At 72.7% G+C, this 57,671-nt stretch carries 44 protein-coding genes, 2 pseudogenes and 1 riboswitch (1 of these 47 running past the window's edge); of the genes and pseudogenes, 12 read left to right on the top strand and 34 right to left on the bottom strand.

Annotated elements, in window-relative coordinates; translation table 11 throughout:
• Positions 1-54 carry the 5' portion of a zinc finger domain-containing protein gene (locus tag ACWEN6_RS36255; RefSeq protein ID WP_452576523.1) on the bottom strand. The gene continues 108 nt to the left of window position 1, outside the view, so the window shows 54 of its 162 coding nt (coding positions 1-54); its start codon is at positions 52-54; its stop codon lies beyond the left edge, outside the window.
• Positions 55-181: 127 nt separating this feature from the next.
• Between ACWEN6_RS36255 and ACWEN6_RS36250 the strand changes: the two are divergent.
• A pseudogene (locus ACWEN6_RS36250) lies at positions 182-541 on the top strand (cation transporter); the annotation flags it as partial.
• Between the two features lie 68 nt (positions 542-609).
• On the opposite strand, the gene tenA reads toward ACWEN6_RS36250, so the two are convergent.
• The gene (tenA, locus tag ACWEN6_RS36245) at positions 610-1,308 is read right to left on the bottom strand and encodes a thiaminase II (RefSeq protein WP_452576522.1); all 699 of its coding nucleotides are present in this window, start codon (positions 1,306-1,308) and stop codon (positions 610-612) included.
• A riboswitch (TPP riboswitch) is annotated at positions 1,300-1,410 on the bottom strand. (Overlaps the previous gene by 9 nt.)
• A 762-nt stretch (positions 1,411-2,172) precedes the next feature.
• Complete coding sequence (locus ACWEN6_RS36240) at positions 2,173-2,595, bottom strand: hypothetical protein (protein ID WP_452576521.1); 423 nt, start codon at positions 2,593-2,595, stop codon at positions 2,173-2,175.
• Positions 2,596-2,897: 302 nt separating this feature from the next.
• Here ACWEN6_RS36240 and ACWEN6_RS36235 point away from each other — a divergent pair, with 302 nt between their 5' ends.
• Positions 2,898-4,265 (top strand): ISNCY family transposase, encoded by a 1,368-nt coding sequence (locus tag ACWEN6_RS36235; protein WP_452576520.1) that lies wholly within the window; start codon positions 2,898-2,900, stop codon positions 4,263-4,265.
• A 260-nt stretch (positions 4,266-4,525) separates the two neighbouring features.
• Positions 4,526-4,759 (top strand): hypothetical protein, encoded by a 234-nt coding sequence (locus ACWEN6_RS36230; RefSeq protein ID WP_452576519.1) that lies wholly within the window; start codon positions 4,526-4,528, stop codon positions 4,757-4,759.
• Here the strand turns inward: ACWEN6_RS36230 and ACWEN6_RS36225 are convergent.
• On the bottom strand, positions 4,745-5,224 hold the full coding sequence (locus tag ACWEN6_RS36225; protein ID WP_452576518.1) for an ATP-binding protein: 480 nt from the start codon (positions 5,222-5,224) through the stop codon (positions 4,745-4,747). The two genes, ACWEN6_RS36230 and ACWEN6_RS36225, sit on opposite strands and share 15 nt — an antisense overlap.
• 269 nt (positions 5,225-5,493) lie before the next feature.
• Between ACWEN6_RS36225 and ACWEN6_RS36220 the strand changes: the two genes are divergently transcribed.
• Positions 5,494-6,858 carry a helix-turn-helix domain-containing protein gene (locus tag ACWEN6_RS36220; protein WP_452576517.1) on the top strand — a complete coding sequence of 455 codons (1,365 nt, stop codon included), beginning with the start codon at positions 5,494-5,496 and terminating at the stop codon, positions 6,856-6,858.
• Positions 6,859-7,002: 144 nt separating this feature from the next.
• Here the strand turns inward: ACWEN6_RS36220 and ACWEN6_RS36215 are convergent, their stop codons facing one another.
• The 10 genes from ACWEN6_RS36215 to fbaA form a co-directional block, all read right to left on the bottom strand.
• Entirely contained in the window at positions 7,003-8,205 is a 1,203-nt protein-coding gene (locus ACWEN6_RS36215) for a helix-turn-helix domain-containing protein (protein ID WP_452576516.1), read from the bottom strand.
• A gap of 207 nt (positions 8,206-8,412) precedes the next feature.
• On the bottom strand, positions 8,413-9,237 hold the full coding sequence (locus ACWEN6_RS36210) for a hypothetical protein (RefSeq protein ID WP_452576515.1): 825 nt from the start codon (positions 9,235-9,237) through the stop codon (positions 8,413-8,415).
• 174 nt (positions 9,238-9,411) lie between these two features.
• Positions 9,412-10,332 (bottom strand): glycerophosphodiester phosphodiesterase family protein, encoded by a 921-nt coding sequence (locus tag ACWEN6_RS36205; protein WP_452576514.1) that lies wholly within the window; start codon positions 10,330-10,332, stop codon positions 9,412-9,414.
• Between the two features lie 69 nt (positions 10,333-10,401).
• Positions 10,402-11,685, bottom strand: a complete 1,284-nt coding sequence (locus ACWEN6_RS36200) for an adenylosuccinate synthase (RefSeq protein WP_354842511.1) — start codon at positions 11,683-11,685, stop codon at positions 10,402-10,404.
• A gap of 101 nt (positions 11,686-11,786) precedes the next feature.
• A complete protein-coding gene (locus ACWEN6_RS36195; RefSeq protein WP_354842508.1) occupies positions 11,787-12,206 on the bottom strand; it encodes a DUF3151 domain-containing protein in 420 nt (139 codons plus the stop codon).
• A 116-nt stretch (positions 12,207-12,322) separates the two neighbouring features.
• Positions 12,323-13,966 (bottom strand): glycosyltransferase, encoded by a 1,644-nt coding sequence (locus ACWEN6_RS36190; RefSeq protein ID WP_452576513.1) that lies wholly within the window; start codon positions 13,964-13,966, stop codon positions 12,323-12,325.
• Complete coding sequence (locus ACWEN6_RS36185; RefSeq protein WP_452576512.1) at positions 13,963-15,891, bottom strand: glycosyltransferase family 2 protein; 1,929 nt, start codon at positions 15,889-15,891, stop codon at positions 13,963-13,965. Before ACWEN6_RS36185 ends, ACWEN6_RS36190 begins: the two co-directional genes overlap by 4 nt.
• A 139-nt stretch (positions 15,892-16,030) precedes the next feature.
• The gene (locus tag ACWEN6_RS36180) at positions 16,031-17,281 is read right to left on the bottom strand and encodes a class I SAM-dependent methyltransferase (RefSeq protein ID WP_452576511.1); all 1,251 of its coding nucleotides are present in this window, start codon (positions 17,279-17,281) and stop codon (positions 16,031-16,033) included.
• Between the two features lie 49 nt (positions 17,282-17,330).
• Positions 17,331-18,932 (bottom strand): asparagine synthase-related protein, encoded by a 1,602-nt coding sequence (locus tag ACWEN6_RS36175; RefSeq protein WP_452576510.1) that lies wholly within the window; start codon positions 18,930-18,932, stop codon positions 17,331-17,333.
• Positions 18,933-19,148: 216 nt separating this feature from the next.
• Entirely contained in the window at positions 19,149-20,171 is a 1,023-nt protein-coding gene (fbaA, locus tag ACWEN6_RS36170) for a class II fructose-bisphosphate aldolase (protein ID WP_452576509.1), read from the bottom strand.
• A 250-nt stretch (positions 20,172-20,421) separates the two neighbouring features.
• On the opposite strand from fbaA, the gene ACWEN6_RS36165 reads away from it, so the two are divergent.
• Both ACWEN6_RS36165 and ACWEN6_RS36160 read left to right on the top strand, forming a co-directional pair.
• Positions 20,422-21,135 carry a DedA family protein gene (locus tag ACWEN6_RS36165; protein WP_452576508.1) on the top strand — a complete coding sequence of 238 codons (714 nt, stop codon included), beginning with the start codon at positions 20,422-20,424 and terminating at the stop codon, positions 21,133-21,135.
• Positions 21,136-21,283: 148 nt separating this feature from the next.
• The gene (locus ACWEN6_RS36160; RefSeq protein WP_452576507.1) at positions 21,284-21,820 is read left to right on the top strand and encodes a hypothetical protein; all 537 of its coding nucleotides are present in this window, start codon (positions 21,284-21,286) and stop codon (positions 21,818-21,820) included.
• A gap of 4 nt (positions 21,821-21,824) precedes the next feature.
• On the opposite strand, the gene pyrE is transcribed toward ACWEN6_RS36160, so the two are convergent.
• Entirely contained in the window at positions 21,825-22,361 is a 537-nt protein-coding gene (gene pyrE / locus ACWEN6_RS36155) for an orotate phosphoribosyltransferase (protein ID WP_452576506.1), read from the bottom strand.
• Between the two features lie 234 nt (positions 22,362-22,595).
• On the opposite strand from pyrE, the gene ACWEN6_RS36150 reads away from it, so the two are divergent.
• Complete coding sequence (locus tag ACWEN6_RS36150) at positions 22,596-25,148, top strand: NYN domain-containing protein (RefSeq protein WP_452576505.1); 2,553 nt, start codon at positions 22,596-22,598, stop codon at positions 25,146-25,148.
• 135 nt (positions 25,149-25,283) lie between these two features.
• Here the strand turns inward: ACWEN6_RS36150 and ACWEN6_RS36145 are convergent, their stop codons facing one another.
• Positions 25,284-25,910, bottom strand: a complete 627-nt coding sequence (locus tag ACWEN6_RS36145) for a response regulator (RefSeq protein WP_452576504.1) — start codon at positions 25,908-25,910, stop codon at positions 25,284-25,286.
• Positions 25,910-30,094 carry a HAMP domain-containing protein gene (locus ACWEN6_RS36140; protein WP_452576503.1) on the bottom strand — a complete coding sequence of 1,395 codons (4,185 nt, stop codon included), beginning with the start codon at positions 30,092-30,094 and terminating at the stop codon, positions 25,910-25,912. Before ACWEN6_RS36140 ends, ACWEN6_RS36145 begins: the two co-directional genes overlap by 1 nt.
• A gap of 370 nt (positions 30,095-30,464) precedes the next feature.
• On the opposite strand from ACWEN6_RS36140, the gene ACWEN6_RS36135 reads away from it, so the two are divergent.
• A complete protein-coding gene (locus tag ACWEN6_RS36135) occupies positions 30,465-31,772 on the top strand; it encodes a PP2C family protein-serine/threonine phosphatase (RefSeq protein WP_452576502.1) in 1,308 nt (435 codons plus the stop codon).
• Positions 31,773-31,841: 69 nt separating this feature from the next.
• On the opposite strand, the gene ACWEN6_RS36130 is transcribed toward ACWEN6_RS36135, so the two are convergent.
• From ACWEN6_RS36130 to ACWEN6_RS36120, 3 genes are all read right to left on the bottom strand, one after another.
• Positions 31,842-33,638, bottom strand: a complete 1,797-nt coding sequence (locus ACWEN6_RS36130; protein WP_452576501.1) for a prolyl oligopeptidase family serine peptidase — start codon at positions 33,636-33,638, stop codon at positions 31,842-31,844.
• Positions 33,639-33,754: 116 nt separating this feature from the next.
• Positions 33,755-34,726, bottom strand: a complete 972-nt coding sequence (locus tag ACWEN6_RS36125) for a putative RNA methyltransferase (RefSeq protein WP_452576500.1) — start codon at positions 34,724-34,726, stop codon at positions 33,755-33,757.
• 145 nt (positions 34,727-34,871) lie between these two features.
• Positions 34,872-35,831 carry a TetR/AcrR family transcriptional regulator C-terminal domain-containing protein gene (locus ACWEN6_RS36120; protein ID WP_452576499.1) on the bottom strand — a complete coding sequence of 320 codons (960 nt, stop codon included), beginning with the start codon at positions 35,829-35,831 and terminating at the stop codon, positions 34,872-34,874.
• Between the two features lie 267 nt (positions 35,832-36,098).
• Here ACWEN6_RS36120 and ACWEN6_RS36115 point away from each other — a divergent pair, with 267 nt between their 5' ends.
• Entirely contained in the window at positions 36,099-37,295 is a 1,197-nt protein-coding gene (locus ACWEN6_RS36115) for an FAD-dependent monooxygenase (protein ID WP_452576498.1), read from the top strand.
• A 22-nt stretch (positions 37,296-37,317) separates the two neighbouring features.
• On the opposite strand, the gene ACWEN6_RS36110 is transcribed toward ACWEN6_RS36115, so the two are convergent.
• The 3 genes from ACWEN6_RS36110 to ACWEN6_RS36100 all read right to left on the bottom strand — a co-directional run bounded on the left by ACWEN6_RS36110 (position 37,318) and on the right by ACWEN6_RS36100 (position 41,319).
• Positions 37,318-39,420 (bottom strand): 3-hydroxyacyl-CoA dehydrogenase NAD-binding domain-containing protein, encoded by a 2,103-nt coding sequence (locus ACWEN6_RS36110; protein WP_452576497.1) that lies wholly within the window; start codon positions 39,418-39,420, stop codon positions 37,318-37,320.
• Positions 39,417-40,616 (bottom strand): thiolase family protein, encoded by a 1,200-nt coding sequence (locus ACWEN6_RS36105; RefSeq protein WP_354918543.1) that lies wholly within the window; start codon positions 40,614-40,616, stop codon positions 39,417-39,419. The genes ACWEN6_RS36110 and ACWEN6_RS36105 overlap by 4 nt, the downstream gene beginning before the upstream one ends.
• A gap of 88 nt (positions 40,617-40,704) precedes the next feature.
• Positions 40,705-41,319, bottom strand: a complete 615-nt coding sequence (locus ACWEN6_RS36100; RefSeq protein ID WP_354918546.1) for a TetR/AcrR family transcriptional regulator — start codon at positions 41,317-41,319, stop codon at positions 40,705-40,707.
• A 103-nt stretch (positions 41,320-41,422) separates the two neighbouring features.
• On the opposite strand from ACWEN6_RS36100, the gene ACWEN6_RS36095 reads away from it, so the two are divergent.
• Complete coding sequence (locus ACWEN6_RS36095) at positions 41,423-42,058, top strand: NAD(P)-dependent oxidoreductase (protein ID WP_452576496.1); 636 nt, start codon at positions 41,423-41,425, stop codon at positions 42,056-42,058.
• 30 nt (positions 42,059-42,088) lie between these two features.
• Here ACWEN6_RS36095 and rho read toward each other — a convergent pair whose 3' ends face one another.
• Positions 42,089-43,276, bottom strand: a complete 1,188-nt coding sequence (rho, locus tag ACWEN6_RS36090) for a transcription termination factor Rho (protein ID WP_452576495.1) — start codon at positions 43,274-43,276, stop codon at positions 42,089-42,091.
• A gap of 499 nt (positions 43,277-43,775) precedes the next feature.
• Between rho and ACWEN6_RS36085 the strand changes: the two genes are divergently transcribed.
• A complete protein-coding gene (locus ACWEN6_RS36085) occupies positions 43,776-44,621 on the top strand; it encodes an MBL fold metallo-hydrolase (protein WP_452576494.1) in 846 nt (281 codons plus the stop codon).
• 148 nt (positions 44,622-44,769) lie between these two features.
• On the top strand, positions 44,770-45,258 hold the full coding sequence (locus ACWEN6_RS36080; RefSeq protein ID WP_452576493.1) for an NUDIX domain-containing protein: 489 nt from the start codon (positions 44,770-44,772) through the stop codon (positions 45,256-45,258).
• Positions 45,259-45,312: 54 nt separating this feature from the next.
• On the opposite strand, the gene ACWEN6_RS36075 is transcribed toward ACWEN6_RS36080, so the two are convergent.
• From ACWEN6_RS36075 to ACWEN6_RS36030, 10 genes and pseudogenes are all read right to left on the bottom strand, one after another.
• Positions 45,313-47,619: a rhamnogalacturonan lyase family protein gene (locus tag ACWEN6_RS36075; protein WP_452576492.1), complete on the bottom strand. Its 2,307-nt coding sequence runs from the start codon at positions 47,617-47,619 to the stop codon at positions 45,313-45,315.
• 314 nt (positions 47,620-47,933) lie between these two features.
• On the bottom strand, positions 47,934-48,899 hold the full coding sequence (locus tag ACWEN6_RS36070; RefSeq protein ID WP_452576491.1) for a UDP-glucuronic acid decarboxylase family protein: 966 nt from the start codon (positions 48,897-48,899) through the stop codon (positions 47,934-47,936).
• Positions 48,896-49,993: a glycosyltransferase family 9 protein gene (locus ACWEN6_RS36065; protein WP_452576490.1), complete on the bottom strand. Its 1,098-nt coding sequence runs from the start codon at positions 49,991-49,993 to the stop codon at positions 48,896-48,898. The genes ACWEN6_RS36070 and ACWEN6_RS36065 overlap by 4 nt, the downstream gene beginning before the upstream one ends.
• Before the next feature lie 215 nt (positions 49,994-50,208).
• Positions 50,209-50,889 (bottom strand): SDR family oxidoreductase, encoded by a 681-nt coding sequence (locus tag ACWEN6_RS36060; protein ID WP_452576489.1) that lies wholly within the window; start codon positions 50,887-50,889, stop codon positions 50,209-50,211.
• 177 nt (positions 50,890-51,066) lie between these two features.
• Positions 51,067-52,440 carry a D-glycero-beta-D-manno-heptose 1-phosphate adenylyltransferase gene (gene rfaE2, locus ACWEN6_RS36055; RefSeq protein WP_354918573.1) on the bottom strand — a complete coding sequence of 458 codons (1,374 nt, stop codon included), beginning with the start codon at positions 52,438-52,440 and terminating at the stop codon, positions 51,067-51,069.
• Positions 52,437-53,240 (bottom strand): D-sedoheptulose-7-phosphate isomerase, encoded by an 804-nt coding sequence (locus tag ACWEN6_RS36050; RefSeq protein WP_452576488.1) that lies wholly within the window; start codon positions 53,238-53,240, stop codon positions 52,437-52,439. The genes rfaE2 and ACWEN6_RS36050 overlap by 4 nt, the downstream gene beginning before the upstream one ends.
• A 5-nt stretch (positions 53,241-53,245) precedes the next feature.
• Entirely contained in the window at positions 53,246-54,469 is a 1,224-nt protein-coding gene (locus ACWEN6_RS36045) for a glycosyltransferase (protein ID WP_452576487.1), read from the bottom strand.
• Positions 54,470-54,702: 233 nt separating this feature from the next.
• Positions 54,703-55,719 (bottom strand): annotated as a pseudogene (locus ACWEN6_RS36040) (glycosyltransferase family 9 protein); the annotation flags it as partial.
• Positions 55,716-56,831 carry a glycosyltransferase family 2 protein gene (locus ACWEN6_RS36035; RefSeq protein WP_452576486.1) on the bottom strand — a complete coding sequence of 372 codons (1,116 nt, stop codon included), beginning with the start codon at positions 56,829-56,831 and terminating at the stop codon, positions 55,716-55,718. The gene ACWEN6_RS36035 and the pseudogene ACWEN6_RS36040, both read right to left, overlap by 4 nt.
• The coding region (locus tag ACWEN6_RS36030) for a carbamoyltransferase C-terminal domain-containing protein (protein ID WP_452576485.1) at positions 56,828-57,671 on the bottom strand (844 nt) is incomplete at its 5' end. The genes ACWEN6_RS36035 and ACWEN6_RS36030, both read right to left, overlap by 4 nt.

Genomic DNA, 57,671 nt, shown 5'->3' with positions numbered 1-57,671 from the left:
GTACTTGGGGGCGACCTTGCCGCCGCGGGTGCGGCAGGCGCTTCCGGCGGCCACCGCCCATCACCCGGTCACTGATCGCCTACGCCCACTGACCGGACTTAGGACTTATCTCGTCTAGGGCGCCGGAGGAGGAGGCGGCGGAACAGACTCCCGGCGTGCCGGCGCCGAGGCGGCCGATCACTCCACGGCCGGCCTGGTCCTCGCCGCCGCCTCCCTGCTGGTCATGCCGGTCCTGTCGGCCGTGCAGCGCCGAGCCGGCCGCGAGCTCGGCTCGGCCTCGGCGGTGGCCGACTCCAAGCAGACGTTGCTGTGCACCTATCTGCTGGCCGGCCTGGCCCTCAACAGCGCCTTCGGCTGGTGGTGGGCCGATCCGGTCGCCGCCCTCGTCATCGCCGCGGTGGCGGTGAAGGAAGGCCGCGAGGCCTGGCGCGGCGAGGGATGCTGCGTCCCGACCGCGGCCACGCGTCCGGCGGGACAGGTCGCCCAGGAGTGTGGCGATGGCTGCTGCGCAACCCCGCAGGACGGCGCCCCTTCGCGGTGACACGAGATCATCTGACCGCGTGGCGGGATTACCCGCATCCGGGTGCCCTTCGCCAAGGAGCGCCTCGGTCAGACGGGCCAGGTTTCCTGGCGCCAGGCGGCGTCCCAGAACATCCACTCGTAGCGCGAGGTGGTGACGAAGTGCTCCAGCGCTCGGGCGCGCTGGCCGCCGGTCGCCTCGGCGCCCGCGTGGTCGGCGAGGGAGACCACCCGGCGCACCACGCTCTGGAAGGTCTCGTCCCCGTAGGCGGCGATCCACCGGCGGTACAGCGGGTCGGGTGACGACTCTTCCAGCAGCGCCTCGCCCACCCGGGCGTAGATCCAATAGCAGGGCAGCACCGCCGCGAGCCCGTCCAGGAACGACCCGCCGTAGACGGTCGCAAGCAGGTAGCTGGTGTAGGCGCGCGTGGTCGGCCCGACCGGCTGCCCCGCGGCCTGCTCGGCCGACCCGCCGAGGTCGGCCATGAACGCCGTGTGCATCTCCTGCTCGGCGGCGATGGCCCCCACCGCGTCGCTCGCGAAGGCCCGCACGTCCTCCTCACGGGGCGCCCTGGCCGCGCACAGGGCCAGCGCGCGGGCGTAGTCCCGCAGGTAGTGCGAATCCTGCACGACGAAGTGCCGGAACGCCGCGCGGGGCAGCGTCCCGTCCACCAGCCCCCTGATGAACGGGTGGTCGAGGATGGCCTTGTACGTCGGCGCGATGGCCTCCCACAGCTCCTCGCTGTACGGCCGCGCCTGCGACGGAACGACGGATTCGGACGTCGTCATGAAGCAACTCCCTACGCCGGCATGACCCGGACAGGTTCCAGCGGTCTGCGGCCACCCAGCCGCACTCTCAGCCCGGTCCACCGGACTCCCGCGTTTCAGTCTCCGCCCAAGCCTAATCGTCCCGATCCTGGTCCGAATCGGCTCAGGCAGATACTAGGCAAGTCCCATCAATGGTGCTCTCTGTTATCGGCGCCGCACGCACAGTGAAGCGATGGAAGTCCGGGCACGTACCTACAGCGACACATCAGGTCGTCATCCGAAAGGCGAGGGCGCCATGCCGGAGCGCGATCTCGACGAACGCTATCGGGACACCGACCACGAACAAATTCCCAGGCCGACAGGTCACTGAGTCACCGGCCCCCTACGGGCCGAACCACGGCGAACCATCAACCTGCCAGCGCAGCCCATACGGCCGGGATCTACTGCCTCGCGGCCTCCGCGTGTACAGAAGGATGTCCTCACCGCCATGCTCGTGGTGTTCGGCCAGGTACTGCTTAGCGGCATCGTCGCCACGCTGCTTCTCGCCCGGCAACAGCCAAACTTTTCTAGCTATGGCGGCGGCATCTGCACCGTCTTCTGAGCCGGCACCTTCTCCCGATATGGTGCGACCTGCGGAAACCGCGTTTGTTCTCCTCGCGCAGGTCGACTCGTCAGAGTGATTCCTGTCCTTCAGCTACGCGAAGCAGGATGAAAAGCTAAGTGACCCTGCACGAACCGGTCCCGCTTTCTATAGATGGGTGACCGAGATTCATAAAGGTGAATGCGTCGCACACAGGTCGCAGGTGTCTCTTTCGGACCACGAGATCTGATGTAAGTCATCGGGCGCCAACCCTCCAGAGCCAAGGTCGACGCGCGCAGCCATCCTCAGCCCCCATATGGCTTCGGCGAAATCGTGTAAAGGTCGTGGAACTCCTCGCTACCAGGCTTGGTACCCGAGCGCACCGCATCGCGGATCGCCATCAACCGCTTGAACGTGATCTCACCAGCGCCTGCCACGGACGGCTCGGCCGTGACGAGAAAAATCTCCCTGGCTCTGTAGATCTGCGAATCATTGATTGCCTTGTTGGTCGCCCTGTGAATGTTCGATTGCGGATCATCGGAGGCGGCGCCTCGAAGGAGACCATGCGCCGCGTTCACCGCCGTCACAAACTCCAGGTAACACTGCCGACGGTCGGAGCGCCAGCTGCGCCCGCGCTCATCCCGGCGGCGGAGCGTGTCTGCGAGCACGGTGCCAGCGAGGGCGATAGCGGCTCCGGCTACGGTTGAAACGAGGGGTACCCAGTCCATAGCGGCATTGTCAGTGAAGAACGTCCTGCGGAGAAGGCGGTGAAAGCCCGGAGCGAGCGAAAATCGCGAGCAACCCGGGGCGTCCCGGCCGGCGCCAAGGCTGAGCGCCATTGAAGGCCAAGCGGTGAGCTGACCGGCTACCGCCTACCGGAACCGAGAAAGGTGCCTCATCTGCTGGGCCTAGCTACTTGCCCCTGAAGAAGGGTTCGAGGTAGGCACTTCTGACCTCGGCAATCACAGCGCTGGGAGGCTCGGCCGGTTGAGAATGACGTCGATGTCGTTCCCGCCGGAGGTGGTAACCGGTGCTGCGTGTCTCGGGGCAACAGATCGCGTTGTGGGAGACGCTGCTGCCGGAGGAGGTGACGCGGCTACCGCAGGAGCTGGCCCGGATCGACGCCTACCTTGATGATGAGCGGTTCATTGCACCCTGGAGAGGGTTGTTCCACGCCCGGCTGGGCCGCCCGTCGGTGCCGATCTCCTGCCTGGTGCGAGTGTTGTACCTGAAACACCGCTACCAGCTGGGCTATGAATCGCTGTGCCGGGAAGTCGCCGATTCCATCAGCTGGCGTCGCTTCTGCCGCATTCCACTGGATGGGCGGGTGCCGCACTCAACGACGTTGATCAAACTGGTCCGGCGGGCGGGACCAGAGGTGTTCGACCAGCTCAACACTGCACTGGTGGGCAAGCTGACGGAGGACAAGCTACTGCGAGGACACAAGCTGCGCATCGACACCACCGTGGTCGAAGCCGACATCGACCACCCCACAGATGCCGACCTTCTGGAGCATGGGGTCCGAAAACTGGGTGGGCTGGTACGGCGCATCAAAGCGGCGGGCGCGGCGATCCGGACCCCGTTTCGCAACCGCAGCCGCTCAGCGGGGCGCCGGTTGAAGCAGATCAGCCGCACCCTGCGGCGGCGCACCGGCCAGGCGCTGGGGGAGATCGATCGGCTCACCGGCGAGATCGCCGGCATCGCGGCCACGACGTCGGCGCAGGTGGCGCAGGTGATCCGCAATGCCCGCCGTGCCCTATCGCGTCGGCCCTCCAGGCGGCTCGCACGCCTGATCAACGATCTGGAGCAGACGGTGTCGGGCACCGGTCGGCTGCTGGCTCAGACCACGCAACGCCTGGCCGGCAACCGCACCATCCCCGACCGGATGGTGTCGCTGGCCGACCCCGATGCCCGTCCGATCCGCAAGGGCAAGCCCCAGCACCCGACCCAGTTCGGTTACACCCTGCTGGTGGCCGAAGACGAACGTGGCTTCATCTGCTTCCATCGGCTGAACAAGGGCAATCCCAGTGATGCTCCCCAACTTGTCCCGGCTGTCGAGCAGGTCATCGAGCGGACCGGCCGTGTCCCGGCCACCGTCGTCGGCGATCGCGGATTCGGTACCGCGGCAGCGGACAAGGCCCTGGCCGAGTTGGGGGTGCGGCACATCGGCCTGCAGCGTGGTGGCACCCTCAGCAAGTCCCGGCGTGAGTACGAGCACACCCGCAGCTTCCGGCGGATGCGCAACTGGCGGGTGGGAGTCGAAGCCCGTATCAGTCACCTCAAGCGGACATTCGGACTCCGCCGGACCCGGCTACGCCGTCTCGGAGGCGCTCAGACCTGGGCCGGGCTGGGGATCTTCGCCTACAACCTGCAGCGGATGGCCGTGATCGGCGGCTGACTACCGGCTGCCGCTCCGGCAGAGCCGACACCCAGCCAACTCGATCAAGCCTCAACCGACCGGCAAGATCCGCCCGAGCCTCAAAGCCTCTTTTTCAGGGGGCAAGTAGCTAGACACCGGAGCCGGACGAGGCTACATCCGAAAAAGTCGGTCCTGGAACGTAGGCTCCGGAGTCGCCAGGGATGTTCCGGGTCGGTCGTGGCCTCGCGAGGCGTCCTCCGTCGTGGATTCGGCACCCCTTCAGTCCAAGAGAGAAGTCGATGCTGTCCTTCGCCACCGTCACCCGCGCCGCTCGCATGGGCGCCAAGCCCCCGCGCCACGCCGCCCCCCACCCCCGCGAGGCCCGCCTGGACGCCGAGCTTCTCGGCCTGCTGATCACCACCTGGGCCGTCCGCACCGGCCGCACCCCTCCCGCCGGCCCACCCCACCAGCTGACCCCCGAAGAACTCATCGCCTTCTGGTCCGATCCCCAGACCGCCTCAGAACAGCCCTGACACGGGCGTTGCAAGGGCGAAACCTACCGCCTTCCCGAGTGCGTGAGTGGACGACGATCTCGCCGGGTACACCGCGCAGTCGCCTCCGGACAGCCGGACTGCCAAGAGAAGACCGCGCCCGTTTTCCGCCAGCGACGGCAGATCGGCGCCCCTCGCCCCTCGCAGCCGCTCAATGCGCGTGGTGAGTTCTCCGAAGTCGGGGCTCCCGTCCACGACCTCGCACCAGACCGGCACCCCGGCCTTGTCCAGGACGCGCAGTTCGTACGGCCCGGCGGCGTGCCGGTCGGCGTTCGCGGCCAGTTCTGAGACGATGATCTCCGCATCGGCGACCGCCTCCGGTCCCGCGCCCGCCTCTTTGAGCAGATGACGCAGCACGGTTCTGGCGCGGCGCCCCGCTGTGCCGGGCGGGAGGACTTCGACGAGCCGGATGCGCGCCGCGTCGTGGTCGCCGCTGGTCGCGTGCACCGCATATCTCGCAGCGAAATGAAGCTCTGGAACGACGTCGTCACCTGGTCGCATAGCGCGCTCCGTTCGTATGTGGTCCGGGAGCAGTAGAGAACCTCGTCGCGAGGGGTGGGTGAAGGACGGCCGGTGCGGCGTTCCGCCGGGACGCGCCCGCCTCACGCCGATCGGTCGTTCGCAGGTCGTTCCACCTCCCCCTCATCGCGTTCTGTGCTTGTTGCGTCACACTTGGTCATTGGCGTGCGGTGACGGGAAGGGCAAGGGGGTAGAGCATGGGCGAGGCAGGACTCCAGGCTGGTCGTCCGGAGCTGATCACGGCTCGCAAGCGACGTGGTCTCACCCAGGAGGAGGCGGCGGACGCGATAGGCGTGTCGCCTACCACCTGGGGGAGGTGGGAGCGGGGCGTCCAACAGGTGCGTGCCGTCCACCGGGGGCGCATGGCGGTGGTCTTCAGGGTTGATCCTGCGGAGGTCGCGCGCTGGGTCGACGGGGAGACGGCGTTGTGTCCCCTGGCGGACTTCTGGGGTGGGGGTCTGCGGCTTACCGTCGAAGCGGCCCTGGAACTCTGGAGGTCGGAATTGGACCCGTCACGACGCCACCTGCTGGCGGCGCTGCCGTTCGTCCCCGCCGCGATCGGAGAGTGGCTCACCGCCTGGAACTACGATCCGGTCGTCGATTCGAAGACGCTGCTCGGGCCGGGTGCCCAGGTCGGGGCGGCGGACGTGGAACGCGTCGGTCAGGCGAAGCAGGCGTTCGCCCGCATCGACCACGAGTTCGGCGCGGGGCTCGTACGCCCGGCCCTGGTGAGGTACCTGAACGGTTCGGTGGCGCCGCTGCTGCGGGGACGTTACGACGACCGCACCGGTGCCGCCCTCATGACGGCCGCCGCCGACATGACCTGCCTGGCCGGATGGATGGCGTTCGACGTCGGTCGTAACGGGCTGGCGCAGCGTCACTTCGCCCAGGCACTGCGGATGGCCAAGGCGGCGGACGATTCGGTCATGGCCGGCTGGGTGCTCAACGTGATGTCCCATCAGGCCATCTACCTGGACCGGCCGACGGAGGCCCTGCGCCTCGCGAACGCCGCCGCCGACGCCGCCCGTCAGGCCAAGGCCCCAGCACGTCTCATGGGACGTCTGGCGCTGGGAGATCAGGCACTCGCGACGGCGCTCGTCGTCAAGCACGCCGACACGAAAGACCTGCACACCGTCAGGCAGGTCGAGCGACTGCTGGGCGAGGCCGAGCGGGCGTACGCGCAGGAGCCGACCGAGCGCGAGCCGGCGTGGCTCCCGCCGTACGACGCCACGAAGATCGTCTCTGAGGCGGCGCGGTCCTGGCACATGCTCGGCCGCCATCAGCGGGCCGTCGAACGGGCCGAGGCGGCCCTGGGTGCCCAGAAAGGCACGACCCGCTCGGCGCAGCTCGCCCGCATCAACGCCGCCGAGGCGTATCTCGGCGCGGGAGAGCTGGAACAGGCGCTCGATCACGCGGGAGCCGTCATGCCGACGATCCCGTCGCTGTCCTCGCCGCGACTGGCCGGACGGGTACGTAGGTTCGCGGCAAGCCTGGAGCCTTACGTGGACCATGTTGGCGTGCGTGAATTCCGCGAACAAGTACGCGCGCAAGCGGCGGCGTGAACGTTCCTGGCGGGAGCTCGAGGGCGGAGCCCTCGATCGGGGGCGGAGCCCCCCACAAGATGCTCCCTGAGCCGGAGCGCCCTCTAGGGCGCGGAGGCGAAGACCTTCGCCTGTTCCACTCAACCTGAGCCGGAGCGCCTTGCTTCAGGGGACCAGGTGGAGGCGGGGGCGGTGGTCGTGGATGCCGAGGAGCTGGCGGACGCGGGGGAGGTGCCAGGCCAGCTGGGCGGCCAGTGCGGGCATGGTGAGGCCGGTCTCGGCGGAGGCCAGGTCGAACGCCTGGCGCAGCAGCACGGGGTGCTCCCCGGGGAAGCCGGTGATGGCCTCGTTGGCGAAGCCGGGCTGGTCGCGCAGGACGGCCAGGCGCTGGTAGGCGCGGCCGGTCGAGGAGTCCGACAGCAGGCCGACCTCGCGGCAGCGGTACAGCAGCGAGTCGACCGAGACCCCCCAGGTGTTCTTCAGCTCGGCCAGTTTGCGCAGGTCGAGGCGCCGGGGGAGCTCGGGGAGGATGCTGTCGCGGGGGGTGAGGAACTCGGCGGCGAAGGCGTCGGCCTCGCGTTCCTGCTGCAGGTCGCCTGCGGCCGTGTCGCCGTGCAGCACGAGGTGGCCGAGCTCGTGGGCGGCGGTGAAGCGGTAGCGGTGGATGTCGTCGAACCGGTTGGCGGTCAGCACGACGATGGGGCGCGGCAGGTGGGAGGTGGAGAAGGCGTCCACCGTGGTGGCGTCCTCGTCGGGCGGCGGCAGCACCACGACGATGCCGTGGGCCTCCATGTGGCGGACGAGGTGGGCGATCGGCCCAGTGCCGAGTGCCCAGTGGCCGCGCAGGGCCCGGGCGGCGGCGGCCGGGTCGCGGGGCGGCTCGGCGCCCGCGTGCACCTCGCCGCCGGAGAAGCCGGGCAGGTCGACGGGGGGGAGCTGGACGCGCTTCTCCAGCGCGTGGGTGAGCTCCCACACCTGCTCGACGAACGCGACCGCCTTGGCCCGCTGGTGTACGCGGGTGGAGCGCAGGCTGCGGAAGTGCGCCATGGAGCCGTCGAGCTTGCCGTGCGGCCGTCCCGACAGGAAGAACGCCGGCGGGACGTCGAGGGCGTCGGCGAGGCGGGGGATGAGGTCGGGCCGCGGGTGGGTTGTGCCGGTCTCGTACTGGCCGATCGCCGCGGGGGTCACGCCGACGCGCTCGGCGAGGTCCTTCTTGGTCATCGCGGCGAGCCGGCGCGCCTGGGTGAGCCGGGCCTGGTCGAAGGCGTCGGCCACGGCCTGCGGGCTCGGTTCGCCGCCGGGGGCGCCGAGCCGTCTGGCGGGGCGCCTGCCCCGGCCGCCTTCACGGTCGTTGATCGTCGTTCTCACGGTCGTCGGTTCGCCGGTTCGTCGTCGTGGTCGGGCGTTCGGTGTGGTCGCGGGTCGGTCCGCGTCGTCGTCGTGGTCGGGAGTTCGGTGTGGTCGTGGTCGGGTCCGCAGGGTGTTCGCGGTCGGGTCCGCGGCGGGTTCGTGGTCGGGCGTGCCATGTGGTGGTTGGGCGGGCCCGCGGTGTGGTCGCGGGTCGGGTCCGCGTGGTCAGGAGCGCCCTGTGGTGCCCGTGGATGGGGGCTCGACGCCGAGCTCGCCGTCCGCCGGGAACGGGCCGCCGTCGGCGCGGTCGGCCCCGGGCCGGCTGGTGAGGGGGAGGCCGGGCTCGGCGCCCTGGTCGAAGCGCGGCGCCGCGCCGGGCTCGGCGGCCGGGACGCCCTGGACGACCCACGGCAGCGCGGTGAGCAGCGGGATCTGCTCGCAGTGGACCCAGTGGACGCGGCCCATGTCGTCGATCAGCTCGGCCTCGCCCCAGTAGAGCTTCAGCAGGCTGGCCTGCGCGTTCGCCGCGTACGCGACCGGGATCAGCCGGGTGTCGGCGGGGAGCTGGGCGAGCAGGGGACGCGCGGCGGCCAGTTCGCGCAGCCCGGCCGCCTCGCCGTCGTCGTCCATGCCGAGGTCGAGGACCTCCTGCTCGAAGCGGGTCTTCGGGCCGAACCGGGTGAACAGCTCGCGCACCAGCGCGGACACCCGGCCGTCGCCGACCCGTGCCTCGCTGATCGGCGTGGTGTCGTCGTCGGCGTAGCGGAACGGCAGCAGCAGGTTGCCGTCGAGCACGACCAGGTGGTGCGGCGAGCCGTGCGGCCGGACGACCTGGAACCCCGGCTCGTGCCGGAAGGCGTCGACGAGCGCCTCGTAGCGGCGGGCCATCAGCGTGGACCCGTAGGCGTACCGTTTGTCGCTTCTGGAGGACTTCTGGGCGTCCTGGGCGTTGGAGGCCGCCTCGAGAAGGGACGCGGCCAGCCGTCCGCGCACCGAGGCGGCGCGCTCGCCGAACCGCTCGACGGCCCACGCCGACATCTCCGCCTGCATCGCTGACCTCCCGTGGGCCCGGCCGTGCGGCCGCCGGGGACGTGCCCTCGGCCTCCGGCGCCCTGACGCTTCAGTTTCTCGCACCCTACTCCCGCGAGCACTGCAGTTGATGTTGGGACGCGCGGAAAAGCCGCCCGGATCTCCGGCGAACCCGGACGAACGGCGCCGTCGCGGTCAGGCGGGGGTGGGACGCAGGGCGGCGGCGGGGGCGGGGAGAGGCAGGCCGCGCGAGCTCCACAGCTCGCGCATCCGGTCGGGGTAGTCGGTGACGATCGCCGCCACGCCGAGGTCGATCATGCGCCCGGCCTCCTCGGGGTCGTTGACCGTCCAGACGGCGACGGGCAGCCCGGCCGCCGCGGCCCGGGCCATCAGCCGCTCGTCGACCAGCACGCGGTCGGGGGACAGGGTGGTGGCGCCGATGGAGCGGGCCGCCGCCGCGATGTCCCCGCCGAAGTCGGCGACGTGGTCGAGCCCGAGCCACGCGGGCGTGAGCGTGGCCTTCTCGACCAGGGCGTAGCGTTCGGCGATCAGGCTCTCGGCCGCGCGCAGCACGCGCCAGTCGAAGCTGAGGATCGCCGCGCCGCCCAGCCGGCCGTGCCGGTCGAGCTCGGCGACGACCAGCTCGGTCAGCTCGGCCGGGTCGCCGGACAGGTCGGGCCGGGTGGGGTCGGACTTCAGCTCGACGTTCAGCCGCACGCCGTCGCCGCCGTAGGCGTCCACCAGGGCGAGGACGGCCCCGAGGGTGGGCATGCGGGTGCCCGGGACCGGGACCTGCGTGCGCGCGAACCGGTCGGAGGGGGACTTCGGGTGCCGCACCCCCACGTCCAGCGTGCGCAGCTGCTGCTGGGACAGCGAGCGGATCGGCTTGCCGACGTAGGGGAAGGCGGGGTCCCCGGGGATGGCCGGGCCGGTGTCCGTGCTGGTCACCGGCGACACGGTCAGATCATGGGTGAGGACGAGCCGGCGGTCGGCGCTCAGCGCGACGTCGAACTCGATGGCGTGGACGCCCACCCCCAGCGTGAAGGCCATGCCGGGGAGGGTGTTCTCCGGGCGCAGGCCCCGTGCCCCCCGGTGGCCGTGTATTTCAACCTGCACAATGGCGCACCCTATCGTCCACCCTCCCCGGCCTTCCTCAGGCGGGGCCGTGCGCGGCCCCGGCGAGCCTCAGACCAGGGGACGGATCGAGAGGGTCTGCGTGCGGCCCGGGCCGACGCCGATGGCGGAGATGGGCGCGCCGCTCAGCTCCTCCAGGGTCCTGACGTAGTTCTGCGCGTTCTTCGGCAGGTCCTCGAAGGTCTTGGCCTCGGTGATGTCCTCCTGCCAGCCGGGCAGCTCCTCGTAGACCGGCGTGGCGTGGTGGAAGTCGGTCTGGGTCATCGGGATCTCGTCGTGGCGCACGCCGTCCACCTCGTAGGCGACGCACACCGGGATGCGCTCGAGGCCGGACAGCACGTCCAGCTTGGTGAGGAAGAAGTCGGTGACGCCGTTGATGCGGGTGGCGTACCGGGCGATGATCGCGTCGAACCAGCCGCAGCGGCGGTCGCGGCCGGTGGTGACGCCGTACTCGCCGCCGGTCGTGCGCAGCCAGTCGCCCATGTCGTCGGTCAGCTCGGTCGGGAACGGGCCGGAGCCGACGCGCGTGGTGTAGGCCTTGAGGATGCCGATCACGCGGGTCAGCCGGGTCGGCGGGATGCCCGAGCCGATGCACGCGCCGCCGGAGGTCGGCGAGGAGGAGGTGACGAACGGGTAGGTGCCGTGGTCGATGTCGAGCAGGTTGCCCTGGCCGCCTTCGAGCAGGACGACCTTGTCCTCGTCGAGCGCCTTGTTGAGGATCAGCGAGGTGTCGGCGATGTGCGGCTTGAGCCGTTCGGCGTAGCCGAGGTACTCCTCCAGCACCCGCGCCGGCTCGATGCCCCTGCGGTTGTAGACCTTGGTCAGCACCTGGTTCTTCTCGTTCAGGGCGACCTCGATCTTCTTGCCGAGGATGCCCGGGTCGAGCAGGTCCTGCACGCGCACGCCCATCCGCGCGATCTTGTCGCCGTAGGCAGGGCCGATGCCGCGGCCGGTGGTGCCGATGCGGGCCTTGCCGAGGTAGCGCTCGGTGACCTTGTCCAGCGCCTTGTGGTGGGGCATGATCAGGTGCGCGCTGGCCGAGATGAGCAGCCGGTCGCAGGAGATGCCGCGTTCCTTCAGCCCGTCGATCTCCGCCAGCAGCACGCCGGGGTCGATCACGACGCCGTTGCCGATCACCGGGACGACCTCCGGAGACAGCACTCCGGTGGGCAGCAGGTGCAGCGCGTACTTCTGGTCGCCGATGACCACGGTGTGGCCGGCGTTGTTCCCGCCCTGGTAGCGGACGACGTAGTCCACCTCCCCGCCCAGCAGGTCGGTGGCCTTACCTTTGCCCTCATCGCCCCACTGGGCGCCCACGAGAACGACAGCCGGCATGGTTAACTCCCGCGCACAAAAACGAAACCCCTGGCGCAAGCGCGACAGGGGCTCTTGCGTTGAGAGACTACCCGAGCATGCCGATGCCGCCCAAGCGCGACTTACCCGTTATTCAACGCCTCCGCCGCCTCCGGACTGCTGTCGCGGAGGAACTGGGCGCACCGCTCGGCCTCGTCCTTCTCGCCGATCGCCTGGGCGGCGCGGGCGAGGGCGTGCAGGCAGCGCAGGAACCCCTGGTTGGGTTCGTGGTCCCAGGGGATGGGGCCGTGCCCCTTCCATCCCGCCCTACGCAGTTGGTCCAGGCCGCGGTGGTAGCCCGTGCGGGCGAAGGCGTAGGAGGTCACCGCGTGCCCGGCGGCGAAGGACTCGTCGGCCAGCGCCGCCCATGCCGCCGAGTAGGCGGGGAAGCGCGCGGCGATGTCACTGGCCTTGGCGCCGGCTTCCAGCGCCTGCCTGGCTTCCGGGGTGTCCGGAAGGTGGGTCGGCGGCGGCCCGGCGATGAGGTTCTCGTGCGTTTCCATGAGCACAGTCTTATACCTGCGCCGGGCCTGTGGGGTCATGCTCGGTCCGCCCGCACGTCGGGTCATTGGTGCGCCCGCACGTCAGGTCACGTGGTGCGCCCGCACATCGGGGGACCTCATCGGCGGGCCGCCGCCCTTCGCGGCCAGACCGTCAACCGCCTGCCGTCGCGGGGGCCGGCGTCGCCGGCGTCGGCGTCGGCCGGGGCGCCGTCCCTGGTGGCGGCCGCGAGCCGGTCGGCGAGACGGGCGTTCTCGGCGCGCAGCCGCGCGATCTCCCGGGTCAGCGCGGGGTCCTCGGCCTTGCCGCGCTTGGGCGGCTCGGCCTCGGCCGCCGGAAGGAAGCCCAGCGTCCTGCCGTCCACCCACCGCGTGCCGTACACCTCGTGCACCGCGGCGTCCAGCGGCTCGCCCTCGCCGCGCACCAGGGCGGCCCTGGCGAACGCGCCGGTGTGCTCCAGCCGGGCGGTGATCACCTCGTCCTCCTCGTCGAGGGCAACGCTGACCAGCCCGTCCCCGCGCTCGGCGGCCTGCGCCACGAGCCGCCGGAGCGTCTCGGGGCCGGGGACCCACCCGGCGGGGCAGAACATGCGGTACGGCACGGGAGCGGCCGTGGCCGGCACCTGCCCGGCGAACCGCACGCGCGGCTCGCCGCGGTACAGCCCGCGCACCATCACCAGGTCCAGGGCCGGGCTGTCCAGCGGGTTGCGGCGGTCCTCCCGCACCGAGTCCCACGGCCCGATCAGGGTGATCCGGATGTCGTTCAGCGTGCTCGCGAGGAAGCCGTCCACGGTGGCCCGCAGCTCGTCGTAGGTCGCGCCCTCGGTCTGGACGACGACGTCGACGTAGGGCACCAGCCACTGGCGGCGGGGGTGGGTGCGCAGCCATCGCATGACGGGGATGTGGTCGGGCACGAAGACCTGGTTGTACCGCCTGACCTGCTCCCCGTCGCGCATCATCATCGACTTGCCGAGGTGGCGGCTGCGGGCCTCGGGCGCCAGGACGAACGCGGCGCCGGCCTGGGCGAGCCGGTAGCCGAGCTCGGTGTCCTCGCCGAGGACCAGCCCGGTGTCCAGCGGACCGGCCTCGCGCAGCAGCCGGGCGTTGACCGAGGCCGCGTTGGTCACGTGGACGCGGTAGGCGGTGTCGCCCGCGGTGCGCAGCCCGTCGGTCCGCTCGGCCAGGTCCACGATCCAGGAGTGCGCCTCGCTCGCGGCCTCGTCGAAGAGCAGCTCGGCGGCCCCGGCCTCCACCGCCGCGCGCACCTCGGCGGGGGCCGGGCCGCCGGGCCGGTGGTCGACGTACCGCACGTACCCCATGACCACGAGGTAGTCGGCGAGGTGGTGCCAGCGCATGTGCGCCTCCACCTCGTCGTGGAAGGTGACCATGTCGGCGTCCAGCCAGTGGACGACGTCTCCGCCGGCGACGGCCAGCCCGGCGTTGCGGGCGTCGGAGCGCCCGCGGGCCCCCGGCCGCGTGGTGATCAGCCGGGTGTTCTCGGGCGTGATCTCGGGCAGGCGCAGCGCGGGCGTCGTCCCGTCGTCGACGACCACGACCTCCAGCAGGTGCCGGGGGTAGCTCTGCGCCGCGAGGGCGGCGAGGGTGAGGTCGAGCTTGTCCTGGTGGCCGTAGGCGGCGATCACCACGCTGACCGTCAGCCGGGGCGTCCAGGCGCCGGGCTCGGGCGGCGTGAGCACCCCGTAGTCGTTGTGCCGGATCCGCGGCTGGGCCGTTCGCTCGGGCCCGGTCGGCTGCTGCGTCACTGCTCCCACTCCATCAGTCGGCTCGGCCTGAATCCCCGCCACTGGTCCTTGGCCCTGGCCAGGAAGTAGCCGATCGGCTCCTGCCAGGTGTGCCTGCCGCGCGCCGCCCTGCGGGCGACGAACCCCAGGCCGTGCGTCCGGTAGATGGCCCCGCCGGCGCGCAGCAGGTCCTGGAAGAACTGGACGTCCACCGAGCGCGGCACCGGGCGGAAGCCGCCGAGCGCCTCGAAGGCCGAGCGGGCGATCACGAAGGTGCCGCCCGCCACGTGGTTGGACATCGTCTCGCTGGTCCAGTCGCGCCGGATGGTGACGTCGATCTGCTGCAGGTAGAAGAACTCCGAGGCGGCCCCCACCAGCTCGGCGCCCGAGTAGGACTGGGCGAGCATCATGTCGGCCAGATGGTCCGGCCCGTACCAGTCGTCGTCGTCCCACTTGCTGAGGAACGAGCCGCTCGCGTGGCCGGCGGCCCGGTTGAGCACGGCGCCGAAGGGGATGGAGGCGTCCGCCTCGACGACCGTGATCGGCCGGTCGAACGCCGCGACGGCCCGCGCGACCTCCGGGGTGGCGGCGGGCACGCCGTGCAGGGTGAGGATGACCTCCAGGTCCACGCCGCGCTGCCGCCTGATCTGGTCCAGGGCGAACGGCACCAGCCCGGCCCGCCGGGTGCACATGACGACCGAGATGGTCGCGGGGGCCGGCACGGCGATGCCCGCGCGGGCGGCGAGCTCGCGCCACCGCGCCATGGTCCCGTGCCGGGTGAGGGCTGTTCGGCGCAGCCGGACGCTGTGCTCTTCGCGGCGCAGGTCGTCCTCCAGGTCCCGCTCGGTCGCGGCGGTCAGCTCGGCGGCCAGGTCGGGTCCGAGGGCCAGTGCGGCCCACTCCGGAGGCGGGCCGGACAGCAGGGGGACGCCGGCGGCGGCGAGCCCGGCCACGGCGCGGGCCGCGGCGATCGGGCCGGTGTGGGCGGGCCGCCAGGCGACGCGGACGCCGCGCAGGCGGCGCAGCCGGCCGACGTCGGCGTCGGTCACGCCGCCGGAGGCGGGCAGGCGGGCGAGCGTCCGGTCCGCGACCCGGACCTCCCAGGCCCCGTCGTGCTGGAGGAGGTCGGCGACGCCGAGCGCGGGCCGCTTGAGGAAGCCCTGCGGGTTGACCGAGCGCTCGTCCACGGGCGGCACGGCCTCGGGGGCGAACCGCTCGCCGGACAGGACCTGGTACCCGCCGGGCGAGCCGAGGCGTTCCCAGGTGAGGGCGGGCGGGCGGTCGACGGCGGGCACCCGCTCGTCGATCCACTCCGGCGCGGGCGGGACGGCCCGGATGGCCAGGTCGGCGGTGGACACGCCCGATCGCTCGGGCGCCGGCCCCCGCTCGTCGGCGACGGTCACGTTCGGGTCGCCCGGCCGCCAGTCGGCGAGGCCCGGACCGGCCAGCCCGGCCATGGGCAGCGGGTACCCGCTCAGGTGGTGGCCGCCGAAGCTCCTGGCCACGGCGGCGGCGACCTCTCCGGCCGGTCGCGGCTCGGAGAAGCGCGCCTTCACCCGCCAGCCGGTGCTGCCGTACCGGGAGACGCCGACGTCCCGAAGGAAGCGGCGCCCGAGCCCGGGCGACAGCGGCACGCCCGGGGCGTCGCACCAGGGCGGCGACTCCACGACGATCACGCCGATCATGGGCGCCGCGGGCAGTTCCCCGCTCAGGGTCACCGCCCGGCGCAGGTCGGTGGGGGTGCGCGCGACGACCAGCACGGCGGAGGGCTCGGCGGTGGCCCAGGGCTCCGGTCCCATGCTGTCCACGTCCGCCGCCTCGAAGGCCACGCCCGGGAGCAGGCCGTCCAGGTCGGAGGTCTCCACCCCGGCGACGGCCACGGCGACCTTGCCGCCGCCCCGGGTCAGGTCGGCGGACATCCCGGACGGTGTGAGCTCGGTGGTCATGCCGGGCCTCCAGGGTGACCGGGACGGCGCGGGAGGCTTGTCAGGCGGCCCGCGTGCAGATCACGGCGGCCGCGACGGCGGGGGAGGTTCATGGGACGGTCCGCGTGAAGATCACGGCGGCCGCGACGGTGCGGGGGGTTCATCGGGGGGTCCGCCTGAGGATCATGGCGCCCTTCTCGGCCGGGTAGGCGGAGCCGGTCAGCTCCGGGTGCTCTCTGAGCCAGCGGTCGGCGACCTCGCGCTCGTCGGGGCGGACGGTGTCGTCCACCACGAACCAGGCGTCCGCCGCGCAGCGCGGCAGCAGCACCGGCAGCGCCGGGTAGCGCGCCAGCGGGGCCGTGGCCCCCGGAGGGCCGTCCACGAACACCAGGCCGACGCCGTGCAGGTCCTCCACGGCGCCGGTGTCGTACCAGGGCCAGCTCTCGCCGCCGGAGGCGCCGGCCTCCCGCGAGTCGGTCCGCGGGGCGGTCCAGGTGGTGAGCGGGGCGTGGCGCACCTCCACGACGTCCTGCAGGCCGTGGGCGGCGACCAGGTCCCTGGAGGCCTCGGCGAAGCGCCCGTCGTGCTCCAGGGCGACGACGCGTCCCGCGCCGAACCGCTGGACGGCGTATCCGAGCCAGACGCTGGAGGCCCCGCTGCCGCACTCCACGATGAGCTTGGTGTGGTCCGCCGCGACGCGCTCCACGAGCAGGCGCAGGACGTCGGGCGAGGCCGCCCAGCCGCGCAGCCGGGGGAGCGGCGCGCGCGGCTCCAGCAGCGCCCGCACGTCGATGAGCGCTTCGAGTTGCGCGTAGTCGTGGCGGGCCGACCGGGCCAGGTCCGCGTGCCCCTCCCGCACCGCTCCGGCGAGCGCCTCCAGCCGGTCGCCGAGATCGCGGACGGCGGTGCTGGTGAGCGCGGTGAGCTGTTGGTGGTCGTGCCGGAGCTTGCGCAGGTCCTCGAGGTCGCCGGCGCCCTGGCGCAGCGTGGTCTCGATGCGGGACGCCGTGCCGGCGAGCCGGTCGAGCCGTCCGGCCTGCGCGGTCAGCTCCATCCGATCCTCGCCGAGCGCCGCCAGCACGGTCCGGGACTGCTCCCTGGCGGCGTCCTCCAAGCGGCCGGCGAGCCCGTCGAGCGCGGTCGTCAGGCGCGTGACGCTCTGCTCTGTCCGGGCGAGGGCGGCCTCCTGGCGCTTGGTCCGCGCGTCGATGCGCAGCGCCTTGCCGTCGGTCCTGCGTGCGCCGAGGACGATCACGGCGGCCGCGGCCAGGGTCAGGACGGACAGGGCCAGTTCGACCGCGGTGATCGGGGGGACGGCCCCCGTAGCGGACAGCAGCACCAGCGTGATCACGACGGCGGCCGCGAGAGCGCCGCTGACGATCAGCAGGAGGCGTGGGGATAATGTCCGCATATGTTCCCTTTCTGGATGTTTCAGGCAGGGGATCCCAGAGTATGCAGTGTCAGGTAAAGGGCTCCCAGGAGACGCGGGAGCCGTACTCACCGCGCCAGCGAGCGAGCATGCTCGCCCACTGAAGGACATAGAGCGGTCCCGACCAGCGCGCCTGTCGCGCGCGTGCCTCGGGGTCGTGCAGGGTCGCGAGTAATCGCGGGCCGAGGAGCGTGCGCGCCTCCTCGCTCGCCGCGATGTCCTCGGCGAGCGCGGCGAGCGCGGCGGGGGTGGTCGCGCGCCGGGGTCCGGGCGCGGGCCGGTCGCCGGGGTCGTTGGTGGAGGGGAGCGCGGCCACATCCGGTGCCCCGTACCCGAGCATCGCCCGGTAATACGCGTGGTCCTCGCGCGCGGACATCGGGACGCCGAGGGCCGCGGTGACCACGTCCGGCCCGGCGAACGGCAGCCACACCTCCGCCTCCGGCCCGAGCAGCCGGGTCGGCGAGGAGTAGATCCCCCGGTAGCGGGTCAGCAGCCGGGCCAGCACCGGCATGGCGTGGTGCCCCTCCACCGGGCGCGTCACCCGGTGGAACGCCGTCAGGCTCAGGTCGGCCAGGGCGTCGCCCACCCCCGGCGCCCAGAGCTCCGGGTGCCGGGGGAAGTGCCCGGACAGGGACCGCCAGGTCGCGGCGCGCGCCCGCTGGCCCGCGCCGGCGCCCGCGGCGTCCGCGCCGTCCTCGCCGGGCGCGGGGCCGCCCCTTCTCAGCAGGGCGTCGCCGAGACAGCCGTCGATCAATGGCGCCCCCAGCCCGTGCACGGCCCGCGCGTACGGCATCGCCCAGCCGTGGTGCATGGTCTGGTACTCCGTGCGCCGCCACACCACCCGGTGCTCCTCCAGCCACGCCTCCGGACCCGGGACCACCACGTGGTGCGGCAGGCCGAGCGCCGCGGCCACGGCGCGGGCGTGGGAGATGTCAAGGTCCAGGCCGTCGTCGGTGCTGGTCGTCCACGCCTCGAGCCGCGCACCGGGCCGGCGGGCGGCGAGCGAGGCCAGCAGCCGCGAGTCCCAGCCGCCGCTCAGCCCGATCGCCACCGGGCCCGCGCGGTGCGGGATGCGCGCCGCGATCAGGTCCACCATGTCCTCGGGCGCCGGCGGCTTGCCGGGGCCGGCCGACAGCCACGCCGGCTCGAAGCTCTCGGCGCGCGGCCCGCCCGCTCCCAGGCCGGCCCGCCAGGCGGTCGCCGGGGCCAGGCGCCTGATCTCGCGGAACGGCGTCTCCTCCGCGAGCGGCGTCGACATCACCAGCAGGTTCGCCCAGGCCGACCAGTCCATGTGGAGCGGGGCGTCGTCCAGCCGGACGAGCGGGTCGAGGCGGGCGGAGAAGTAGAGGGCGTCCCCGAGGGGACGGACGAGCAGCTCGTTGAGGCCGAGGGCATCGGTGTGCAGGACGGCGTCCCGCCGGTCGACGACCAGCCCGGCGGCCATGCGGCGCTCGGCGGCGTCCATCCAGGAGTGCGGCTGCGGCAGCCCGCCGGCCTGGGACCACCACAGGAATCCCGAACGGGACCCGGACGACCAGTTCTCGGGCTCGCCGGTCGACCACAGGACGGCGAGCGGGGAACGGTGCACTTCGTCGAGCCCTCGCGGTGAGGCCGACAGCAGCCGGTCCACCACGCGTGCATCCCACTTTCCGATGGCACCGCACACATATGGGTGCGCTCGGGAGGAGACGAACATTTAGCTCATGCTAACCACTTAATCGTTACATCAGCTGCGTAGTCATCTCTTTTTACGCTTTCTCTCAGGAAATTCCCATGGAACGGGCAGGTCGTGTGACCTGCCCGTTCCATGCGTGTCAGGGCGGTCTTCTACTGGAAGATCGCCACTGGGTCAGGACAGGCGCGTGCCGGCGGAGAGCAGGTGCTCGCACGCCTCCCTCACGCGCGCCGCCATGCCGCCCTCGGCCGACTTGCCCCAGGAGCGGGGGTCGTAGTCCTTCTTGCTGCCCACGTCGCCGTCGACCTTCAGGACGCCGTCGTACTTGCGGAACATGTGGTCGGCGACCGGGCGGGTGAAGGCGTACTGGGTGTCGGTGTCGATGTTCATCTTCACCACGCCGTAGGAGATCGCCTCGCGGATCTCCTCGAGCGAGGAGCCGGAGCCGCCGTGGAAGACCAGGTGGAACGGCTTCTCGACGCCGTACTTGGCGCCGACGGCGTCCTGGATGTCCTTCAGCACGCTCGGGCGCAGCTTGACGTGGCCCGGCTTGTAGACGCCGTGCACGTTGCCGAACGTGGCGGCCAGCATGTAGCGGCCGCGGTCGCCCAGGCCGAGCGCCTCGGCGGTGGCCAGGGCGTCCTCGGGCGTGCTGTAGAGCTTCTCGTTCATCTCACCGACGACGCCGTCCTCCTCGCCGCCGACGACGCCGATCTCGGCCTCCAGGACGATGTTCGCCGCGCTGGCCTTCTCGAGCAGTTCACGGGCGATCTGGAGGTTCTCGTCCAGCGGGCAGGCCGAGCCGTCCCACATGTGCGACTGGAACAGCGGGTCCTTGCCCTGGGCGATGCGCTCGAGCGAGATCTCGATCAGCGGCCGGACGAAGTTGTCGAGCTTCTCCTTCTGGCAGTGGTCGGTGTGCAGGGCCACGGTCACCGGGTACTTGGCGGCCACCACGCGGGCGTACTCGGCCAGCGCGACCGACCCGGTCACCATGTCCTTCACCGTCGAGCCCGAAAGGTACTCGGCGCCGCCGGTCGACACCTGGATGATGCCGTCGCTCTCGGCCTCGGCGAAACCGCGCAGCGCGGCGTTCAACGTCTGCGAGGAGGTCACGTTGATCGCCGGATATGCGAAACCATTGGCCTTGGCCCGGTCGAGCATCTCGGCGTAGACCTCTGGGGTCGCGATAGGCATCGGAAGTCATCTCCCTAGGAGGAACGAACAGGCTGGTGGAGGGCTCAACGCACCCTTGGGCAAGTATTCCGAAGCGGCGGCGTTCCAGGAAGGAGGAGCCCGGCTCCTGTTTGGGCCCGGCGTTCCCTTCCGTTCACCTGCCGGTCGGGTGTACCGGCACGGTGCGGGCCGCCCCGACATCGTGGTCTTCGCCCTCAGGTACTACCCTCTCGCACCCCGGAGCCGCCTGCCAGCGGTACCCTCGTCGGTGATGGACCTCACAAATCTTCTCGACGCCCAGTGGTGGATCGTCACCTTCGGGCTCATTGGCATCCTGGCGATCATCTTCGCCGAGACGGGCCTGCTCATCGGGTTCTTCCTGCCCGGTGACTCGCTGCTCGTGGTCGCCGGCATGGGGGCGTCCGCGGCGGTCGCCTCCTCGGTCGGCCTCGCCGCGCCGTTCCCGCTGCCGGTCCTGCTGGTCTGCGCGCCGCTGTGCGCGGTCGCGGGGGCGCAGCTCGGCCACTACATCGGCGCCAAGACCGGCCCGCGGCTGTTCTCCCGGCCCGACTCACGCCTGTTCAAGCGCGAGTACGTCGAGAAGGCCGAGCACTACTTCCAGAAGTTCGGCCCGTCGAAGGCCGTGGTGCTGGCCAGGTTCATCCCGATCGTCCGCACGTTCCTCAACCCGGTGGCCGGCATGCTCGGCATGCCCGCTCCCCGGTTCTTCCTGTGGAACGTCGTGGGCGGCGTCCTGTGGACCGAGTCGATGCTGCTCATCGGCTACTTCGCGGGCAACGCCATCCCGAACGTCGACCGCTACATCCTGCCCGGCGCCGCGGTGATCATCCTCCTGTCGGTGATCCCGATCATCCGCGAGATCATCAAGAGCCGCAAAGAGCCCAAGACGGTGACCGACCCGATCGCCGGCCCGGTCACCGAGCCCCGCGGACGCCACCACCGCGACGCTGCTCCGCCGTTCTAGAAGCACTTGGGCACCGGGCCGGTGACCAAGGACGTCCGGCCGCGGTGCCGCCGGCCCCGCCGCGCGCGGTCACCGGCGGCCATGCCGGTGCGTGAGGAACTCCTGGTTAGCGGCCATCGGGGGCCGCACAAGCGCTAACCTCCGATATGTGGGACGCCACAGGTCCGACCCTTTGGGCTTCGCCCGCCTGCTGCTCGTGGGCCTGGCGATCCTGGTGCTGCTCGGGCTCATCCTGCTGGGCGTCCTGTCCCTCGTCGGCTCGCTGAGCTCCGACGCCGAACCGGCGCCGACGGGCGCCGCCGCCACGACCGCGCCCCCCGCCGCCGACCTGCTTCCGTCCACGGCGACGTCCCCGTCCGCGTTCACTTCCGGGTCCACATCCGGGTCCACTTCCGCGTCCCCCGCCGTGACCGCCGCGCGGACCGCCTCGGGCGCCGAGGTGCCCACCGTGTTCGTCGAGTGCCGCGCCGACAGCTGCCCGCTGTTCGTCCGGGTCACCGGGGGCGACGTGGTCGAAGACCGCGACCTGTCCAGCGGCCAGCGGGCGGCGTACTTCCAGCCGGCCCTGGACGTGGTGCTCGGCGACGCCTCCACCGTGTACGTCGAGGTCAACGGCGAGCCGCGCTCCCCAGGCAAGCCCGGGGAGCGCCAGACCCTCACCGTCAAGCGCCGCCCGGCGCCCTGACCTGCTAGTCCAGACCGAGATCGGTCAGCGTGTAGGCCGTGCGGTAGGCCAGCCCGGCCGCCTCGATCGCCGCCGCCGCGCCGCGGTCGACGATGGTCGCCACCCCGGCGATCTCGGCGCCGGCCTCGCGCAGCGCCTCCACCGCGGTGAGCACCGAGGAGCCGGTGGTCGAGGTGTCCTCCACGGCCAGGACGCGCCGGCCGGCCACGTCGGGGCCTTCGATGCGGCGCTGCAAGCCGTGCGCCTTGCCCGCCTTGCGGACGACGAAGGCGTCCAGAGCGCGCCCGCGCGCGGCCGCAGCGTGCAGCATGGCCGCCGCCACCGGGTCGGCGCCGAGCGTCAGCCCGCCGACGGCGTCGTACTCCAGATCGTCGGTGAGGTCGAGCATCACCCGGCCGACGAGCGGGGCGGCGACCCCGTCCAGCGTGATACGCCGAAGATCCACATACCAGTCGGCCTCGCGCCCGGAGGAGAGCACGACCCGGCCGTGCACCACGCCCTTTTTCTTGATCTCGTCCAGCAGATTCTCACGGTCGCTCATGGGGCAAGCCTAGAGAGTCCCGAATGGACTCGACCGGCGGGCCACTCGTTTATCACCCCAGGTCGGTAATAGGAGGCAAACTGATACGGTCTGGCGTGAACGTTCCTCGATATGGTCAGGCGCGGGCCGAATCGCCGGGATTCACCCTCGCACGATCAGTGGCTTCATTACCCTGAGATAGGGCCGGGCTTCGGCTGCCACCGGACCTGGGCCATGTAGAAAGGGCGGTGTCGCGTGGATCGCTGCGCGCTGTTCGTGGACGCTGGCTATCTGCTGGCGGACGGCGCGATGGCCGTGCATGGGACCCGCCATCGCGAAGCCGTCGCCTGGGACTATCCCGGCCTGCTGGACCTGCTGTCAACGCTCGCGCGCGAGCGCACCGACCTGCCGCTGCTGCGCTGCTACTGGTACGAGGCGACGGTCGAGGGCCGGCGCACCCCCGAGCACGACGCGCTCGCCGACCTCCCCGGGCTCAAGCTGCGCCTCGCCCGCATCAGGCCCGGCCGCAGGGAGGGCGTGGACGCCCAGGTCCACCGCGACCTGATGACCCTCGCCCGCAACAACGCCATCTGCGACGCCGTCGTGGTCAGCGGCGACGAGGACCTGGCCCAGGTGGTCAGCGACGCCCAGGACCTCGGCATCCGCGTCACGGTGATCCACATCGCGGCCGAGGGCGGCTGGGCGGTGTCGCGCACGCTCCAGCAAGAGTGCGACGACCTCATCGAGATCGGCGGCGGCCACCTGCGGCCCTACGTCAACCTGGTCACCGGCAACGTCGCCGGGCCCGCCGACGGCGGCGCCACCTCCGGCAACGGCCACCGCCTGCCGCAGCCGGTGAGCAACGGCCGCTCCCGCGCCCACCACCAGAGTCGGCCGTCCGAGGTCCGGGCACCCCACGCGCTCGGCGCGGGCTCGCACGCCCCTCCCGCCGGTTCGCACGCCCCTCCGGCGGCCGATCCGTCCCCGGCCCCGCCCCCTCCCTACGATCAGTCCTCCTCGGGCCGCGCCTCGCTGGCCTCGCTGGTGGGGCCGGACACGCGCGGCTCCGGCGGCGCGCAGGGCTCGGGCGACTACCCTCCCTCGCCCGGGCAGGGCGCCCGCGAGGCCGACTACCCGTCCTCGTCGTCCGTGCCGGGTTCCGGCGCCGAGGTGCCGGCGTCCCGTGGCGACTACCAGGGCTCCTCGCCGGTGCCGGGGGCCCGCGAGGACTACCGCCTGGCTTCGGACGGGCAGGGTTCCGGCGACGACTACCACGGCTCGCCGGCCGGGCAGGGTTCCGGCGGCGACTACCGGGCCCTGTCGTCCGGGCAGGGGTCCGGCGGTGACTACCAGGGTCTGTCCTCCGGGCAGGGGTCCGGCGGTGACCATCCGCGCTCGTCGGTGGGGCCGGCGTCCCGTGGCGGCGACTACCAGGGCTCCTCGCCGGTGCCCGGGGCGCGCGGTGACTACCACCTGGCTTCGGGCGGGCAGGGTTCCGGCGACGACTACGCGAGCGCCGCCGGCGGGCAGGGCCCGTCCGGCCATCATCGCGGCTCCGCCGGGCACGGCTCCCTCGCTGCGGACTACCAGAGCACGCAGGGGTCCGGCGGCGACTATTCGTCCTCGCCGGCCGGGCAGGGGCGGCTCGGCTCCGACCACCACGCCTCCACCACCGGGCAGGGCCCGCGCGCCGCCGACCCGCAGGGGCCGCCCGCCGGTGCGGGCACGCTCGGCCCGAGTTCCTCCGGCTCGCTCGGCTCCGGCTCGCTCGGCCGGGAGGGCACCACGGCGGGCCAGGCGGGTGACTCCCACGGCCAGGGCTCGCGCCTGTCCGGTGGCCTGTCGTCCGGCGGCCTGACCTCGAGCGGTCCGGCGTCCGGCACGATCCCCTCCAGTCCCGCCTCCGGCGACCTGTCGGCGGGCGGCGGACTCACCATGGGCTTTCCCGCGATCACCGACCTGACCCCCGGCCCCTCCGCCGGTTCCGGCGGCCCGGTCTCCGGTGGTGCGTCGCAGGGGCGGCCCGGCGTCGACTCCGGCCCGTCGTCCGGCCCGTCGTCCGGCTCGGGGCGTCCCGGGGAGCCCTCGTCCGGCGGGGGCGGCCTCGCCTCCGGCGGCTCGCGGTCCGGCGGGGCGGCCCAGGGGAGCCCGTCCGCCGCCGGCCTGGGCGGGACCACCTCCAGCGGTCTCCCGGTGCGCTCACCGGGCGCCGGTCCCCGCGCCGGCGGCGCCCACGCGACCGGTGCGCACGGCGGCGGCTCCCACGCCTCGGGCTCGCAGGGGCCGGCCTCGGCGCAGGCCGGCGCACAGCGCTCCTCGCAGCCCGCACTCCCCGCCGCCTACTCCGGGTACGCCTCCGAGTCGCGCCCGTCATCCCACTCCGCGCCGTCCTCCGGCCCGCCGACCGGGCCGATGGCCGCGCCCGTCCCGCCGCAGCCCCCGGCCGTGCCGGGCCAGTACAGCATCGGCGGCTCCGGTGGCCCGGCCTACCCGGGGCCCCAGCTCGGCCCCTACACCGGCCCCCAGCCCGCTCCGGTGCCCGTCCAGAGCACGCCGGGCACCACCACGCTGGCCGACGCGGTGAAGGCCGCGCACAAGGAGGGCCACGACTTCGGCGAGTCCGTCGCCCGCGACGCCCCCGCCCTGTGGCTGGAGGCCGTGCTGGCCCGCAAGCCGCGCATGCCGTCCGACCTTGAGGCGCGGCTGCTCCAGGGCTCCTCGCTGCCCATCGACTTCCTGCTCCACGACGAGGTGCGCCACGCCCTGCGCCGGGGGTTCTGGGACGCGCTCGAACGCGCCCGCCGCTGACCCGGGCACGCTCCCTGCGAACTGAAGGGCCGCGCGGGCTCCTGGCCGGCGCGGCGGGCCGTGCCGGGGCCCCGATCCGGCGCCGTGGCTCCGCGGCCTATAACCGGCTCTGCGGCCTATGAGCGGCTCCGCGGCCTATGACAGGGCGTCGAAGCCCGCCCGCAGGTGCAGGATGCGCTCAGAGAGGTCCTTGACCGGGCCGGCCAGCGAGGCACTGCCGTTGGCCTGCGAGACGTGCTCCTCGACCCGCGCCAGCTCGTCCTCCACGGCCGACAGCCGCCGCGACAGCTCGGGCAGCACCTCGGCGCCGACCCCGTCGGGCAGTTCGACGGTCAGCCGCTCGCGCAGCAGGGCCGCCTGCTCGGTGAGCCGGCGGTTCATGTTGTACAGCTCGACGAACACCGACACCTTGGCCCGCAGCACCCACGGGTCGAAGGGCTTGGTGAGGTAGTCGACGGCGCCCGCGGCGTACCCGCGGAAGGCGTAGTCGGGGGCGCTGTCGACCACGGTCAGGAAGATGATCGGGATGTTGCGGGTGCGCTCGCGCCGCTTGATGTGCGCGGCCGTCTCGAAGCCGTCCATGCCGGGCATGCGCACGTCGAGCAGGATGAGCGCGAACTCGATGCTGAGCAGGGCCTTCAGCGCCTCCTCGCCCGAGCGCGCGCGCACGGCGACCACGTCCAGGGAGCTGAGGATGGCCTCGAGCGCGATGAGGTTCTCCTCGCGGTCGTCGACCAGCAGGATCTTGGCTCTGTCCGGCATCAACCGCGACCTTCCCTGTTGTCACCCGAGGGCACCCGGCCGCGCGTCAGCCAGCCCCGCAGGCGCTCGAGCAGCCGGTCGACGTCCACCGGCTTGGGCACGTAGTCGGACGCGCCCGAGGAGATGCTCTTCTCCCGGTCACCCTGCATCACCTTGGCGGTGAGCGCGATGATCGGCAGGTCGGAGAACTGCGGCATGCGGCGGATGGCGGAGGTGGTCGCCCAGCCGTCCATCTCGGGCATCATGATGTCCATCAGCACCAGGGCGACGTCCTCGTTGCGTTCGAGCTGCTCGATGCCCTCGCGGCCGTTCTCGGCGTACACGACGGTGGAGCCGTGCCGTTCGAGCACGCTCGTCAGTGCGAAGACGTTTCTGATGTCGTCGTCCACGATGAGGATCTTGGCGCCGTTCAGCGGGTCGTCGCCCTGCCAGACGCGGGCCTCGACGCTCTCGTTGAGCTGCGGGAGCCGCGTGTCCTCCTCGATCTCGGGCATCCGCGGCAGCTCGGAGGCCATGCCGATGCCGGGGCGGTCCTGCTGGGGGTGCCCGGACGGCGAGATCGCCGCGCCGCCGTTGCTGCCGTCGAGCGGACCGGCGTACCTGATGGGAAGGTGCAGCGTGAAGGTGCTGCCGTGCCCCGCCTCGCTCCTGGCGTGGATCTCGCCGCCGAGCAGGCGGGCGATCTCACGGCAGATGGACAGGCCGAGGCCGGTGCCGCCGTACTTGCGGCTGGTGGTGCCGTCGGCCTGGCGGAACGCCTCGAAGATCATTTCGAGCTTCTCCGGCGCGATGCCGATGCCGGTGTCCACCACCGAGAACGACAGGATCTCGTCGTTGTCGCGCAGAGTGCGGTCGATGTACGGCACGCCGTCGTCCGCGCGGCTGATGTTCAGCCGCACCTCGCCCTTCGGGGTGAACTTGACGGCGTTGGACAGCAGGTTGCGCAGCACCTGCTGCAGGCGCTGCTCGTCGGTGTGCAGGTTCTCGGGCACCGCGGGGTCGACCTCGACGGTGAACGACAGGCCCTTGTCCTGCGCGAGCGGCGCGAACGTCGCCTCGACGTACTCCACCAGCTTGGGCAGCGAGAGCTGCTGCGGGTGGATGTCCATGCGGCCCGCCTCGACCTTGGACAGGTCGAGGATGTCGTTGATGAGCTGGAGCAGCGCGGACCCGGCGCCGTGGATGGTGCGGGCGAACTCCACCTGCTTGGCGGTCAGGTTGCCCTCGGCGTTCTCCGACAGCAGCTTGGCCAGCACCAGCAGGCTGTTCAGCGGGGTGCGCAGCTCGTGGGACATGTTCGCGAGGAACTCGGTCTTGTAGCGGGAGGACACCGCGAGCTGCTCGGCGCGCTCCTCCAGTGTGCGGCGGGCCTGCTCGATCTGGAAGTTCTGGATCTCGATGGCGCGGTTCTGCTTGGCCAGCAGCGCCGCCTTGTCCTCCAGCTCGGCGTTGGACCGGCGCAGCTCCTCCTGCTGGCGCTGCAGCTCGTCGGAGCGCTCGCGCAGCTCGGTGGTGAGCCGCTGGGACTCGGTGAGCAGGCCCTCGGTGCGGGAGTTGGCGATGATGGTGTTCATCGTCACGCCGATGGTCTCGACGAGCTGGTTGAGGAAGGCCAGGTGGGCCTCCCCGAACTGGCTGAAGGAGGCCAGCTCGAGCACGCCGAGCACCTGCTTCTCGAACAGGACCGGCAGCACGACGATCTGCGCGGGCGTCGACCGGCTCAGCCCGGACTCGATGGTGAGGTAGGCGGCGGGCACGTCGTCCAGCACGATCGGCCGGCCCTCGGAGGCCGCCTGGCCCACGATGCCCTGCCCGAACTTGAAGCTCTGCCGGGCGCTGCGCCCCGGTCGCACGCCGTACCCGGCGATCAGCGTGAGCTCGTCGTCGGCCGGGCTCTCGACCATGTAGAAGGCGCCGTAACGGGCCGAGACCAGCGGGGTGAGCTCGGTCATGATCAGCTTGGCGACCTCCATGAGGTCGCGGTGCCCCTGCATGAGGCGCGAGACGCGGGCCAGGTTGCTCTTGAGCCAGTCTTGCTCCTGGTTGGCCTTGGTGGTGGCGACCAGGTTGGACACCATCGTGTTGATGTTGTCCTTCAGGTCGGCCAGCTCGCCCTGCGCCTCGACGGTGATCGAGCGGGTCAGGTCGCCGCGGGCGACCGCGCTGGTGACCTCGGCGATGGCCCGCACCTGCGTGCTGAGGCTGCTGGCAAGCTCGTTCACGCTCTCGGTGAGCTGCTTCCAGGTGCCCTGGACGCCCTCGACGCGGGCCTGGCCGCCGAGCTGCCCCTCGGAGGCCACCTCGCGGGCCACGCGGGTGACCTCGGAGGCGAACGACGAGAGCTGGTCGACCATGCGGTTGATGGTCGTCTTCAGGACGAGGATCTCGCCCTGAGCGTCCACGTCGATCTTCCTGGACAGGTCACCCTTGGCGACCGCCGTGGTGACCTCGCCGATGTTGCGCACCTGGTAGGTCAGGTTGGTGGCCATGGAGTTGACGTTGTCGGTGAGGTCCTTCCAGACGCCCGACACCCCGCGCACCCGGGCCTGGCCGCCGAGCTGGCCCATGGTGCCGACCTCGCGGGCCACCCGGGTCACCTCGTCGGCGAACAGCGAGAGCTGGTCCACCATCGTGTTGACGGTGTCCTTGAGCTGCAGGATCTCGCCCTGCGCGTCCACCGTGATCTTCTTGGACAGGTTGCCCTGGACCACGGCGGTGGAGACGGCGGCGATCTGCCGCACCTGGGAGGTCAGGTTGTTGGCCATGAAGTTGACGTTGTCGGTGAGGTCCTTCCAGACCCCGGACACGCCGTGCACCTGCGCCTGGCCGCCGAGCTGGCCCTCCGAGCCCACCTCGCGGGCCACGCGGCTCACCTCGGAGGCGACCAAGGAGAGCTGGTCGACCATGGTGTTGATCGTGGACTTGAGCTCGAGGATCTCGCCCTGGGCGTCCACGTCGATCTTCTTGGACAGGTCGCCGCCGGCCACGGCCTTGGTGACCTGGGCGATGTTGCGCACCTGGTAGGTGAGGTTGTTGGCCATGGAGTTGACGTTGTCGGTGAGGTCCTTCCAGACCCCCGAGACGCCCTTGACCTCGGCGCGCCCGCCGAGCTGGCCCTCGGTGCCGACCTCACGGGCAACCCGGGTGACCTCATCGGCGAACAGCGAAAGCTGGTCGACCATCGTGTTCAGGGTCGTCTTCAGCTCGAGGATCTCGCCGCGCGCGTCGGCGGTGATCTTCTTGGACAGATCGCCCTGCGCGACCGCCGTGGCCACGGTGGCGATGCCGCGCACCTGGCTGGTCAGGTTGCTCGCCATGACGTTGACGTTGTCGGTGAGGTCCTTCCAGACGCCCGACACGCCGCGCACCCGCGCCTGGCCGCCCAGCTCGCCCTCGGTGCCGACCTCGCGGGCGACCCGGGTGACCTCCTCGGCGAAGGCCGAGAGCTGGTCGACCATGGTGTTGACGGTGTTCTTGAGCTCCAGCATCTCGCCGACGGCGTCGACGGTGACCTTGCGGCTCAGGTCGCCCCGCGCGACGGCGGTGGTGACCACGGCGATGTCGCGCACCTGGGCGGAGACCCTGCTGGACATGGTGTTCACGGCCTCGGTGAGGTCGCGCCAGCTTCCGGACATGCCGCGGAGGTTCGCCCGGCCGCCGAGCTGGCCCTCCGAGCCCACCTCGCGCGCGACCCGGGTCACCTCGGAGCTGAACAGGGAGAGCTGGTCGACCATGCCGTTGATCGCCTTGCCGAGGCGCCGCACCTCGCCCTTGGCCGTGCGCCCGACCTCCAGGCGCTGGGACAGGTCGCCCTGAGCGACGGCGTCCAGCACGTCGGCGGCGCTGCTCACCGGGCCCACGAGCGCGTCGATCAGGTCGTTGACCGAATGGACGCTCTCGGCCCACAGTCCGACGCCGGGGCCGGGGACCAGGCGGACGGTGGAACGCCCTTCCTTGACGACCTCGCGGCTCACGCGGATCAGCTCGTTGGCCAGATGCTCGCGGCGATCGGCCACCTCGTTCAGCAGTAGCCTGGTCTCACTGAGGATGCCTGGAGCGGCGTAGGGCACCCGTTTCCTGAAGTCGCCGTCGCGCCAGGACATCAGCGTTTCCAGGAACGGCCGGAGATCGGACTCGGTATAGGACCGCTCCGAACCGGCTCCCACGGTCGGGGTACCCTTCATGAAGCCTCCTTCACGCTGTTCGGGCGGGATGCGGAGTAGTGCCAGTCTGGCATGAAGGACGCTATGCGGTCGCCCTGTCGATCGACCGCGTGTAACCGCCGACTGTGGTAAGCACGGTGTAATGACAAGTTCTTCCCGGGGTGTGCTGGCCGCGTCTTTCGCGCCCGGCGGGACGGCCCTACCATCAGCCGCGCGGTTCACCCGCGAGGTCATGACCGCCTGGGCGGCCGCGCCCATCAGCATGGAGGCCGAGCGGCTGACAGGAGAGCTCGTCTCCGAAATCGGCGATGTCCCTTTTGAGATTGTATGGGTCCATCAGGGAGATTCACTCCAGATAGAGGTGCGAGAGAAGGAGCCCGGAGAGGTTCCGGTGGTCCCTCCGTCCAGCTCCGTCACGGTCTGGGGGGTCAGCTTCTCCGGCGCGCACCGCACCCGCTGGGCCCGCATAGCCCTGCCCGGCGCCGGCGACGCCTCCCGCCCGGTGTCCGACTGGACCGGCAAGCGCACCTCGCAGGGGCCCGGCTGGCTGGGCTTCCTCGCCGACGCCAGCGACCTGCTCGCCGGGACGCTCGACCCCGACATGGTCCCCGCCCTGATCGCCCAGATCGTGGTGCCGCGGCTGGCCACCTGGTGCGCCGTCTACACCACCGGCTCCGACGGGGGGCCGCTCGACCTGGCCTACCTGTGGCACGCCGACGAGGCCCGCATCGACGGCCTGCGCGAGGAGCTCGACGAGGTCACCGTTCCCTCGGTGGACAACCTCACCCCGGTGCCGATCCAGCTCGGTGACTGGCAGTCACTGGCCTTCCCGCTCGTCGCGCGCGGACGCAGCCTCGGCATGATGTGCCTGGGCCGCGCGGGCCGCTTCCCCGACGACGTCGCCCAGCTCGCCGAGGACCTCGGCCGGCGCGCCGCGCTCGCGATGGACAACGCGCGCCTGTACGCTCAGCAGGCCGATGCCAACCGGGCCCTCCAGCGCAGCCTCCTGCCGCCCGGCACCCCCGCCGAGACCCCCGGCCTGGACTACTCGGTGGTGTACGAGCCGGCGGGCGAGAACAACGAGGTCGGCGGCGACTTCTACGACCTGTACGCCGTCGGCGAGGGCACCTGGCGGTTCGCCATCGGCGACGTCTGCGGCACCGGCCCGCAGGCGGCGGCCGTCACCGGCCTGGCCCGCCACACGCTGCGCCTGCTGGCCCGCGAGGGGTACGACGTGGCCTCGGTCGTCTCGCGGCTCAACCGGGCCATCCTGGAGGAGGGCGAGCGCGCCAGGTTCCTCACCCTGCTGCACGGCGAGATCCGCCGCACCGCGGGCGGCCTGGACCTCTCGCTGATCTCCGCCGGGCATCCCGAGGCGCTGCGGCTGCGGCCGAGCGGCGTCGTGGAGAGCGTGGTCACCTCCCAGTCGCTGCTCGGCGTCTTCCCCGAGGCCGAGTTCGTCGCCGACCAGGTGCATCTCGGGCCCGGCGACGTCCTGCTCGGCGTCACCGACGGCGTCACCGAACGCCGCTCGGGCGGCCGGCTGCTGGACGACGACGGCGGGCTGTCCAAGCTGCTGGCCGAATGCGCCGAACTGTCCGCCCGCGCCGTCGCCGAGCGCATCCGCCGCGCCGTCGAGGACTTCGCCATCGAACCCAGCGCCGACGACCTCGCCATCCTGGTTCTCAGAGCCGTGTGACTCGGCCTCGCCGCGCTCGGCGGGCTCGGGGCGCCTTCGAGGCGGCGCCCTTCGTCGTCGTCCGGGGGGTCAGGAGGAGGGGGCGGGGGCGGGTTGGGGGATGCCGAGGTGTTTGCAGGCGAAGTCGATCTGGGCGGCCATCTGGCGGATGCGCTCCTCGATGACCAGGCTGGCGTGGCCGGCCGGGTAGCGGTAGACCTCGTGCTCGTGGCCCCGCTCCTCCAGCTTGTCCAGGTACTTCTCGATCTGCCCGATCGGTGAGCGCGGGTCGTTCTCGCCCGCCAGCACCAGCAGCGGCGCCTGGAGCGCGTCCAGGTAGGTGATCGGGGACGACGCCGCGTACAGCTCGGGCACCTCCTGCGGTGAGCCGCCGAACAGCGCCCGGTGGTAGGCGCGCAGGCCCTCGGTCTCGTCGCTGTAGGCCGCCGCGTGGTCGGTGATCGGCACGGCGGCGATGCCGGCCGCCCACCACTTGGGCTGGGTGGCCAGGCCGAGCAGCGTGAGGTAGCCGCCCCAGGAGGCGCCGGCGAGGACCATGCGGTCCGGGTCGGCCACGCCGTGGCTCACGGCCCACTCGCGGACGGCCGCCACGTCGGCCAGTTCGATGTGGCCCACGTCGCCGCGCAGCGCGTCCCGCCACGCCGAGCCGTAGCCGGTGGAGCCGCGGTAGTTGACCCGGACGACGGCGAAGCCGACGTCGACCCAGGCGGCGACGTTCGGCATGAAGGAGTCGTCGTCCTGCGCCGCCGGGCCGCCGTGCAGCAGGAACACCGTGGGGTAGGGCGGGTTGCCGATGGTCGGGCGCGAGACCAGGGCGTGGATGCGCCCGCCGGGCCCGTCCACGTGGACGTCCTCCAGCGGCACGGACGGCGGGGCCGAGGGACCCGACTGGTTCATGACGACGTGGCCGTCGCTGGCCCTGATGATCGGGGGCCGCGCCGCGCTCGACCAGGAGTACTCGACCGTGCCGTCGGGCCGGGGCATCGCGTCGTGGATCACGCCGTGCGGGGTCTTGATCTCCGTCAGGTGGCCGCCGCCGAGGTCGTACCGGTACAGCTCGGTGCGGGCCCGGTCGTTGTGGCCGATCAGCACCGCCCGCCCGTCGTGGTACCAGTCGGCGGTGATCTCGCCGGGCACGCGCAGCCAGATCTCGCGCTGCTCGCCGGTCACCGGGTCCCACACCAGCGGCTCGCGGCGTCCGCGCCGCTCGTGCAGGGCGAGGATGCGCCGGTCGGCCATGGTGGGAGCGAACCGTACGCCGGAGAAGCCCTTGCCCGGCCCGTCGTGCAGGTCGCCGGCGAGGTGCCCGTTCGGCCGCAGCACGCGCAGGGCGGGGTGGCGGGAGTCACCGTGCTCGCTGTGGCTCACGGCGATGAGCGAGCCGTCGAGCGAGATGCCGGCGACCTGCGCGAACTCGCGGGACTCATAGATCAATGTCGGCTTCTCGTCGCTGCCGACGCGGACGTGGAACACCTGGAAGCCGTGGCGGCTGCTGCGGCCGACGGCGGCGGTGCCGACGGCCGACAGGGCGAGGCCGGTCGGGTGCCCCGGGGCGAGGTCGGGGTGCGCGGGCATCTCGGGGCCGCCGGTGAACGGCTGGCGCATCCAGATGCCGAACTCGTCGCCGTAGGTGTCGGAGAACCACCAGATCCACTGGCCGGTCGGATCGATGGCGGCGTGCGAGGTGCCGCGCGGGCGGCTGGTGACCTGGCGCGTGGCCCCGTTCGAGCGGTCCCAGGCGTGGATCTCCCACACGCCGGAGATGTTGCAGCGGTACACGGCGCGGGCCGGGGCCAGCCGTGCCCAGGTGGGCAGGGTCATACGTGCCGCGCGGAACCTGGCCTGCCAGCGTTCCTCGGCCTTCATGGGCGTGCCCCTCCCTCACGCTCTCCCGGACCGGGATCGGCGGGTTGCCGTTAAGTATGTCGCTTCTGTACGGAAGATGGCCTACAAAGTTAGGGAAATTCGTAATTCGAATGTGCCTAGGCGATCTTACGGAACAGAGAGATCCGGCACGACATCTGCACGGTCACCGGGTCCGGAAGGCGAAGGATTTCCCGTCGGAGCGCCTGTGCGTCGGTGTGCCAGGCGCTCGGGCCCATGCCGGCCACGGTCTCGACGGCCTGGTGGTCCAGCCGCATCCCGGCCTCCTCGACGATCGTCCCCGCCTCGGCGAAGCGGCCCGCGAGCGCCTCCCCGACGCGCCGCTCCTTGTCGTCGTCCACCGACAGCAGGCCGAGTTCCTCCACCAACGGCGCCAGGTGCCGCGAGGTCGGGGTGACCACGGCCAGCGTGCCGCCGGGGCGCAGCACGCGGGCGAACTCCGGGCCGTTGCGCGGCGCGAACACGTTCAGCAGCACGTCCGCGCACGCGTCCCTGACCGGCAGGGGGCGCCACACGTCCGCCACCACCGCGCCGATGCGGGGGTGGGCCCGGGCGGCGCGCTTCAGCGCGTGCTTGGAGACGTCCAGCGCGATGCCCGTGTCCGCGGGGCTCATCACCTCGGCCAGGTAGTGGCCGGTGCCCGCCCCGGCGTCCAGGATCACCGCGGGCCCGTGCCCGCCGGCCGTGTGCGCCGGGATGTCCATTCCAGGCCCACGCTCGCCGGCCGCTGGTGCCGTACCGCCCGTTCCGGGCATGTCCGCCATGCCGTGCCGTCCCGCGTCTCCCGATGGCAAGCCGCCGGGGGCGAGGACCGGGGCGGGGCGCAGCAGCTCGCGCAGGCGGCGGGCCAGTGGGGCGAAGTGACCCGCGCCGAGGAACGCCGCCCGTGCCGCGACCATGGGCGGCGTGTCGGCCGTACCCGGCGCCGCCGAGCCGGTGAGCAGACTCACATAGCCCTGCTTGGCGACGTCGTAGGCGTGCCCCTGCCCGCACCGCACCACACCGCCGGCCAGGGCGAGATCGCCCCGGCAGACCGGGCACAGCAGGTACGGGATGACGTCGGCGAGCATTCCCCCATCATCCCCGAATGCCGGAACCGCCCCGTCCGCTGATCCCCGAATGCCCGAACCGGCCCGTCCGCCCGGCTCGTCCTTCACCGATGGCCGGAGACGCGGCCTGCCTCCCACCGGCCGCCGGTGAGGCCCGGCTCGCCCCTCACTGGCGGCCGGTCCGCCCGCGGGCCGCCTGTACGCGCACCGCGATGCCGTCGAGCAGACTGAGCAGCCCGAACTCGAAGAGGCTGTCCAGGTCCAGCTCGACCCCGGGGGACCGCAGAATCCGCGAGAAGGCCGGGAACTCTCCGGAGGAGAAGAGCCCGGCGAAGGCGGGGGCCTGCGCCGCCATCCACTCGTCGTCGGTGACCCCGCTCTCCTGCCGCGCCTGCGCCTCCCCTTCGAGGTTGACGGCCACGCCGTGCACGTAGCTGTACACGGTGACCACCAGGTGCAGGAGCTCGTTCGGCCGCAGCCCCAGACCGGTGAGGCCCTGCATCACCCACTCGGTGCCCGCGAGCGCGTTGTGCGACATCAGGGGACGGGTGAACGACTGCACCTGGGCGAGCCAGGAATGCCGGCGGTACATCGCCCAGTGCTGCCGGGCGACCAGCTCCAGCCGCTCGCGCCAGGTGCGGGCGGAGGGAACGGGGGTGAACTCCGCGCCGAACACGGTGTCGGCCATCAGCAGGACGAGCTCGTCCTTGCCCTGGACGTGCCGGTAAAGCGACATGGTGGGCACGCCGAGGGCGGCGGCGGCCCTGCGCATCGACAGGGCGGCGATGCCCTCGGCGTCGGCGATCTCGATGGCGGTGCGGACCAGGCGCGCGCGGGCCGGGTCCCGCCCGTCGTCCGCCGCCGCGGGCTCACGGTGCCGCACGGGAACAGGCTCGGGGACGCGCACCACGGTGCCGACCCCCGGTTTCGGCTGCACGAGCCCCTCCTGGCGGAGCGTCGCGAGGACCTTGGTGGCGGTCGCCATGGCCACGCCCCACTCGCCGGTGATCTGCCGGGTCGAGGGCACCCGGTCTCCGGCGCGCAGCTCGCCGGAGGTGATGCGGCGCCGGATCTCACGGACGATCCGGGCGTACGGCGGCTCCGGTCGTGTCCCGGGACGGTCCACGGGGGCTCCTTCCGCTGGGCGCGGCGCGCGGGGGGCGTCGCCGAGCGTACTAGTGCACCAGGAACACCCGCCGGCCGCCGACCGGCGGGCGCCGCCGGTGGTGAACAGACGATTCCCGGCGTGTTTTAGGTGTGCCGGTCTCCTGACGCACTAGTGCTCATGATGACATCGTCGCAGTTCATTGCGTCAGTACACCGTACAAACTACCTTGCACGCATCGGCCCGTACACCGTACATACATCCCCCGACATGGCCGAGGAGGCTGTGATGAACCGAAGTGTCCTGATCAACGGTGCGAGCATCGCCGGGCCCGCGCTGGCCTTCTGGCTGCGCCGCCACGGGTTCGACCCGGTCGTCGTGGAGCGGGCTCCGGCGTTCAGGGAGGGCGGTCACGCGATCGACCTGCGCGGGGTCGCCCACGAGGTGGTCAGGCGGATGGACCTGTCGGCCGAGGTCCGGCGGGCGAGCATCGGCACGCGCGGCATGTCGTTCGTCGACGCCTCGGGCAGGCCGCGGGCGAGCATGCCCGTGGAGCTCCTCGGCGGCGAGGGCGCGGTCGGCGAGATCGAGATCCTGCGCGGCGACCTGTCGCGCGTGCTGTACGATGTCACCCGCGGCGACACCGAGTACATCTTCGGTGACCACGTCACCGCGCTCGCCGACGACGGAGACGGAGTCGAGGTGAGGTTCGCCGGCGGCGGCAGGCGCCGGTTCGGCCTGGTGGTCGGCGCGGACGGCATCCACTCGGCGATCCGTGCGCTCGTCTTCGGGCAGGAGGCCGGATTCGCCCGCCATCTCGGCTCCTACACCTCCTACTTCACCATCCCCTACCCCGTGGCCCACGATCGGTGGGACCGCTACCACACTCCGCTCGGCGGCCGCGCGGTGGCCATCCGGCCCACTCCCCGGCCGGACGAGGCCAAGGCGCTGTTCGGCTTCACCTCGCCGCCGCTGTCCTACGACCGGTACGACGCCGACCGGCAGAAGAAGATCATCGCCGACCGGTTCGCGGACGTCGGCTGGGAGGTCCCCCGGCTGCTTTCGGCCATGTGGGAGGCCCAGGACTTCTACTTCGACACCATCGGTCAGATCCACATGGACCGCTGGTCCAGCGGCCGGACCGTCCTGCTGGGCGACGCGGCGTACTGCCCCTCGTCCCTCAGCGGCCTCGGCACCAGCCTGGCCCTGGTGGGCGCGTACGTGCTCGCGGGCGAGCTGGCCGCCGCCGGCGGCGACCACCGCGCCGGGTTCGCCGGGTACGAGCGCGAGATGCGCGGGTACGTCACGGCGTCCCAGGCGCGGGCCGGCGGCGGCGAGACGGGCTTTCTGTTCCCCAGGACGAAGGCGCACGTTCTGATGCGCGACATGATGATCAGATCGCTGCCTTACGTGCCGTGGCGGGGCCTGATCGTCAAGCGGCTCCAGCAGGCCGACGCCATCACGCTCAAGGACTATTCGAGCTGACGGCGCCGGCCGTGGCCGGGGCTCAGGCGGGGACGGATGCCACGCCGGGGGCCAGGAACGGGCGGCCGTTGACTGCGGCGGAGACGCCGGTCCTGTCCAGGTACGGCGTGATACCGCCGGTGTGGAACGGCCACCCGGCCCCGAGGATCATGCACAGGTCGATGTCCTCGGCGGCCGCGACGACCCCCTCGTCCAGCATCAGGCGGATCTCCTCGGCCAGCGCCCGCAGCGCCCGGTCGCGCACCTGCTCCGCGTCCGGTCCGGACGCTCCCGACGCCTCGAAGATCTGCCGCGCCTCCGGGTCGATGGAGAAGTCCGGGGCGTAGACGCCCGGCTTGCCGGCCTTGACGAGGGTCGCCAGGTTGGCCGAGACCCCGTACCGGCCGGGGAACGCCTCGTGCAGCGTCTCGGCGACGTGCAGGGCGACCGCCGGCCCCACGAGCTGGAGCAGCGTGAACGGCGTCATCGGCAGCCCGAGCCCGTCCAGCGCGTGGTCGGCGACCTCGATCGGGGTGCCCTCGTCCACGGCGCCGATGACCTCGCCCATGAAGCGGGTGAGCAGCCGGTTCACCACGAACGCCGGGGCATCCTTGACCAGGACGCTGGACTTGCGCAGCGCCTTGCCGACCGCGAAGGCCGTGGCCAGCGAGGCGTCGTCGGTCCTGTCCGCCCGGACGATCTCCAGCAGCGGCAGCACGGCGACGGGGTTGAAGAAGTGGAAGCCCACCACCCGCTCGGGGTGGCGCAGCCCGGCCGCCATCGCCGAGATCGACAGCGAGGAGGTGTTGGTGGCGAGCACGCATTCAGGGGAGACCACGGCCTCCACCTCGGCGAAGACCTGCTTCTTCACCGCCAGGTCCTCGAAGACGGCCTCGATGACGAAGTCGGCGTCGGCGAAGGCGTCCTTGGTCAGCGAGCCGGTGACCAGCCCCTTCAGCCGGTTGGCCTGGTCACCGGTGATCCGCCGCTTGCCGAGCAGCTTGTCCACCTCGGCGTGGACGTAGCCGACACCCTTGTCCAGGCGGGCCTGGTCGAGGTCGGTGAGGACGACCGGCACCTCGAGGCGGCGGGCGAACAACAGGGCGAGCTGCGAGGCCATCAGGCCCGCGCCGACCACGCCCACCTTGGTGACCTTGCGGGCCAGCGCCTTGTCGGGGGCGCCCGCGGGCCGCTTGGCCCGCCGCTGTACCAGGTCGAAGGAGTACAGCCCGGCGCGCAGCTCGTCGCCCATCAGCAGGTCGGCCAGCGCGTCGGTCTCGGCCTGGAAGCCGGCGTCGCGGCCGGCCGTGCGCGCCTGCTCCACCAGGTCCAGCGCCCGGTACGGGGCGGGCGAGGCGCCGCGCAGCTTGAGGTCCACGAGCGTCCTGGCGCCTGCGACCGCGGCCTTCCACCCCTCGGCGTCCTCGGTGAACGGGTGGCGCGAGACGGCGGCCTCGCCGGTGAGCACGCGCGCGGCCCAGCGCAGCGACTCCTCCAGGAAGTCGGCCGGCTCGAAGACCGCGTCGGCGACGCCCAGCTTGAACGCCTCGGTCCCCTTGATCATCCGGTTCTGGGACAGCGGGTTCTCGACGATCAGCTTGAGCGCGTTCGCCGGGCCGATGAGGCGGGGGAGCAGCTGCGTGCCGCCCCAGCCCGGCACCAGGCCGAGGAAGCACTCGGGCAGCGCGACCGCGGGGACGCCGGAGGAGATCGTCCGGTAGGTGCAGTGCAGCGCCACCTCCAGGCCGCCGCCCATGGCCGCCCCGTTCACGAACGCGAACGAGGGCACCTCCATCTCGCCGAGCCGGCGGAACACCTCGTGCCCGAGCCGGCCGAGCGCCTCGGCCTGCTCCCGCCCGCGCACCAGCGCCGCGCCCTTGAGGTCGGCGCCGACGGCGAAGATGAACGGCTTGCCGGTGAGGCCGACCGCCGCGATGTCGGTGCGGTCGCAGATGGCGTCCAGGGCCTTGTCCAGCTCGGCCAGGCCACGCGGGCCGAAGGTGTTCGGCTTGGTGTGGTCGAAGCCGTTGTCCAGGGTGATCAAAGCCATGGTGCCCGCGCCCCCCGGGAGCCGCACGTCGCGGACCAGGGCGTGGGTGACGACCTCGTCGTCGAAGATGCCGGTGATATCGGTGACGCCGCTCACTTGCCGCCCTCCCAGGCGAGGTTCTCCCAGACGACCGTTCCGCCCATGCCCATGCCGACGCACATCGTCGTCAGGCCGTAGCGCACCCCCGGGTTCTCGCCGAACTCGCGGGCGAGCTGCGTCATGAGCCGCACGCCGGAGGAGGCGAGGGGGTGGCCGAAGGCGATCGCGCCGCCGTAGGGGTTGACGCGCGGATCGTCGTCGGCGATGCCGAAGTGCGACAGGAAGGCCAGCACCTGCACGGCGAAGGCCTCGTTGATCTCGATGAGGCCGATGTCGCCGATGGACAGCCCGGCCAGGCGCAGCGCGCGCTCGGTGGAGGGGATGGGCCCGACGCCCATCACCTCGGGGTCGACCCCGGCGAAGGCGTAGGAGACCAGCCGCATCTTCGGGGTGAGACCGAGCTCGGCGGCGGTGTCCGCGGCGGCGATGATGCTGCCGGTGGCGCCGTCGTTCAGGCCCGCCGAGTTGCCGGCGGTCACGTGGCCGTGCGCGCGGAAGGGCGTCTTCAGCGCCGCCAGGCCCTGCATGGTGGTGCCGGGCCGCGGCGGCTCGTCCTCGGTGGCCAGGCCCCAGCCTTCCGCGGCCTTGCGGGTCGCCATCGGCACCAGGTCGGGCTGGATCTTGCCGTTGGCGTACGCCTTGGCCACCTTCTCCTGGGAGGCGACCGCGTAGGCGTCGGCGCGCCCCTTGTCGATCTCGGGGTAGCGGTCGTGCAGGTTCTCGGCGGTCATGCCCATGATCAGGGCGGAGCCGTCGACGAGCTTCTCGGACATGAAGCGCGGGTTGGGGTCGACGCCCTCGCCCATCGGGTGGCGGCCCATGTGCTCGACGCCGCCGGCGATGGCGACGTCGTAGGCGCCGAAGGCGATGCCGCCCGCGACGGTGGTGACGGCGGTCATCGCGCCGGCGCACATGCGGTCGATGGCGTATCCGGGCACCGACTTGGGCAGCCCGGCCAGGACGGCGGCCGAGCGGCCGATGGTCAGGCCCTGGTCGCCGATCTGGGTGGTGGCCGCGATGGCGACCTCGTCGACGCGCTCGGGTGGCAGTTGCGGGTTGCGCCGCATCAGTTCACGGATGACGCGGACGATCAGGTCGTCCGCGCGGGTCTCGGCGTACAGGCCCTTGGGGCCCGACCGGCCGAAAGGTGTGCGCACGCCGTCGACGAACACGACGTCACGGGACGAAGGCACGGCTGCTCCTCGCTGCTGGATGGCTTCCGCCTACATGCTACTCGCGAGTAACATGATGCCACGGCTCTTCATTCCCCTTACCCCGGGGTCAGGCGATGCCCGCGAGAATGGTGCGCACCAGCCCCGCGGTGAAGTCCTCCACGCTCTTCGGCGAGCCCTCCTCGCCCATGAACAGCCGCAGGAACGCCCGCTGGTAACAGGCGCCGAGCAACAGCGCCGCCGCCGAGCCGGTGTCGGCGTCGGCGCGCAGGCGGCCGTTCTCCCGCAGGACGCCCAGATACCCGGCCACCGCGGTCAGCGGCTTGTGCGGACCGGCGTTCAGCTTGCGCAGCTCTTCCCGGTGCCGCTCCAGCAGGGCCGGCTCGGCGAACAGCGAGGAGCCGATCGGCATGCTCGCCTCGTAGAACAGCGTCGCCGCCCGGGCGATCTCGACGAGGCACTCCTCGGTCGTGCGCCCGCCGGGGTCGGCGGACAGCCGCTCGATCAGCGACCCGAGCGCGGGCAGCCGCTCGCTCAGGACGGCGATGAACATCTCCTCCTTGCCGGTGAAGTGCCGGTAGAGAGCCGCCTCGGAGATCCCGGCCTCGCGGGCGATCTCCTTGGTGGTGACGTGGGCCAGACCCACCGTGCGCATGAGGTGCTCGGCGGAGTCGAGGATGCGCTCACGGGTGCGGGCGCCGGCGGCCGTGCGCGGCTGGGGCATCGGGATGGCGGGCCTCTCGGTCGGTGCGGCTTTTGGCTGCCTATGGAAGGGGTACTCATCCTATGATGTGAGTGAGTACTCACCAACCTTTGGGGGACGTCTCATGAAGCTCACCGTTTTCGGCGCCACCGGGCGCACCGGCCGGGAGGTCGTCAGGCAGGCGCTGGACGCCGGGCACCAGGTCACCGCCGTGGTCCGCGACCCCGCCCGCCTCCCCATCAGCCACGGCGCGCTCGAGGTGATCACAGCGGAGGTGACCTCGCCGGACGCGCTGCGCCCCGTGCTGGCGGGCCGCGACGCCGCGATCTCCGCGCTCGGCCCGAACGGCAGGAAGGACGTGGGCATCGCCTCCAGGGCGCTGACCTCCATCGTCCGCGCCATGGAAGGCGGCGACGCCCGCAGGCTCGTCACCCTCAGCGCCGTCCCGGTCGGCCCGATCCCCGACGGCGAGCCGCTCATCTACCGCGCCGTGGTCCTGCCCCTCATCCAGCGCATCTTCCGCGACGGGTACGCCGACCTTCGCGCGATGGAGGACGAGGTGCGGCGCAGCTCGCTCGAATGGACGGTCGTCCGGCCGCCGAGGCTGACCGACAGACCGCCGACCGGCAGGTACCGTCGCGTCGTCGGCGGCAACGTGGCACGCGGCCACACCATCTCCCGGGCCGACCTCGCCCACGCGCTGCTGGACTGCCTGGACGACCCGGCCACCGTCAAGCAGGCCGTCGGCGTCGCCAACTGAGGTCAGGTCCGGCCGGCCGGCTCCGTCGCGTCAGGTCGAGCTCACCTGGCGCAGGAAGGCGGCGTTGGAGGGCGTCTCGCGCAGGCGGGCGAGCAGCGCGCCCAGGGCCTGCTCGCGATCGAGGCCCGACAGTGCGCGCCGCAGCTTCCACACGACCTCGCGCTCCTCGGCCGTCAGGAGCAGCTCCTCGCGCCGGGTGCCGGAGGCGGCCACGTCGACGGCGGGGAAAAGGCGCTGCTCGGCGAGCGCCCGGCTCAGCCGCAGCTCCATGTTGCCCGTTCCCTTGAACTCCTCGTAGAAGAAGTCGTCCATCCGCGAGCCGGTCTCGGCCAGCGCGGTGGCGAGGATGGTCAGCGATGCGCCCTCGCGGGTGGCCCTGGCGGCGCCGAACAGGCGTTTGGGCAGGTGGACGGCCTGCGCGTCCACCCCGCCCGTGAGCGTCTTGCCGCCGCCCGGCGCGATGACGTTGTAGGCGCGGCCGAGGCGGGTCAGCGAGTCGAGAAGGACCACGACGTCGGTCCCGCGCTCGACCAGCCGCTTGGCCCGCTCGACCGCCAGCTCGGCGATCAGCGTGTGGTCGCGCTCCGGCCGGTCGAACGTCGAGGCGACCACCTCGCCGCGCACCGACTCACGGAAGTCGGTGACCTCCTCGGGCCGCTCGCCGACCAGGACGACCATGAGGTGGGCGCCGGGATGGTTGCGGGTGACGGCGTCGGCGATGGCCTTGAGCACCATCGTCTTGCCGGCCTTGGGCGGCGCGACGATCAGGCCGCGCTGCCCCTTGCCGACGGGCGTCAGCAGGTCGACCAGCCGGGTGGCCGGCGAGCCGGTCTCCAGGGTCAGGCGCTCGTGCGGGTGGACGGGGGTCATGGCGGCGAAGTGCGGCCGGGGCTGCCCGGGCTCCTCGCCGTCCACGGAGACGATCCGCACGTCCCGGTCACGCGGGCCGCCGGCGAGGGCCGTCACCAGGTCGCCGGGGCGCAGGCCGAGCTCCTTGACCCGTGCCAGAGGCAGGTGGACGTCCTGGTCGCCGGGGAGGTGGCCGCCGACGCGGATGTACGCCGCCTTGTCGCGGACGTCGAGCAGGCCGCGGACCTCGGTGAGGGTCCCGGTCTCGTTCTGGGGGACGACCGCAGGGCCGACGGGGTCGGCCTGGCGCCGGCGGGTTCTTCTGTGAGGCGCCTTCGCGGGCGCCGGGGCTTCGATGGTCGCTGTCATGGTGGTTCCTTGCTGGTGGGCCGGAATGCCGGCCGGCTGATGGGAGAGGCGCGAAACGAGCGCGGAAGGCGGCGGCCGTGCGTCCTGACGTGCCCGGACGTACGGCGGCATGCCGCGACGGCACGGCATCGGCCGTGACGGCGGGCACGGTGACGCACGTGCCCACAGCGGTCGCGGTGGCGAGCGAGGTCCGCATGGGTCCGCCGGTCTAGGACGACCGGCGCGAGATGCCTGCCCTGAACGGGGCGGCGAGAAAGGTGAACGGCTCAGAACGGTGAGGAAGGAGACATCCCACCTGGAGAGCCACCTTTACCATAACATCGCCGGACCGTCTCCGCGCAAGCCCTGCTGCCTCTTGCGGGCGAGCGCCGCCGTCCCTGAGCCGGGGATCACGCGATCGCCGTCCCATGGGTCCCGAGACCATGCCAAGCTGGGGCTCGCGGCCGATCTGTCCCTGGCGGCCGAGCGTGTCGAGGCGTCCAGTTCAGGAGAGCGCGCGATGGCGTACGAGCCGATGATGATCTCCGGAGTGGAGGTCGTGCCGCTGCGGGACGCCGTGGGCCCCATGGGCGGCGACCTGCGCCATGCGCCCGGCGCGAACTTCGTCGGCGGCTCGCCCGAGCACCGCGCCGCGCTCACCGCGGGCGAGTGGATATTGCACTTCCGGTGCTATCTGCTGCGCCCGCGCGGCGGCCGCACGATCCTGGTGGACGCGGGGCTCGGCGGGCGTGACTCGCCCGCGTCCGCCTGGGCGCCGGTGCCGGGGCGGCTGGTGGACGAGCTCGCCGCCGTGGGCGTCGCACCGGCGGAAGTGGACACCGTCGTGCTCACCCACCTGCACAGCGACCACGCCTCAGGGGCGGTCACCGACGGCGTGGCGACCTTCCCCAACGCCCGGCACGTCGTCCAGCGCGCCGAGATCGACTGGATCGAGGGCGCGGGGCCGAACGCCATACTCGAACGCGTGCTGCGCCCGCTGACCGGGCTGGTCGACGGGGTGGACGGCGAGGCCGAGGTGGCGCCGGGCGTGCGGGTGCTCCTGGCCCCCGGCCACACGCCCGGCCACCAGGTGGTCGAAATCGGGCCGCTCACGCTGACGGGCGACGTGTTCCTGCATCCGGCGCAGCTCGCCGACCCCGCGATCGTCTACCGGCACGACGACGACCCGGCGCAGGCCGTCGCGACGCGGCGGCAGGTGCTCGGCAGATCGCGCGCCCGCGGCGGCCTCATCGGCACCGCCCACTTCCCCGAGCCGTTCAGCTCCCTCCCCGACCCCCCGGTCGCCGCTGACCCGCGCGCCGAGACGGACACCGCCGCCCAGGCCAGGCGTCACGTCGATCAGTGACGTCGATCAGTGACGTCGATCAGTGACATGGTCGCGGTGACGACCACCGTCCGCGACCGGTGACAGGGGAGGCCACGCGGCCGTCCGCCCTTCTGCTCGGGCGGGGTCCACGGGCGGCCGGTAGATCAGCGGAGATACGGTCGAGGTCATGGTCGCGCTTCCGCCCGAGGAGTTCTACGCCGGGCTCAACAAGACCCTGGCCGGTGCCGGGGCGTTCATCACCGACGCGCAGGACAGAGTGCTGCTGGTCAAGCCCAACTACCGCGACCACTGGCTCTGGCCCGGGGGGCACGTGGACGAGGGCGAGACCCCCGACCAGGCGTGCGCCCGCGAGCTGGCCGAGGAGCTCGGCCTCACCGTTCCGGTCGGCCGCCTGCTCGGCGTGCACTGGGTGCCCCCGTTCGGCGACCGGCCGCTCCCGCTGGTGCACTTCCTGTTCGACTGCGGCCACCTGCCGGACGCCGACCGCCTCGTCCTGCAGGAGGAGGAACTGGACGCCTGCGGCTTCTTCGACCCCACGGAGGCGCGGGCCCTCATGCCCGCCTACCTCATCCGCCGCCTCGAGGCCGCCCTGGAAGCCCGTCGCCAAGCCACCTCCTTCTACCTCACCGGCGGCTCCCCCGCCTTCACCCCCTGACCGGCCGGCCGCATGGAGCGGCCGGCCGGGAGGATGATCGGCCAGGTCGAGCGATCAGCGCAGGTAGAGGGCCGGTTGGGGTGGGGTGGACATGCCGTTGCCGATGAAGAAGCTCGGGTGCGGGGGCTGGTTGTAGGCGGTGTTCTGCCAGGCGACGGCTTCGCGGTACTGGATGTCGTGCATCAGGGTGAAGATGCGCCGGTCGGTCACCGTGGTGGTCGCGTAGATGCGCAGGGCGCGGTCGTCGCTGGTCGGCCAGACGATCTCCTCGCGCCAGTCGCCGAACAGGTCCGCCGACAGCGAGGGCGTCGCCTTGGTGCCGTTGTTGGAGTGCACGCCGGAGGCCGTGAGCAGCCGCGTCGAGCCGCTGGTGCCGTACTTGTCCACCTGGGTCTGGTCGAGCAGCTCGCGGATCGGGTCGGCGTCCCACCAGGCCAGGAAGTTCATCGAGGACGGTTTGGCGCCGATGTTGGCGCCCTTGGTGTTGCGCAGCCCGTCGGCCTTGGCCGACCAGGACTCCGCTCCGGCGCTGCCGGCCCAGATGTCGTCGGACACGCCGCGCCCGTTGTCGCCGTTCGCCGGAGTCGTCCACAGCACCTGGCCGGTGCGCGCGTCGGCCATCCACGAACTCGGCTTGCTGGAATCCTCGTCGACCTTGAAGACCTCCAGGCCGGCGCGGGAGGGGTCAAGGTCGCCGACGTGCAAGGCGTCGCCGTGGCCGTTGCCGGTGTTCCACAACGGGGAGCCGTTGTCGTTGATCGCCATCGCGCCGAACACGATCTCGTCCCTGCCGTCGCCGTCCACGTCGGCGATGGCGAGGTTGTGGTTGCCCTGGCCGGTGTACTGCGAACCCGCGGAGTTGGAGTCGAAGGTCCACCGCTTGGTCAGCGCGCCGCTGCGGAAGTCCCACGCCGCGATCACCGTGCGCGTGTAGTAGCCGCGCGACATGATCAGGCTGGGCCGGGTGCCGTCCAGGTACGCCGTGGCGGCGAGGAACCGGTCGACCCGGTTGCCGTAGTTGTCGCCCCAGGAGGACACGGTGCCGCGCGGCGGGTCGTAGTTCACCGTCGACATGGCCTTGCCGGTCTGCCCGTTGAACATCGTCAGGTATTCCGGCCCCGACAGCACGTAACCCGAGGAGTTGCGGTAGTCGGCGCCGGAGTTGCCGATGACGACGCCGGTGCCGTCCTTGGTCGCGTCGGCGGTCTTCATGGCCACCTCGGCCTTGCCGTCGCCGTCGTAGTCGTACACCTGGAGCTGCGTGTAGTGCGCCCCGGCGCGGATGTTGCGGCCCAGGTCGATGCGCCACAGACGGGTGCCGTTGAGCTTGTAGGCATCGACGAACACGTTGCCGGTGTAGCCGGACTGGGAGTTGTCCTTGGCGTTGGAGGGGTCCCACTTCAGGACGAACTCGTACTGGCCGTCGCCGTCCAGGTCGCCCACGCTGGCGTCGTTGGCGCTGTAGGTGTAGGCGACCCCGTCAGGGGTGGTGCCCCCGGACGGCGGCGAGATCGGCACGTCGAGGTAGGCGCCGCCGGTGAAGCGCAGGGAGCTCTCCGAGGCGGCCTGCTCGGCGCCGTCGACCACCGGCCGCACGGTGTAGCTCGCGTCGGCCGCCGCGCCGTTGTCCAGGTAGTTCGTGGACCCGGTGATCGGCGAGGAGTTCAGCTTGGTCGAGCCGCGGTAGAGGTTGAAGGCGACGCCTGAGGGGTCGGTGCCGAGCATCCGCCAGGAGACCAGGTTGCCGCTGCCGGACCGCACGCTGACCAGGCCCCGGTTCAGCCGCTCCGCCTGGCGCGCGTTCGCGGGCGTCGGGGTCGGCGTCGGAGTGGGGGTGGGCGTGGGGGTCGGGGTGACGGTAGGAGTCGGCGTGGGCGTGGGCGTCACGGTCGGCGTCACGGTCGGGGTCGGGGTGGGGGTCGGTGTCGGGCCGGTCGTTCCGGTGCAGGTCACCCCGTTGAGCGTGAACGACGCCGGAGCCGGGTTGCTGGAGTTGTTCCACGAGGCGTTGAAGCCGAAGGAGGCGCTCGCGCCGGTCGCCAGCGCGGCGTTGTAGCCGGCGTCCGCGGCGGTCACCTGCGCGCCGCTCTGGGTCACGGTGGCGTTCCACGCCTGGCTGACCTGCTGGCCGGCGGTGAATCCCCACACCAGCCGCCAGCCGTCGATCGCGTCGCCGAGGTTGGTCACGGTGACGTTGCCGGTGAAGCCGCCCGTCCACTGTGAGGCCACCGCGTAGTCGACCCGGCAGCCGGCGGCGGCCTGGGCCGCGACGGTCGTCGCCGTCCCGGTCGCCGCGACCGTGGCGGTCGCCGCCGCCAGGATCACCAGCCGGCGGACCGGCGATCTCGCGAAGTAGCGCATGACTCTCCTCTTCGTGCGGAGCGCCGGGCACCGAACCGTGCGTTGAAACGATTCGATGGCCGGCGCGTCGACATACCCGCGAGGCCTGACCTTCCGTCGCGACTGATTCGCTCGAAACTAAGCCGAGCCGGACGCGCCGCGCCATGGCCGCTCGCCGGTCGCCGCCACGATGCCGAGAGGGCCTGGCGCGGACGGCCGCGCTCACCTGAGCCGATCCGCTCCGGCGACACCGCCGCCCGGGCGGGGCGGGCTGAAACTTCCACGAGACGACGGCGCCCGCCCTACAAGGGATGGACGCGCGCCAGGCTCGGTTTTCAGGACGCCGGCCGGCTGGTGGCCTGCAACAGTTCGCGCTCGAACCAGGCGATGGTGCGGCGCAGGCCGGTGATCGCGTCCACCGTCGGGCGCCAGCCGAGCCGGGAGGCGGCGAGGGAGGTGTCCGGGCGGCGCACGGCAGGGTCGTCCACGGGCCGGTCGACGAACGTGATCGGCGAGGAAGAGCCGGTCAGGTCCCTGATCATCGTGGCGAGCCGCAGCATGGACATCTCGGAGGGGTTGCCGATGTTGACCGGTCCGGCGAAGTCGCCGTCGGCCAGGGTGAGGACGCCGTCCACGGTGTCGTCCACGTAGCAGATCGACCGCGTCTGGCTCCCGTCCCCGGTGACCGTGATCGGCTCGCCGTGGAGGGCCTGGCGGACGAACGTGGGGATGGCGCGGCCGTCGTGGGGCCGCATGCGGGGGCCGTAGGTGTTGAAGATGCGCACGATGGCGGTGTCCACGCCGTGAGACTGGCGGTAGGCCGTGGTCAAGGACTCGGAGAAGCGTTTGGCCTCGTCGTACACGCTGCGCGGGCCGACCGGGTTGACGTTGCCCCAGTACGTTTCGCGTTGCGGGTGTTCCAGGGGGTCGCCGTACACCTCGCTGGTCGAGGCCAGCACGAACCGGGCGCCCTTCTCCCGGGCCAGGCCGAGCGCGTGCAGGGTGCCCAGGCTGCCCACCTTGAGCGTGGCGATCGGGTGGCGCAGGTAGTCGGTCGGGGACGCCGCCGAGGCGAAGTGCAGCACCAGGTCCACCTCGCCCGGCACGTGGACGTAGCCGGTCAGGTCGCACTCGACCAGGCGGAACCTCGGCCGGCCGATCAGGTGCTCCACGTTGGCGGGAGACCCGGTGAGGAAGTTGTCCATGCAGATGACCGTGGCGCCCTCGGCCACCAGCCGCTCGCACAGGTGGGAGCCGAGGAACCCCGCGCCCCCGGTCACGACGACCCGGTGTGCTCTCATCGCACGCTCACCTCCAGCAGGTCCGCGGCGGCGTCGAGCACGGCACCGACGCCGATCTCCGCCAGGCCGGGATCGGGCCGGCTCCCGTGCGGGTCGCCGTGCCGTCCCGCCCACAGCGCGACATGACGGCCGGTGGGCGGCGGGCCCCACTGCGCGGGCGCCACCGGGCCGAACAGCACCACCGACGGCGTCGCGAAGGCCGTCGCCAGGTGCGCGACGCCGGTGTCCCCGCACACGACCATCCGCGCTCCGGCGACCAGCCGCGCGAGGCCGCGCAGGTCCGTGCGGCCGGCCAGGACGCGTCCGGCGGGAAGGCCGGCCAGCGTGCCGACGCGAACGGCGAGGGGGTGTTCGGCGGCGTTCCCGGTGACGACCACGCGGTGCCCGGCGCGTTCGAGCGCCGCGGCGACCTCGGCGAACCGCTCCGCCGGCCAGCGCCGCGCCCCCGACGCCGCGCCCGGATGCACCACCACCCCGCCCCACGTCCCGGCCCCCCAGGCATCCGCCCCAAGTCTGTCGAGATCCGCCTCTAGACCATCGAAACCCGCCCCAGGCCCGTCGGGGTTCGCTCCGAGCCCGTCCAGGTCGGCTACGGCCCCGTCGAGGTCCTCACCGGGGCGGTCCGGCCGGCCCTGGAGGGCGTCCGGGTCGAGCAGGAGGTCGGCCGGGTCGGCGGCGATGCCGTACCAGCGCAGCAGCGCGCACCACCGGTCGACCTCGTGCATGCTCTGCCGCCACGGCGGGCCCTCCAAACAGGGAAACTCCAGGTGAGCGTGGGTGAGCAGTCGTCCGGGACGGGTGCGGGACAGCGTGGCGGTGCTCTCGGGCCCGCGCCCGTGCAGGTTCACCGCGACGTCCGGACGGCGCAGCGGCACCGGCTCCGGTCCCGAGACGTCCAGCAGCTCGTCCACGGCGCCGATCAGCGGCACCAGGCCGGCCAGCGCGGCGGGCGCCGCCAGGACGAGGCGGTGCCCGGGGTGGGCCCGCCGCAGCCCGCGCACCGCCGGAACCGCGGTGAGCAGGTCGCCGAGTCCCAGTGCGCGCAGGACCAGCAGCACTGGCCGCTCGCCGGACGCGGGGTCTACAGTGCGCACACCCTGCACCGACGGGACGGGGCGTTCGCCGGACGCCCCCCAAACGAGCCGCTCGCTGGACGCAGTGTGGAGGGGGCGCTCGTCGGACGTCGGTCGGACGGGGCGCTCGCTGGACACCATATGAATAGGCCGCTCGCCGGCCATCGCCCGGACGGGCCGCTCGTTGGGCGTTTTGTGGACGGGGCGCTCGCCGGACGCCGGGCGGGGCGCGTGGTTCACGGCCATGACGGCTCGGTCGACGGGCAGACCACCAGCTCGCGCAGCTCGCATCCGGGAGGCTGGCCGAGCGCGAACACCACGGCGGCGGCCACGTCCTCGGGCTGGTTGAGCCGGGCGTCCGGGCCGGGACGGTACCGCTCGTCCCTGCCGTCGAAGAAGCGCGTGCGCATGCCGCCCGGCACCAGCAGCGTGACGCCGACCCGGCCGGCCAGCTCGGCGGCCAGCGCCCGGGTGAAGCCGACGACGCCGAACTTGGCCGCGCAGTACGCCGTCGCGTCCCCCACCGCCCGCAGGCCCAGCGTCGAGGCGCAGGTGACGACGCGGCCCGCCGAGCGCTCCAGGTACGGCAGGGCGGCGCGCACCACCGAGGCGGTGCCGAGCAGGTTGACGCCGATCACCCGCTCCCACTCGGCAGGGGGGACCTGCGCCAGCGACCCGCACCGGTCGATGCCGGCGGCCGTCACCACCCCGTCCAGGCCGCCCGCCCGCTCGGCCAGCTCGGTCACGGCGGCCTGGACCCGGTCGCGGTCGGCGACGTCGGCCAGGACGTGGTCGACGCCGTCCTCGGGCACGCCGACGTCGATCACCAGCGGCCGCCCGCCCGCCTTGGCGACCGCGTCGGCCGTGGCCTTCCCCAGGCCGGACGCTCCGCCGGTGATCAGGATGTTCCCCACCATGTTCGCTTCTCCTCGCTGCAGAACGGGGGGCCGGTCGTGCGCCGGGGGCGTCGGTGTGCCGAGTGCCGAGTGCCGAGTGCCCGGGGCCGGGTGCCGATGTGCGGGTGCCGGATGCCGGTATGTCTGTGCGCGGTGCCGGTGCCGGTGCCGGGGTGCCGGCGTGCCCGGGGGCGCCGCCTACACCACCTCCTGGGCGGCGGCGATGAGCCCGGTGGTGGAGTGGCCGGGCACCGTGGGCAGGACGACGACCTCGCCGCCGGCCTGCCGCACCGCCTGGGCCTCGGGGAGCTCCTGCCCGGTGTAGTCGCCTCCCTTCACCCACACCTCCGGCCGCAGCCGGTCGATGAGCAGGCACGGGGTGTCCTGCTCGAACACCACCACCGCGTCGACGCAGCCGAGGGCACGCAGGATCTCCACTCGGTCGCGCTCGGCGACGACCGGCCGGCCCGCCCCCTTGAGGCGGCGGACGGACTCGTCGGAGTTGACGCACACGATCAGCGCGTCGCCGAGCGCCCTGGCCTGCCGCAGCAGGCTGACGTGGCCCGCGTGCAGCAGGTCGAAGCAGCCGCCCGTGGCGATCAGCCGCCCGCCCGTCGCGCGCACCATGGCCGCCAGCTCGAACGCCGTGCGGGGCCGGTCGTCCAGCGCCGCGCGCGTCCGGTCGGCCCGCGGCGGCGCGGGCAGGCGGATGGCCGCGGCGCCGCCGGCGGCGACGAACCGGGTCGCCTCCGTGACCGCCATCGTCACCGCCTCCTGCACCGACGCGCCGTCGCGCAGCGCCAGCGCCGCCGAGGCGGCGAACCGGTCGCCGGCGCCGCACGTGTCGCCCCCGGTGATCGGCATGGGCGGCGGCACCCGCAGCGTCCGGCCGGCGCGGGTGCACAGGACGGCTCCGTCGGCGCCGCGCGTGACGGCGACCGCCTCGGCGTGCAGCTCGCGGACCAGGTGGCGGGCGGCCTGCTCGACGCCGGTGCACGGCCGCCCGTACAGCACCGCGGCCTCGGGCTCGCTCGGCGTGACCAGCGCGCAGCCGGGCACCGGCGGGAAGCCCGCGGGGTGCGGGTCCCAGACGAGCGGCGCGGTGCGGCGGTTGAGCAGGTCGCGCACGGTGTCGGCGGCGCCGCGCCCGTAGTCGGACACCAGCACCGCACCCGCGCCGCGCAGCGCCCGCGCCGCCCGGTCTCCCTCGGGGCCGCGCCAGGCCCGGCCGTCCCCGGTGTCTACACGCAGCAGCGTCTGGCCGCGGGCGCGGATCCGCGTCTTGCGGGACGTCGTCCCGCGCAGCGGCAGACGCACGACCTCGGCGAATCCGGCGAGCAGGGCGCTCAGGCGCTCCCCGGAGGCGTCCTCACCGAGCGCGGTGACCAGCACCACCTCCGCGCCCTCGCGGGCGGCCAGCAGCGCGGCGAGCCCGGCGCCTCCGGGACGGCGGTGCTCGGTGCGCCCGCGGACCACCGGGACCGGCGCGTCGGGGCAGAGCCGCTCGGCGTCGCCCTCGATGTCCACGTCGAGCAGCGAGTCGCCGACGACGACGATCGGGCCTCCCCTCATCCGCGTCCCCTCTCACCCGTTCCGCGAACCGTCCGTCCCCTGCCGTCCCGCCGGTCCCTGCCGTCCCGCCGCTCCTGCCCGTTCCGCAGGTCCTGCTGGTCTTGCTCGTTGCGCACGTTCTGCCGGTCTTGCTCGTTCCGGTGAACCTGTCCGTCCAGCAGGGTCTGTTCGTCCGGTGGGACCTTCCTGTCTTGCCCGTTCTGTCTGTTGAGCGGTGTGGAGGAAGCCCGGTCGGTGGAGGTGTGCGCGTCCCGCAGTGATGCGTCGAACGCGTCGCAGAGCAGGTGGATCACCGCGAGGTGGACCTCCTGGATGGTCGCGCAGTCCTGCGAGGGCACCGCCACCGCTCCGTCGCAGCGCGCGGCCAGCGGGTTCGGGGCGCGCCCGGTCAGGGCCCAGGTGATGAGCCCGCACTCCCGGGCTGCCTCGGCGGCGGCGAGCACGTTCTGGCTGGTCCCGCTGGTCGACAGGCACAGTAGGACGTCCCCGGCGCGACCGTGCGCGCGCACCTGCCGGGCGTACACCTCCTCGGCGCCGAAGTCGTTGGCGATCGCCGTGGCGGAGGAGGTGTCGGCGTGCAGCGGGATCGCCGCGTACGGGCGCCGGTCGGTGCGGAAGCGGCCGACCAGCTCGGCCGTCAGGTGCTGCGCCTCGGCCGCCGAGCCGCCGTTTCCGCAGGCCAGCAGCCTGCCGCCGCCGGCCAGCACCGCGGCCAGCGTGCGGCCCCAGGCGCGGACTCTCGGGGTGTCGGCGTCCACCGCCGACAGCGCGGCGCTCAGCCGCGAGAAGTGCGGGTGCATGGCTGTCAACCTCCCGCCGCGGCGAGCCGGTCCAGGCGGTCGCCGATCAGGCTGCGGTACACCGACTCGGTCTGCGCCGCCACCCGCGGCCAGCCGTATCTGGACCGGGCGCGGCGCACGCCGGCGTCGGCCATCGAGGCCCGCACGTCGGGCCGGGCGAGCAGGTCGCGGAGCACTCCGGCCAGCGCGCGGGGCCGGCGCGGCGGCACGAGCGCGCCGCACCCGGACACCGTGTCCAGGTGGCCGCCGACCGCCGAGGCGACCACGGGAACCCCGCAGGCCATGGCCTCGACCGGCACCATGCCGAACGGCTCGTACCACGGCACGGTGACCACGGCGAGCGCCGATCTCATGAGGGCGGGGACGTCCGCGCGGGCGACGCTGCCGATCAGCCGGACCCGGCCGGACAGCCCGGACGCTGCGACAAGCCGGGACAGTCGCGTCGATTCCTCGTCGCCGGGGTCGCCGCCCGCGATGGTGAGATGAGCCCCCGGCACGTGCGCCAGCGCCTCGATGATCGTCTCGACCCCCTTGCGCGGAACCAGCCGGCCGATGCTGAGGATCCGCGCGATCCCGTCCAGCCGCGGACGGCGCCCGTCCGCATCGGCCGGGTGCGGCAGCGGCGCGTCAGGGTGGAACAGCGCGAGGTCCACGCCGCAGGGGACGACCGTGACCCGCTCGACCGGCACGTCCATCGCCGCCAGCTCCCTGACCTCGTCGGTGCAGGTGGCGACGACGGCGGCGGCCCGCCGTCCGATGTCGCGCTCGACGGCGAGGCGGCCGGGAGGGCTGGTGTCGGCCGTGCCCTGCCAGCGCCGTTTGACCGTGCCGAGCGCGTGGAAGGTCTGGACGACCGGGACGCGCAGCTCCTCGGCGGCCTTCAGGGCCGCCAGCCCGCTCATCCAGAAGTGCGCGTGCGCGACGTCCGGCCGCGTGGCCCGCCAGCGCCGCGCGAGATGGGCGGCGAAGGCGGGCATGTGCGGCAGCAGCTCGTCTTTGGGGAGCGGCTCGGGCGGCCCGGCGGGCACGTGCTCGACCGTCACCCCCGGAGCCATCGTCACCGTGAGCGGTTCGTGCCCGGCGACGCGCCGGGTGTACACGGTGACCTCGTGGCCGAGCCCGGCAAGGGCGGCGGCCAGGCCGGCGACGTGGACGTTCTGGCCGCCCGCGTCGACGCCTCCCACGGCGGCGAGCGGGTTGGCGTGCTCGGACACCAGGGCGATCCTCATCGCGCCCCCTCGGAGACGCCGCCCGGGCCGCCGTCGCCGAGACCGGGATCGTCCGACCCGGGGACCTCCGGGCCGTGAGCCTTCGGGTGGTGTGTTTCCGGGCCGTGAGCCTTCGGGCGGTGAGCTTCCGGGCCGTGACCCTCCGGGTGGTGAGACTCCGGCGGGACCGTCCGGAGCGGCAGGACTGCCCCGCCCTGCCCTGCGCCGCCTCGCCCCGCGCCGTCTCCCTGCGCGGCGACGAGGGCGAGCACCGTGCCGACGACCTGCTCGCTGGTCACCGACGACAGGCACGGGTGTCCGGCGACCGGGCACACGCGCGCCCGGCTGCCACGGCACGGCGCCTCCTGGTCGCCGAGCAGGACGACCGGCACGCGGTACGGCGCCCAGCGCGCGGCCGGCACGACCGGGGCGAACAGGCTGACCACCGGGGTGCCGACGGCCGCCGCCAGGTGGGCGGGCCCGGTGTTGGCCACCACGGCCGCCGAGGCGCCGGCGAGCACGGCCGCGAGCTCGGGGAAGGTCGTCACGCCGCCGAGGTCGCTGCCGTAGGCGCCGGCGACCTGCGCGGTGAGCGCCTGCTCGTCCGGGTCGCCGGTCACGACCACCCGCACTCCGGCGAGGACCAGGTCGCGCACCGTCCGGGCGTGGTGCTCGGCGGGCCAGGCCCGCGCGGGCGCCGAGGTCCCCGGGTGGACGACCACGTACCCGGGCGGTCCGGTGAACTGGTGCACCGAGGGCAGCGGCCGGCGTACCGCGAGCGCTCCGTCGTCGCCGGGGGGCGGCTCGAACCCTGCGGCCCGGACGAGGCCGAGCATGCGTTCGGCCTCGGGCACGTCCACGGTCTCGTCCACGATGTGCCGCACGTCGAGCAGCGACCCGGGGTAGTCCTCGCTGATCGCGGCGATGCGCGGCACGCCGGCCAGGCGAAGCAGCAGCGCGAGCGGCAGCGACGACTGGTGGAAGGAGGTCAGCACGACGGCCATCTCCGGTGCGGCCTTCTCCACCAGGGAGGTCAGCCGGTCCACGTGCGAGCGGCTCAGCGGCAGCGGCTCGGGGTCGATCCACGGCGCCCGCCATTCCAGCACCCGGTGCACTCCCGGCAGGAGCTGAGCCGCGGCGCCGCCGTTCGGGCCGGTGAGCAGCACGACCTCGCGGGCCGAGGCGGCGATCGCGCGGATGGCGGGGCCGGCCAGCAGCACGTCCCCGGCGTTGTCCAGCCGCGCCACGAGCACGGTGCCGGGCCCGTTCACCGGCGCGCCCGCAGTTCGCCGCGCAGGCGGTGCGCGCAGGCGACCGGAGGGATGATCACGCTGGTCACGGCCATGCGCAGCACCTCCTCTGGGGTACGGGGGCCGGGCGCGAGCCGCGTCCAGGCGAACTCGGCGGTCAGCGCGAGCCAGGCCAGCCCGGCCGCGGAGCCGAGCGTGGCCAGGCGGCGAGAGGCGAACGCGGACGGGCTGTGGGTGCCAGAGCCGAGCGCAGACGGGGTGTGATGGGCGCCAGAGCCGAGCGCGGACGGGCCGTGGTGGACGCCAGAGCCGAGCGCGGACGGGCCGTGGTGGGCGCCGGAGTCGAGTGCGGGAAGGCTGTGGTGGGCGCGGGGGCCGCCGCGCGTCCCGCGGCCGCCGATCGCCATCAGGGCGCACGCCAGCAGGCCGAGAGCGGTGGTCAGCGCGTGAAGGGCGAGGCGGCCGGGGACGTCGTCGACGGCCGCTCGCCAGCCCGCCCCGTGCAACCGCCGCATCAGCGCGTCGTCGGCGTTGCCGCGCTGGGCGCGGACGCTGGCCCAGAACCCGTCGTCGCGCACGGGGTGCACGGTGACGCGCCGGCCTTTGGCGAGCCCGTACCCGGCCTTGAGCAACCGCAGCGCGATGTCGGCGTCCTCGCGGTAGGCGTGCGGGAAGCGTTCGTCGAAGCCGCCGACGCGGTCGAGCGCCGACCTGCGGTAGGCCATGTCGGCCGTCGCCCAGGCGGCTCCGGCGAGCGCGGCGGTGTTGCGCTCGGCGTCGGTGGGCCGCCGTCCGCTCGGCAGGTCGACGCGCAGACGTCCCTGCGAGCCGGCGACGTCGCCGGGAAGGTCGGCCAGGTCGGCGGCGAGCGCGTCACGCCAGCCGGGGCGCGGCACGACGTCGTCGTCCAGGAAGGCGACCCACGGCGTGGTGGCCGCCCGCCAGCCCGCGTTCCTCGCGGCGGCGGGCCCGCGCCCGCCGGTGCGCAGCACCTGGACGTGGCCGGGCACCTTGAGCGCCGGGGAGAAGCGCGGCCGGTCGTCCACCACGATGGTCGGCAGGTCCGCGTCCAGCGCGTCGAGGACCCGCCGCAGGCTCCGCCGGCCGATGGTGGGAATCACGACAGTGATCATGAGCGGAGCACCTCCCCACGGCGCACCAGGTAGGGGCCGATGGCGAGTACGTCGACCGGGGCGGAGCCGAAGCACTCCAGCGCGTCGCGCGGGTCGTCCACGATGGGACGGCCGGCGGTGTTCAGGCTGGTGTTGACCACGACGGGCAGTCCGGTGCGGGCCTGGAACGCCTCCAGCAGGCGCGCGAGCAGCGGCTCGGCGCTGTGGTCCACCGTCTGCACCCGTGCCGTGCCGTCCACGTGGACGACGGCGGGGATGCGGTCGCGCCATTCGGGGCGCACGTCGTGGACGAACAGCATGTAGGGGCTGGGTAGCGGTCCGCGTTCGAAGATCTCGTGGGCGCGGTCGGCGAGGACCATGGGGGCGATGGGGCGGAACTGTTCGCGGCCTTTGACGGCGTTGAGGCGTTCGGTGTTGCCGGGTCGTCCGGGGTGGGCGAGCAGGGAGCGGCGGCCGAGGGCGCGCGGGCCGTACTCCGAGCGGCCCTGGAACCAGGCCACGATGCGGTCGGCGGCCAGCTCGGCGGCCACCGCGTCGCCGAGGTCCTCGGGCCGCGTGTAGGGCACTCCCGCGGAGGTCAGCCAGGCCGCGAGCTCCTCATCGGTCCACTCGCGGCCGAGGTCGGTGCCCGTCATCGGCACGACCGCGTCGCCGTGCAGGTGCGCCAGGTGCAGCGCGCCGCCGAGCGCGGTGCCGGAGTCTCCGGCGGCCGGTTGGATCCAGATGTCCTGGAACGGGCCCTCGCTCAGCAGGCGGGTGTTGGCGACGCAGTTCAGCGCCACCCCGCCGGCCATGGTCAGGTACCGCTCGCCGGTCCGCTCGTGCAGCCACCGGGCCAGC

Source organism: Sphaerisporangium sp. NPDC004334, assembly GCF_053602655.1.
The sequence above is the reverse complement of the archived record's forward strand: the minus strand, read 5'-3'. Positions and strand labels throughout refer to the sequence as shown.

Excerpts from the sequence above, each read along its gene's own strand:
- tenA (WP_452576522.1), bottom strand. The coding sequence starts at position 1,308 with ATGACGACGTCCGAATCCGTCGTTCCGTCGCAGGCGCGGCCGTACAGC.
- ACWEN6_RS36240 (WP_452576521.1), bottom strand. The coding sequence starts at position 2,595 with ATGGACTGGGTACCCCTCGTTTCAACCGTAGCCGGAGCCGCTATCGCC.
- ACWEN6_RS36230 (WP_452576519.1), top strand. The coding sequence starts at position 4,526 with ATGCTGTCCTTCGCCACCGTCACCCGCGCCGCTCGCATGGGCGCCAAG.
- ACWEN6_RS36220 (WP_452576517.1), top strand. The coding sequence starts at position 5,494 with ATGGGCGAGGCAGGACTCCAGGCTGGTCGTCCGGAGCTGATCACGGCT.
- ACWEN6_RS36210 (WP_452576515.1), bottom strand. The coding sequence starts at position 9,237 with ATGCAGGCGGAGATGTCGGCGTGGGCCGTCGAGCGGTTCGGCGAGCGC.
- ACWEN6_RS36200 (WP_354842511.1), bottom strand. The coding sequence starts at position 11,685 with ATGCCGGCTGTCGTTCTCGTGGGCGCCCAGTGGGGCGATGAGGGCAAA.
- ACWEN6_RS36195 (WP_354842508.1), bottom strand. The coding sequence starts at position 12,206 with ATGGAAACGCACGAGAACCTCATCGCCGGGCCGCCGCCGACCCACCTT.
- ACWEN6_RS36185 (WP_452576512.1), bottom strand. The coding sequence starts at position 15,891 with ATGACCACCGAGCTCACACCGTCCGGGATGTCCGCCGACCTGACCCGG.
- ACWEN6_RS36180 (WP_452576511.1), bottom strand. The coding sequence starts at position 17,281 with ATGCGGACATTATCCCCACGCCTCCTGCTGATCGTCAGCGGCGCTCTC.
- fbaA (WP_452576509.1), bottom strand. The coding sequence starts at position 20,171 with ATGCCTATCGCGACCCCAGAGGTCTACGCCGAGATGCTCGACCGGGCC.
- ACWEN6_RS36165 (WP_452576508.1), top strand. The coding sequence starts at position 20,422 with ATGGACCTCACAAATCTTCTCGACGCCCAGTGGTGGATCGTCACCTTC.
- pyrE (WP_452576506.1), bottom strand. The coding sequence starts at position 22,361 with ATGAGCGACCGTGAGAATCTGCTGGACGAGATCAAGAAAAAGGGCGTG.
- ACWEN6_RS36145 (WP_452576504.1), bottom strand. The coding sequence starts at position 25,910 with ATGCCGGACAGAGCCAAGATCCTGCTGGTCGACGACCGCGAGGAGAAC.
- ACWEN6_RS36140 (WP_452576503.1), bottom strand. The coding sequence starts at position 30,094 with ATGAAGGGTACCCCGACCGTGGGAGCCGGTTCGGAGCGGTCCTATACC.
- ACWEN6_RS36130 (WP_452576501.1), bottom strand. The coding sequence starts at position 33,638 with ATGAAGGCCGAGGAACGCTGGCAGGCCAGGTTCCGCGCGGCACGTATG.
- ACWEN6_RS36125 (WP_452576500.1), bottom strand. The coding sequence starts at position 34,726 with ATGCTCGCCGACGTCATCCCGTACCTGCTGTGCCCGGTCTGCCGGGGC.
- ACWEN6_RS36115 (WP_452576498.1), top strand. The coding sequence starts at position 36,099 with ATGAACCGAAGTGTCCTGATCAACGGTGCGAGCATCGCCGGGCCCGCG.
- ACWEN6_RS36100 (WP_354918546.1), bottom strand. The coding sequence starts at position 41,319 with ATGCCCCAGCCGCGCACGGCCGCCGGCGCCCGCACCCGTGAGCGCATC.
- ACWEN6_RS36095 (WP_452576496.1), top strand. The coding sequence starts at position 41,423 with ATGAAGCTCACCGTTTTCGGCGCCACCGGGCGCACCGGCCGGGAGGTC.
- rho (WP_452576495.1), bottom strand. The coding sequence starts at position 43,276 with ATGACAGCGACCATCGAAGCCCCGGCGCCCGCGAAGGCGCCTCACAGA.
- ACWEN6_RS36085 (WP_452576494.1), top strand. The coding sequence starts at position 43,776 with ATGGCGTACGAGCCGATGATGATCTCCGGAGTGGAGGTCGTGCCGCTG.
- ACWEN6_RS36080 (WP_452576493.1), top strand. The coding sequence starts at position 44,770 with ATGGTCGCGCTTCCGCCCGAGGAGTTCTACGCCGGGCTCAACAAGACC.
- ACWEN6_RS36075 (WP_452576492.1), bottom strand. The coding sequence starts at position 47,619 with ATGCGCTACTTCGCGAGATCGCCGGTCCGCCGGCTGGTGATCCTGGCG.
- ACWEN6_RS36070 (WP_452576491.1), bottom strand. The coding sequence starts at position 48,899 with ATGAGAGCACACCGGGTCGTCGTGACCGGGGGCGCGGGGTTCCTCGGC.
- ACWEN6_RS36060 (WP_452576489.1), bottom strand. The coding sequence starts at position 50,889 with ATGGTGGGGAACATCCTGATCACCGGCGGAGCGTCCGGCCTGGGGAAG.
- rfaE2 (WP_354918573.1), bottom strand. The coding sequence starts at position 52,440 with ATGAGGGGAGGCCCGATCGTCGTCGTCGGCGACTCGCTGCTCGACGTG.
- ACWEN6_RS36050 (WP_452576488.1), bottom strand. The coding sequence starts at position 53,240 with ATGCACCCGCACTTCTCGCGGCTGAGCGCCGCGCTGTCGGCGGTGGAC.
- ACWEN6_RS36045 (WP_452576487.1), bottom strand. The coding sequence starts at position 54,469 with ATGAGGATCGCCCTGGTGTCCGAGCACGCCAACCCGCTCGCCGCCGTG.
- ACWEN6_RS36035 (WP_452576486.1), bottom strand. The coding sequence starts at position 56,831 with ATGATCACTGTCGTGATTCCCACCATCGGCCGGCGGAGCCTGCGGCGG.